This is a genomic window from Lactiplantibacillus sp. DA1, assembly GCF_032681335.1.
In the GTDB taxonomy this organism is placed as follows: Bacteria; Bacillota; Bacilli; order Lactobacillales; family Lactobacillaceae; genus Lactiplantibacillus.
Genome location: NZ_JAWHTQ010000004.1, coordinates 1 through 57671 on the forward strand (window position 1 = coordinate 1; position 57671 = coordinate 57671).

Below are 57671 nucleotides of genomic sequence, written 5' to 3' on the forward strand. Positions count from 1 at the left end.
CGAACACAGAAGTTAAGCTTCTTAGCGCCGAGAGTAGTTGGGGGATCGCTCCCTGCGAGGGTAGGACGTTGCCATGCGATTATTCCGACATAGCTCAGTTGGTAGAGCGCTTGACTGTTAATCAAGATGTCGACGGTTCGAGCCCGCCTGTCGGAGTTATCTACGGTAAGCCATGGAGAGTTGTCCGAGTGGCTGAAGGAGCAGCATTGGAAATGCTGTAAACGGGTTATACCTGTTTCAAGGGTTCGAATCCCTTACTCTCCGTTAGTTAGATATATATAAATATGACCCCTTGGTCAAGTGGTTTAAGACACTGCCCTTTCACGGCAGTAACATGGGTTCGAATCCCGTAGGGGTCATTATGGAGGATTAGCTCAGTTGGGAGAGCGTCTGCCTTACAAGCAGAGGGTCACAGGTTCGAGCCCTGTATCCTCCATCTGATGAGAATTTATTCATCAATAATTTAATAGACTCCATCATGAAGAATGATATGGCTCGGTAGCTCAGTCGGTAGAGCAATGGATTGAAGCTCCATGTGTCGGCGGTTCGATTCCGTCCCGCGCCATTTATGGAGGGGTAGCGAAGTCTGGCTAAACGCGGCGGACTGTAAATCCGCTCCTTCGGGTTCGGTGGTTCGAATCCACTCCCCTCCATTCTTTATAGGGATATAGTTTAATGGTAGAACAACGGTCTCCAAAACCGTCGGTGTGGGTTCAACTCCTACTATCCCTGCCATGATGGCGGTAGTGGCGAAGTGGTTAACGCACCGGATTGTGGCTCCGGCACGCGTGGGTTCGATTCCCACCTACCGCCCTTTGATTGGGTTATAGCCAAGTGGTAAGGCAATGGACTTTGACTCCATCATGCGCTGGTTCGAATCCAGCTAACCCAGTTGGGTTTGGGTAATAAATGATGGCGGTATAGCCAAGTGGTAAGGCAGAGGTCTGCAAAACCTTCATCACCGGTTCAAATCCGGTTACCGCCTTTCCTGAAAGGGTTATAATCCTGATCAGATTTATGTTCCATCTAGTTATTCTTTTGCCGGCGTGGCGGAATTGGCAGACGCGCTGGACTCAAAATCCAGTTCCCGTTGAGGGAGTATCGGTTCGACCCCGATCGCCGGTATCTAACCACATATATTGTGGTATTCGATGCCCAAAAGCAACTATACTTCGTGTATGGTTGTTTTTTTTTGCATAATTCGTAATTGATTGGTGCCCAATTGAGTGCAATTACAAGAAAAATAAGGGTAAGCAGTAAATAATCGACCGGATTTCCAATAGCCACCATATGGATTATGATTACCTTATCAAATAAATTAGATGTCAGAAACAGGTGCGTAATTCGTAAAGTGAACGGGGGGTAATGTAGGTGTATCCGGCATTGTGAGAGTGGATGCCCATTGGGGTGTTGTTAAGGTAAACCTGTAATTGAGTTTAGTAGCATCGGTGATTTTGGGCGCTTGGTAGACCGTATATCAAGCGGTAAAGTATTGAACAAATGACGCTGGCGGTGCTGAGGGGGCAATCCTGCTTTTTTTGAGCTCATTTTGAGCGACAAAATGTTGAGCCTCTAGCTTAGTCTTGAACGTTGCACTTTTTTTGATATCTTTTGCCATTTTGATCGTAATAAGTTATCCTCACGATCCAAGATGAACCGCGCTTACTGATACTTGCCATAAGTGGTGATTCCTCACAATTCTGTAAATTATTGATGCACTGGCGATGGGTTATTGTCAAGCACATCGAAAGCCTAACGCATTAACCACCACTAGCCAAATAATGGTAACGGTGCCAAAAAATCGATATCTGTTCGCTGTCTGGCGGCGCCTTCTGCTAGAATTGCCATCTGTTTGACCACTTGAGCGCCAGCTTGATGTAGGAGGGCGTTGGCGGTTGTCAACGAGCCCCCACTGCTAATGACGTCGTCGATAATGATAACACGTTTATGGTTGATTAGTGCGGCGTCAGTACCGTCTAAAACTAGCTGTTGTGGCGTGCTGGTCGTAATGGCCGTTACCGGTTCGCTAAGCGGATGACGCATGTAGTCCTTACGGTTCTTGCGTAAAACGATAAAGCGGGGGTGGTTAGTGGCTTGGCTTAGGGCCTGGGCCAGCGGAATGCCCTTACTTTCCATCGTGACTAGATAATCAAATTTAGTTGTGGCTAGCCGCCGACTGAGCTGACGGGCAGCATAATCGGTCAGCTCCGCATCGCCTAATAGGACGAAAGAGGCGATGCTAGTCGTGGCGTTTAATCGAATCAATGGTAACTGACGTGTTAGTGGCCCTAATGTTAACTGATAAGTTTGCATATTTATAACCCCAATCCAATTAGTGGTAGTCCAAATTTTAGGAGTGTCCCGGTCATTAGTCCCGCGAATGGATCAACAAAGGCGGTCACGACGAGGGTCACGCCTGCAACCGTGCTTAGCGAGCCGTACAGGGCGGTGGCTGCATTTTCCGGGAAAATGACAATGGTTCCTAAGATAAACAAAAAAACGGCAATTGCAGTACTAGGCACGATTTTTCCTAGCTTCGGCAGCCATCCCAGTAATAGAATCAGCATCATGATCAGCATCATTAGGATACCCGCAACTACTGGTTCAAGCGCGCTGGCTGTCGCGGAAATAATCGTTTCTACTGGCGCACCTCCCAGAAGGCTAGTTCATAGGTCTGCTAGTCAATAGATTTAGATTGACTGGGTTGGGGTGTTGCCCCGTCATTTGGCCAGTAATTAAGCCGTACGAGAGGTTAGCGCCGATATTAAGACAGGTTAGAAGTGCGCCTCGCAGAATTTTAAGACTGAACTGTGGTTTGGTAAATTGTAATTTGCGAGTCGTCACGTGCTCCGGTAGTGTGACGCGATAATGTGTCATCGCTGCGTAACAGCTGGTCCCAATCACTGATACGGCAATTGTCCATACTAAATCTTTACTAATCAAATAAGTCGCACCCGCCAAGCCGATTGACAGCCACCCAAATTGGGGTTGTTCATGCGCCATTTGCAACGCGATTTTAGCCAACATCCCGCCAACTCCCGCCATCATCGCTGCCATAAGCTGATTGCCTAGACTGCGAACAATGAGCGGCAGAGTACCGGTCAAGCCAATCACGAACATCAGACTCGCACCTAAAAAGCTGATTGACAACCGTTCGCGTAAATTGTGTCCTAGGTGCCCGACTAGTGCAAGGGACTCCGCTTGAAATGAAACTGGCGCAACTGAACTAGCCACTCCGTTGATTAAACCAACTAATCCGAATGAAAATGCAGTCGGAAAGACCGCAAAACCGAGACTCATCCGCCATAATTCCTTGTGGGATTTCATTCAAAACAACCCCGATTGCTGCCAATAGATCCGCCAACCAATGCATACTAATACCGCCTTTTTTATTTATACGAATAATATACGACTGATTAAGGTTTAAATCCAGTGAATTCGGTAATAAGTCGGAACGATTGTGTTTATCAACTTTTTATAGTTCGTGTTTGTTTGAATGGCGATTAGTTGGCGCATGCTAGCAAGTGAGGTATACTTAGTGCTAATTAGTGAAGGGGGATGGCACCATGCCAACGATTAAAGATTATTACTTGGCAAAGCGGCCAACATTATTATTTTCGTTGCATCCAGAACCAACACAAGCGATTATCAATGGGACGAAGATTCTGGAATATCGTCGACGTTTTTTTGCACGTCCGTTTCAAGCATTTGTCTATACGACGGGGGCTAATGGGGGAATTCAACTCTTTTTGCGTTGTGATCAGGGCCTGCAACTCGCGCCTGAACAATTAGCGCTAGTCGGCGCATTGTTACAGCATGAGGTGCCCACAACCACCACGGCTTATTTTGAAGGAGCTAAAGCCGGATTGGCGGTACCGATTACGGCTTTTACAACCTTACCTAACATTCCGTTGGCACAGTTACGTCGTCAGTTTGAAAACTTTGTTACGCCGCGGAGTTACGTCTTCTTAGATCAGCCTGAACGGCAAGCACAGTTGGATTGGCTATTAACGCAACCTTGTGAATCGCTAACCATTTTGGACTGGCGCAAACGGTATGCCGCACTGGCAACTTTGTTACAAAAATGAAGTCAAACTTGTGCTAATCGGGGCTGCACTAGTGCGCCGGTTATAAGAATCAAACAGCCACTCGTTGTGCATTTGCTGAGCAAAAGGACTTAGCTGTGACAACTGCCGCAAACGAGTAGTCATCTAGCATGACTGATTGGATTTGAGCGTAAAAAAAGAACCTGACCATTTGTGGCAGGTTCTCAGATTAATTAGAGCATTTTTTCATAGACGTAGCAAACGTCATCGACATGGTATACACCGACCATTTCGCCAACTCGCTTGAAGTTCATCTTTGCAATCAGATGTTGCATCGCTTGATTGTCGGCATGAGTATCGATACGGATGCTCTTGATTTCAGGATGATCCGCAGCAATATGAGCGATGATTTTTTCGAATAATTGAGTGGCATAACCATGACCAGCATGGCTAGAATGAATCGCGACTCGGTGAATCACGACGTAAGGTGCCGTGGTATTTAACCATTCGGCCTTCGCAGTATCGTAAGTTTCGTCTGGTGAAGGCACGACAGCGACAGCGCCGACCGTTGCGTTGTCGTCGGCATTGAATAAGTATGCTGATCCTTGCATGATGTCGGCCGTGATTTGTTTACGGGATGGGTAGTCGCCTTGCCACTGGTTGACCCCAGCTTCAGCAAGTTGATTACGACCGTCACTTAGAATGTCGATGATCGTATCGAGATCATCGAGGGTCGCTTTCTTAAAGTACATAATTCTAGCTCCTCTCTTGAACAGCGATTGACCGCCGGAGCAGCAATCGACTTTTAAAAGTATACAGAATTTTTAGAAAAATGAAACTATTTTCTCCCGATTCTTAGAAGATTTTCAGTGACGATTTTCAAGTAAAATCTTGCGCGCTTCTTGGGCCATATCATGTTGGGTATTGTAAGCAGCGACCGCACTCGGTGCGTACTGGTAAATATTAGTCCGCAAAGTCTGTTCATAGAATTCGAAGTAGGGCAAGTGCGCATTTTTGGCGATTGTGATAGCACGCCGCCAATCGAAATCCACGGCACGGTAATCAACATGCTGGAGGCCAGTCTTATCAATCGTCAGAAGCAAGTAGTTTGCTCGTGGTTGGCGTAGGTGGGGATTAATGGCAGTCGGAAGGCCAACTGTCCCGGCGTTTAGAATCAACTGGCCCGTGGTTGCATAGCGCATAATAGGCTGGTGCGTGTGCGCATAGATGACGATATCGACATCGCCTTCAGCGGCTTGGTCAAAGTTGGCCTGACTGGCAGTTGGTGCGAGCGCGTGTCCACTAGCGACGGTCGGTAAAACGTGTTGGAGACGGATGGTTAACGGGCCGACGTGTTTGATGACTGTCATTGGTAAGTTCAGTAACCGTTCAAAGTGTGTTGAACTCAGCTGGCGCCGATCAAAAGCGGTGAGAACCGTTGCCATAATTTGTTTGGGTTTGTTAAACGTGTCGGGATTGGCTGCCATTACTTTTTGGTAGTTTTCCTCGTGATTTCCGAGAACGTAGGCGGTGGGGTGAACGTGGTCTAGTAAGGTGAGACAGCGCTCCGATTCTGGCCCGCGGACGGTCATGTCGCCCACCGTCCAGTATTCGTCAACGTGTTGTTTCTGGGCGTCTGCTAAGACTGCTTCGAGAGCAGTAGCGTTACCGTGAACGTCAGATAGGACTGCAATTTTTACCATGTTGAGATGCTTCCTTTCTACTATGTAATCTAAACTTTGGTGGGATGTTTTATTCTGGTAAACGTGGGTTTTAAAAATTTATGAATGTAACCACTATGAAAAGCCATCGTAACTTTTATCTGTTATAATGGGTATGAAACGAAGTAATATATAGCACGTATATTCAAGCCAATTCGTTTCGTGCCGTGGTTATCCTTGCGATAATCACGGTTTTTATTTTACCATAGTGCCTTATGATAAGTTTGGTTGGTGTCATTTAATTGTATCAATGCTTGGGAATATGGACAGGGGTATCAACCAGATACTGAGACGACTTACAGTTCAAGGTGGCTTATATAAGTATGACAATGTGTAAACTGAATATAGTAGTAAATATATTATCTTTATACATAAGAACCGGAACAATTGTTTTGTAAAAAAGTGGTGCTGCCACGATCCAAAGGTTTGGTTGTGCTGAGGGCTTTTACTCAGCATGGTAACTAGTAATTACACCGCGACGCTGTCTGATAGAAGATACATTGCAGGGAATGACTAATTATCACTAAAAATTAGTACCCACAATAAGTGGGATTGAGCATCAGAAAGCCGTCAACTGCGAAGCATATACGCAGGTTGACGGCTTTTAACTTAGTGTTGAAGTCAAAGTAGCAATGTAAATGAATCTAATATTAAAACAAGCTATACACCAAATAAATATTTAACACCGTAATAATTCCGGCCAGTCCATAACCCAACCACGTTACCGCCGCACGATTAACATGGGTCTTCATCAGGCCGGCGTTATTTGTCAGTGCAACTAGTGGCAACAAGGTAAAGGGGAGGGCGATACTGAGTGCGACTTGCGCGTAGATGATCAAGTTTTCAAAGGCGGCGTCACTAAAGCCGACTAACATACCGATAATCAGAATTGGAATTAGCGTGACAGCGCGAGTAAGCAGCCGGCGTTGCCATAGCGGTAAGCGGATGTGTAAATAACCTTCCATGACAATCTGACCAGCTAAGGTGCTAGTGATGGATGAAATTAGGCCGGTAATTAGTAGGGCTAATGCAAATAACCAGCTCATGACCGGGCTAGCAAGGGCGCCAACCACGGTGGTACTTTTTAACCCATCGAAGACGGCCTGCAGACTCGCTAACGCGTTGGTGTGACCGAAGAAAAGCGTCCCACCAAGGACGAGCAAAAGTGCGTTGATGAGAAAGGCCGCAATCAAGTGCACTGTTGAGTCCCAATTGGCGAAGCGCAGTGCTTCTGTGACTTGAGCTGGATTATGATAATCATAACGCCGGCTTTGTGCAAGCGATGAGTGTAAGTATAAGTTATGTGGCATGATGGTTGCGCCCAAGATTCCAAGACTGAGGACTAGTGCGGTATGATTTTTGACGATCAATGGTGTTGGAACTAAGCCGAGCAACACGTTGCCAAATTGAACGTGGGCCCGTCCCACCTCGATGCCAAAAATAATGCCGACGGTCAAAATAGCGACGAGGACGATTACTTCGACACGCCGAATGCCAAATCTCAAAAACAACAAGACAACTAAGACGTCCGCAATCGTCAGTAAAATTCCTGCAAGTAGTGGTAAGCCGAATAACATTTTTAAGGCGATTGCGGTTCCAATTACGCCCGTCATGTCGGTCGCCATCATCGCGACTTCGTTTAAAATCCACGCGGCATAACGTACGGGCCGGGGCAGCTTGCTAGCGATGGCTTGTGCTAAGTCTTGCCGGGCTACAACGCCTAGCTTGATTGCCAGGCCTTGCATGAACATGGCGACAATGATGGCTAATGCGAGCACGGCTAAAAGCCGGTACTGAAATTGACCGCCACCGGCTAGGGATGTCAACCAGTTGCCGGGGTCCATATAGCCGACTGCCACTAGTGCACCGGGACCGCTATAGGCTAAAAATTTGCGCCAAAAGGCCGTCTGATGAACGTCGGGAACCGCGACGCTCTGATTGATTTCTTCAAGACTTTGATGACGATGTGATTGCATGGGTCGACGCCTCCTGCTTTTGGATAGCGAGGTCAGCCAGAAATTGGCTGAAGCCGGTATCCTTATTCATCGGTGGTACTAAGTCAAACCGATCACCACCGCTCGCCCGAAAGGTTTGATAATTTTGAACGTAGTCTTCCTCGAGGGTTTCCAAGCAGTCCACGACAAAGGATGGGGTAACTACTAATACGTTGCGTTTGCCAAGTTCGACCAACTGCATGAGCTCATTTTTTAAGTAGGGCTTTAACCACGGCATTGGCCCGAACTTGGACTGATACGCCGTAATGACCTTATCAGCTGGTAATTCTGGTCGATCCGCCAACACAGCTTTGGTCGTTGCCTCGCATTCCCGTTGATAGGGATCACCATGGCGAACCATGGCAGTGGGAATGCTGTGGTAGCTGAAGATGACCGCATCGTAATGATGCGCCTGATAACTTTGCCAGACTTTGGTTGATAGTAAGTGAATGTAAGTCGGTTGGTCGTAGAAACTGTCGATAAAGGTGTGCGGTAATCCGGTCGTTTCAACTTGACGATGGATGCCGCCGTGTGTGCTCTGGGTGTATTGTGGAAAAAGTGGTAAAATAATTGGCTTTTCACACCCATCAGCAACCATGGCTTTTAAGGTCGCACCGATATCGGGTTGACCGTACGTCATTGCTAGTCGGACGTCCCAATCGGGTAATGCTGCTTGTACTTGTTGGCAGATGGCTTGACTGTAGACGATTAATGGTGAGCCTTGTGGGAGCCAACTATCCTGATAAAAGGTGGCCGAACGCCAAGAACGGGTCGGCAAGATAATACCGCGCAACAGCGGTTGCCAGAGTGCGGCCGGCATCTCGATGACGCTTGGATCACTTAAGAATTCTTGTAAGTATGCTTTGACATCCTTAGTCCGTGGGGATGCTGGGGAGCCTAAATTGACGAGTAATAATCCTGGGTGCATAGAAACCCCTCCAATGCTCTTGATAAATTAATCATAGCATAATCGTCAGCTTGTATACGGGGTTAATGGTTTATTTATTCGATTATCCAGTGATAATCAATTTACTGCTGAAATAAATAAAATCTCTTGCTAGTAGTTGGACGGCTAACAAGAGATCTGAAATAAGTTGATATTTGGTTTTGTTGCAGTCAAAAAAACGGTGTCGTCGGCTGGATTGCACTTTAAAAGTAGATTCAGAAATGCCAGCAGAACATGACCATGTTCGTTTTCAGGTCATCAGAATCAAAAGACGATTCTTGATAAGTTGAGCTGACTAACGGGGCTGTTTTGCGGCGTGGGTCCGTCGATAACGTTGATTGAGATAGTAGCCTAGATAGCAAATCGCCACGAAGGGAATGGTGTAATACAAGGCAATCCGCTGGTTAGGGTCAAACCAAATCAAGATACAGGAGAGCCCACTTAAGATAAAGGCCAGCCACGGAACGACCGGATAGCCGGGTGTTTTAAAGGTCAATTGATCAAGCGACTGCCCACTTTTGAGGTAGGCTTTGCGGAAGTTGATCTCTGAAAGGGCAATTGCCATCCAAACAATGACGACGGCGAGTCCCGAAATGGATACTAGGACTAGGTACACTGAACCGGCGGCATAGACACTCGATAGTAGCGCCAAAATGCCCCCCAGCATGCTGGTAATTAAGGCGATTAAGGGCACATCGCGCTTCGTGGTTCGTTTGAAAACCTTTGGAATGGTTCCCTCGTTCGCAAGTGACCACAGCATACGGGTTGACGCGTAGAGACCAGAATTAGCGGCCGACATAATGGCGGTCAATACGACGAAATTCATTAAGTCAGCGGCATAGGGAATCCCAATCGCTTTGAAGACAAGCACAAATGGACTTTGCGTTACACCCGCTTGTTTGTAAGGAATCAGCGCTGCCATGACGAACATGCTACCGATGAAGAAAATGATCAGGCGCCAGAGGGTCGTTTTGATTGCGGTCGGAATGGTGTGGGCCGGATCTTTAGTCTCACCAGCTGTAATTCCAATTAGCTCAGTCCCGGAAAAGGCAAAGTTGACCGTTAGCATAGTCGTAAAGACGCCGCCAAAACCATTGGGAAACCAACCGTTACGCGTATAGTTGCTCAGAAACGGGGCACTGGTATGACCGTGAAGTGGCAGGATACCGACCATTGCCAGTCCACCTAAGAGAATAAAGGCAATGATCGCGATGACTTTGATACTGGCAAACCAGAATTCCGCTTCCGCAAACCAGCGTACGGAGAGGGCGTTAACGGTGAAGATGACCACCATAAAGACGAGGCTCCAGATCCAGGTCGCAATGTGCGGAAACCACGTTTGCATGATGAGCCCCGCTGCTGTAAATTCTGAACCGAGGGCAATCGTCCAAGTCAACCAATATAGGATGGCAACCGTAAAGCCTGTGCCAGGACCAATATATTTTTTCGCATAAACGTGAAACGCCCCGGTGTAGGGCATTGCAACTGACAGCTCACCTAGACAGAGCATGACGAGATAGACGAGGATGGCCCCAATGGTATAGGCGAGCAGTGTCCCAATTGGCCCCGCTTGATGAATCGTGTAACCGGAACTTAAAAATAATCCGGTCCCAATCACGCCACCGAGCGAAATCATCAGCACGTGCCGTGATTCCATCTGGCGACTGAGGTGGGTTTGTTTTGACATAATGTACCGGCCTTCCTTACTTGCAGAATTAATATGATTAGACTATGATTAGAAAATCAACAATGCTATTAGAATAACATAATTTATAAGTAGAAAGGAAGGCAATTATTGCAATGCTTTCATTAACTGAACAATTGAACCGGGGCCCAGTCGTCTCGGACGGTGCGATGGCTACGGAATTAGAAAAGCGGGGCGTGGCAACCAATAGCGCACTGTGGTCAGCCACGGCAATGTTGGATCACCCGGATGCGATTCAAGCGGTCCATCAGAGCTATCTGGATGCGGGCGCAAAAATCATGACAACTAATACATACCAGGCCAACGTCCCTGCATTTGAGCAGGCTGGAATTGCTGCCGCACAAGCGCGTCAATTGATACAACAGGCGGTGACAATTGCTCATACGGCGCGTGATGCTAGTCATGTCACGGATGCTGTGATTGCTGGTAGTATTGGCCCGTACGGTGCTTACTTAGCGGATGGTAGTGAGTACACGGGTGCATATCAGTTAACGCCGAGTGCCTATCAAGACTTTCACCGCGAACGCCTGGCGTTGATCATGGCCGCCGGGGTGGACGTGCTTGCATTAGAAACGATGCCACGTTTAGACGAAGTACAGGCTTTGGTACAACTAATCACAACCACTTGGCCGCAACAACCATACTGGGTAAGCTTTAGTATCAAGGATCCACAGACATTATGTGATGGGACGTCATTAGCTGCGGCCGCAAAGTGGGTGGCGGCCCAGCCGAACGTGGTCGCTGTGGGGGTCAATTGCACTACGCTGGAAAACATTGCACCAGCGATAACCACTTTGAAGGCGGCTGTAGCGGTACCGTTGATCGTTTATCCTAATTCTGGTGATCAATATGATCCCGTGACGAAGACTTGGCAAGCAACTCATTTGAGTCATCAATTTGCGTCTTTTGTCCCCCAGTGGTTAGCCGCCGGGGCCCGCATTATCGGCGGCTGTTGTCGCACAACGCAGAAGGATATTGCGACGGTGGCACGGATGCTTAATGTTTCGGACAACGCCCAGTTTTAAGAGAAAATGTTAAGAAATGGCGGCATTTTAGTTGTATGGTGGGTCTCAGAAGTCTGGGTTGTTTGGGGTGGTTAGTCGCACACTAATTATTGATTTAATGATATTGGAGTAAACCAATAACTAGCGTGATGAGTGCCATCAGGCATGGCTAGCAATTTAATTGGAACTGGTGAAAAATCACTAGTCGGGCACTGCTGATACGGTAGTTGTTCACGACTAGCGATTTTTGTATGTCAATAAAACTGTTCATATCTTGGTCGAATAACGTAAAATATGGTAGGGTAAAGATAGTGTATAGATATAACAGATGAAGTGGTCAATCGTCCGTGCGTACTCGAAGTTTTTGAACTCGGCGACAGGATGAGTTGATTTTTCAGATTGAGAAGGGAACGGCTAGGTGATGTATTATTTTGTGGGTACCGGTTTAGGATTGAAATTGACGGGAATTGAAAAGGCACAGTTGAACCGACTGGCGCTATTTGACGCCGCTGGTTATCAGGCTCGATGCGTCTATGTCACTTATAATCCGCGTTTACATGAGCATGCGGCCCGCTTTGGTGCGGAAGGAAAATGCTTTAGTTTGTATGATTTCTTTCAGGGGACGCTGCCTGAAGCAGTGACTAAAATCAATCATGATTGGATGCACTATTGGCAAGCTGTTTGTCACTTTAAGGTGATTCAGGTTCCAAATACGACAGATTTTCGCATCCTGGATACTGATGGTCAATATTTGATGTACGCTCATTTTGTGGACGCCGAGCGACAACAATTGGATTATGTCAATTATTTTGATAATCAGGGTGTTAAAGTCCGACGTGAATTTTATGATAACCGGGGCTTCCTGAGCCGGACAAGCTTTTTAGTGAAACATCAAGAAGTGCACACAGAAGTTTATTATGATTTACAAGGGCAAGTTAAAATTATCAAACAGTATGACATTACCGGACCAGAGCCACAATTACGGCTGATTACGTTGAAGAACTATCAGCAAAGAGACTTTTTCTTCAATACCGAACAGGCTTTTCAGACATTCTTCTTCAATGAGTTGGCCACTGCTGATGACGTCTATTTCTGTGATCGTAACCGACAAACGGCGGCGGCCTTAGGTCATACGCGCCCCGCAATTCGCGTGTGTTCAGTCTTACATAGCACGCATCTACGGATTGGTGAGGACGTGGTAAGTGGGCATTTGAAATCGGTCTATCGGTATGTCCTAGCCCATCCAGATCAATTTCACCGAATTATTGTGTCGACCGAGCATCAAAAGCGTGATTTATTGGCACGCTATGATAATTTACCACCAGTTGTCGTGATTCCAGTTGGCTATACGACAGCCCATCCGGTTAAAGTTGATGGTCGTGATTCCCACCAGATTATTAGTGTGGCTCGCTATTCACCGGAAAAGCAATTACTACATCAACTAGAGGTGGTCCGTCGGTTAGTCGGCGAATTTCCCGACCTGACTTTGCAGTTGTTTGGGCATGGGCAAAAAATTGAAATGCAAATGCGTCAATTTATTCAGGCCAATCATCTAGAAAAAAATATCGTTATTCGGGGTTTCTTGCCCAATCTGGCAGAAGCGTACCAGCGGGCAAGCCTAGCCTTAATGACGAGTGTGGAAGAGGGCTTTTCGCTAGCCACAATGGAAGCTGAAAGCTATGGCGTACCGGTTATTGGCTATCGAATTGCGTACGGGCCGGAAGATATTATCGAAGATGGTGTTAACGGGTATTTAGTGACACCCAATGATGTTGATGAGTTGACAATGAAAGTTCGTCAGTATTTACAGCATCCTGAACGACAAGCACAACTGATTACGAATGCCTACAATTCAGCAACTCGTTACAGCAAGCAGACGATTGTTGAAAAGTGGTGTCAATTCATAGCAGCGCTCTAAAGTCGGTGTTATGAGCAAACAAGGCGCCTAACTAGTTTCTTACAACTAGTTAGGCGCCTTGTTGTTATCTGGATATTAATAAAGTAATAAAATCAGTACCAACTGAACGGCTACGTTGATCATGAGATGCAACCGAGTACGGTCAAAGGACTGTTGACTGAACCAGACGGCAATCGTGATGAGAATTGCAACGATCGTTTGCCAGGTCAGTGGCTGTAAGAAGATGGTGATAACGAGCAGCAGGCCGGTGATGGCCGAAATCAGTTGATTGATTTGGCGTTGACGGCTGAAGCTCGGAACGTATAGGAAGACATAACTAGCCAGCATGGGGGTCAGCTTCCAGAGAAAAGTAGTTGATAAATAGTTGTTTTGTAAGTCGAAGACGGCCACCGGAATCGTGAACGTCATGATGACGCTGAAAACGACTAACCCGAAGTAGTTTTGCATGCCGAAGCGTGGAACGGCCATCACGAGCAACCACGCACTGCACGTTAATAGCAGGTACAGTAGTTCGGATTCCTTGGCAATAATGTTGGTAAATGCAAAGGCCACGGTAATTCCAATCGCAATGAGACTCCACTGGGGAGCAATCCGCCGATCTAAGATAATGAAGACCGCAGCGGCCACGGCTAAGGTGTAACCAATCAGTGGTAACTGCGCGGCCGAAAATGTGGCCGTTTGAAATGAACGCCCGTAATCGAGGGCGGCCCACCAACTAATGATGCTTTGAACGATGGTAAAGATCGCCAAGGCGATGTAATCGCGTTTAATATGTAATTTTCCGATTCGAATCATATTGTCAACACTCTCTAATTAGGATAATGAGTTAATCGTACCGGTCGGGGCAGTTCCCGTCAATAATTTGACAGAAATCTTTAAAAAAAATGGTGATTGTGATAACCTTATATAGTTATGAGCCGTTCCCGAAAGGATAAGTTTAGCTTGTTCGACGAAGAATAAGTGATACTTAGATGCCTTGTAACCGAAATTATCAAGGGGGAATTTATTGTGAGTGAAAGACACTTATTTACATCTGAATCTGTCTCTGAAGGTCATCCTGATAAGATTGCTGACCAAATCAGTGACGCTATCCTGGACGCAATGTTAGCCCAGGATCCACAAGCACGGGTCGCTGTTGAAACTTCAGTGACGACTGGATTAGTGCTGGTCTTTGGTGAAGTCTCGACCAAGGCCTACGTTGATATTCAAAAGGTCGTGCGTGACACGATCAAGTCGATTGGCTATGTTGATGGTCAATACGGCTTTGACGGTGACAACTGTGCCGTCCTTGTCTCATTGGATGAACAATCACCAGATATCGCGCAAGGGGTCGATGATTCCTTGGAGACGCGTTCTGGCGATGCTGACCCATTAGATCAAATTGGTGCTGGTGATCAAGGGATGATGTTTGGTTATGCCATCAACGAAACCCCTGAATTAATGCCACTGCCAATCGCATTGAGCCATCGGTTGATGCGTAAAATTGCAGCGCTACGTAAAGATGATACCATTAAGTGGTTACGTCCAGATGCTAAGGCCCAAGTCACGGTCGAATATGACGAAGACAATCAACCTAAGCGGATCGACACGGTGGTCTTATCCACTCAGCATGATCCTGATGTTGATTTGGACACGATTCGGCAAACGGTCATTGATCAAGTTATCAAGGCCGTGTTACCAGCTGATTTGTTAGATGACCAAACTAAGTATCTTGTGAACCCAACTGGTCGTTTTGTTATTGGTGGCCCTCAAGGGGATGCCGGTTTGACTGGTCGGAAAGTCATCGTGGATACGTACGGTGGTTTTGCCCATCATGGTGGTGGCGCCTTTTCTGGTAAAGATGCGACCAAGGTGGACCGTTCTGCAAGTTACGCTGCTCGTTACATTGCCAAAAACGTTGTGGCTGCCGGTTTAGCTGATCAGGTCGAAGTGCAATTGGCATATGCCATCGGGGTTGCCGAACCGGTTTCGATTGCAGTCGATACTGCCGGGACGGGGAAGGTTAGTGATGAAGCGTTGATTAACGCCATTCGCGAAAACTTTGATTTACGCCCAGCTGGGATTATCAAAATGCTCGATTTGCAGCGGCCGATTTATCGGCAAACTGCGGCATACGGCCACTTTGGTCGGACCGATATTGATTTGCCATGGGAACATACTGATAAAGTGGATGCTTTAAAAGCAGCATTTAAATAATGCGGTAACGTTGATTCGTTACGGTCTGTAGGTACTCGACGCTAAAAGCGACCTTTTTTCAAGGTCGCTTTTTTTGCGGGCTATTTTAGATGCACGGGGTTTCAAAATGATTGATAGAGAAGGAGAATTACTAAGATGCAACAGCGTAAAACTAACGTAATGGCGGTTACGGTTGCCATTTACGTCGCGACATTTATGAGTGCGATTGAAGGGACAATCGTGTCGACCGCCTTGCCAACGATTGTTGGTGATTTACATGGGGTTTCATTGATGAATTGGGTTTTCTCAATTTATTTATTGACTAATGCGATGATGACGCCAATTTATGGGAAACTGACTGACTTGGTCGGCCGCAAACCAGTGATGCAAGCCGGACTAATTATTTTTATTATCGGGTCTATGATGAGCGGTTTGTCTAATTCGATGCCGGTGCTAATTTTTTGGCGGGCCATTCAGGGGATCGGTGCCGGGGCGCTAATGCCAGTCTCAATGACAATTATCGCAGATATTTATTCATTCGAACGCCGGGCCAAAGTGCTGGGCTTCAATAGTTCAGCGTGGGGCATTGCTTCAGTGCTGGCACCGCTGATTGGTGGACTAATTGTCGATAAGCTGAGCTGGCATTGGATTTTCTTCATTAATGTGCCAGTTGGGTTGATCACCCTTTTCCTATTTCAATTTTATTTACGAGAACCTAAACGTCATAATAACGTGAAAATCGACTACTTGGGCAGCTTTTGGCTGATGCTCTTCTTGCTGTGCTTGATGCTAAGCTTCCAATTATTGGGAAACGCCACTATCAGTTGGGTGGCCGTTGGGACTGCTTGGATCATTAGTGCGCTCAGTTTGTGGCTATTTATTCGTCGTGAAAGTCGCACGGATGAACCAGTGATTTCGATGGATTTATTCAAAAATCACACGTTTATTATTCAAAATGCTGTGGCGGCCTTAGTCAGTGGCTTCCTAATGGCCGTTGAAGTTTATATTCCAACTTGGACTCAGGGGATACTGGGTGTACCGGCTTCTTTGGCGGGATTCGCAGTGACACCAAGCTCGTTAATGTGGATCGTCGGGTCATTCGTGACGGGGCGGTTATTGGCAAAGTGGGCACCGCGACGGATTTTGTATCTGAGTTTGGCTTTCATCCTCGTGACAAGCATTTGCTTAGCGTGGTTACCGGTTAATACTGCTTTCCCATGGTTCTTCCTGATCACAGCGATTGGTGGCGTGGGCTTCGGAATTACAATCACAGCAACGACCGTCACGTCGCAGCACCTCGTGCCAGCCGAAAATGTGGGCGTCGCGACATCCTTCAATACGTTGAGTCGAACAATTGGTCAAACGTTGATGATCTCAATCTTTGGGATTGCGTTAAATGTTGGGATGAACCAAGGCATTCAACACCATGCAGGAACGAATATGGCGATGATGAACAAGCTGATTAATCCACAGACAGCAACGCAATTACCTCATTATTTGTTGCCGACGCTACATCGTATCCTATACACGGGCTTGCATTGGGTCTACTTGATTGGTCTTGGCTTAGTTATTCTAGCCTTTATTGTGAATAGTTTGGATCGCGGATTACAAAAAACGGCTGCCCAACACGCGGCCGATTTAAACCAAAATGAGGATTAGTCGGCCAGCTATCGATAAATTAATGGTTGAAGTGACTCATAATTTGTCGTTTATTTAATATCGGCGTAAAAAAATCCGAAAAATTTTTCAATAAAATTTCTAAAAGTAATATAAATAAAATTTAAGTTATTGGACGAGTACGACGGGCTTTATGAGACCTGTTGTACTCGTTTTCATTAATATTATTTATTTGGTAACTATTTTAGGAGCACTAAAGAAAAATGTGCAACAAGATTGATGGTATCAACTATTGCCAACAAAACATAATCATAGTATTATGAGTGCATAGCCTAACGATTGATGATGTATACCAATAATACTGTATATGTGTTTTTTACATCATATGTAAACGGGTTTGATTAGGTTAGAGAAGGAAGGCAAAACCATGAAATTTCTGAGACATAAATCTTTTAGGGGAGATCCGCAAGTTCACTACAAGATGTTTAAAGTCGGCCGTACTTGGGTATTTACGGCGATGGCATCATTTGTATTGACTGCTGCACCTCAGTTAGTATCTCATGCAGATACGGTTTCGGCGGATACTAGTAGTGATACGGCAAGTAGTGCCACTAGTAGTGCTAGCTCAGGGGCGGATACGTCTTCTGCAGCAGCGAGTGCGGCGGCACTGGCTGCTGCAACGGCAAGTAGTACTACCAGTGACTCGTCTACGGCATCTTCTTCTAGCGAAACTGTCTTGAACAGCAATTCCGAATCTTTATCGGATAGCTTGAGTAGCGATAGCAGTTCTTCAGACGTAAGTTCTGCGAGCCAAACAAGTACGACTAATGCGACGAGTACATCAAGTACTAGTAGTAGCAGTGTTGCGACGGCTAGTTCGAACTCGTCAAGTGCAAGTTCAAGTAGTAGTTCGAGCTCGTCCAGCGCAACTTCATCAAGTTTAACTGATAGCAGCAGTTCTTCCGCAGCTAGCTCAAGTACGACGAGTTTGTCAAGCAGTGCTAGCGTAGCGGCAAGTGCTGTCTCGACAGCAAGCAGTGTTGCCAGCACGACTAAGTCTGCAAGTACGGCGGCTTCGACGGCAGCCATTGCAGCTTACTCGTCGGTATCGGCTGCCAGCTCACATACCGATAGTACGGCAGCTAAGGCGGCTTCATCATCAGCTTCATTAGCTGGTTCATACGCCACACTTGCCAGCAGCTATGCTAGTTTGGTCAATAACCTAACGACGCAAGCTGCTGTAAGTGCGGCCCAAAGTGCTTATCAAGAAGCGCTTAACGCGGCTGATTTGGCACGGCACTACAATAGTATTGCCAACATGTACTTAGACGCACAGGACAATAGTGTGGGGTCCAATGTAGATAATACATTGGCATACACTAATGCCAACTCTTTAGCATTTAGTGCGGCCAGTGTGGCTAGTTCATACGCAGCCCTCGCTTCAACGGCCACTTCAACGGCCAGCAGTGCTGCTACCCAAGGCTTAATTAATTTAGCAAGTAGCAATTATTCCGCCGCATCCAGTGCGGCATCTGCAGCCACGGTAGCAGCCAGCTCGGCAGCTGAAGCAGCCAACAGTGCATACTTAGCCATGCAATACGATAAAAATAATACGGCTGTTACCTCAGCTTACGCCGTTGCTTCTAGCACGGCAGCTGCGGCTTCAACGGCCGCGGTTAATGCAACGACTGCTGCGGTGGCAGCTTCCTCAGCCTACGCCGCTGTAAGTAGTGATGCGGCAAATAATGACTATGAAGCCACTAGTACTGCCTATGCAGTTACTTCCTCCGCCGCAACGGAGGCGCTTGGTCAATACGCCGCCGGGAGCTCAGCTACTAGCACCGCTAGTTCGGCAGCCAGTTTTGCCAATAGTACTGCAATTAGTGATTTGGCGAGTGCGGCTTCTTCAAGTGCAAACGTGGCGAATACGTCAAAGAGTACGGCTTCAAGTGCGGCCAGTGTGGCAGCAACGCAAACTGGTACTCAAGCGTCAGCTTATGCTTCAAGTGCTGCAACGGCCGCTAGCTATGCTTCGTCAGCCTATGCCGTCGCAAGTACGGCAGCAAAGTCCGCTGTCAGTGTTAGTGATCCTGCCACCGCGGACTCATACGCTCGGGTGGCTCAATCAGCATCTTCGTTGGCTGCTAGTTACGCTGCAACTGCCGAATCTAACGCGACTTTAGCGGCTAAGTTCTCGACGAACGTTTCTAATGTACAAACTGACAGTAAGAATGCAACGTTAACGACTTCCACGACCACGGCTAGCGTTTCTGTGGGTAGTACGATCAGTATTAATAACTCATTAAGTGTCGATAGTCTCGTTTATGGATCAGCTACGTACACTTGGTATGTTTCAACAGATGGTACCACTTGGACTACAATTTTGGGTGCAACTTCAGCAACATATTCTACAAAACCAAATATTTCTGGGACGTACTACTATCAGGTGGTTGCTTCAGGGTCGTATAATGTTCTTTCGACTTATAAAGCAGCTGGTAATGTTATTACCATTGTTGTCACTAATCCAGAAGGAACCTACACTGAAATTGCTAGTAGTTATGCCAGTCAAGCCAACAGCGCAGCCTCAGTAGCAGCTTCTCAAGCCGCCGCTGCAAGTAGTGCAATCAGTTTGGCTAGTTCTTCAGCTAACTTGACGGGCTCATTAGCTAGTTACTATACGTCACAGGCTAACTCCTCCTATAATGCAGCAAGCTCATATGCAAGCGTTGCTTCTGAAGCAGCAAGTATTGCAGGAATGGCCAGTTCTTCGGCTGCTTCTTATGAAGCCGAAGGTGCATACACCAGTGCCAATATTTGGGCAGGAATGGCATCTAGTTATGCGGGCGTTGCAACCGCATATGCTAGTTCTGCAAGTAGTTCGGCATCTGAGGCATTGGCTAGTCTAGATACTGCTTTGAGAAATGCGGTTAATGAAGATGGTGGTGATACTGCTGCAGATTATTTAGCATCAAGTTATGCTAATCTTGCTTCGTCATCGGCTAATGTGGCTGGCAAACAAGCTTCATTAGCTGCGTCCTATGCGGCCAACGCTGCTAATGCATATAACGTTGCGGGTTCTTCATTTAATACCACTGCAACTAGCAGTTATAATGCAGCGGCCAGTTCTGCAGCAATAGCGGCTAGCTCATATGCTGTAGCAGCTAGCGAAGCCGCAAGTCTTGCTGCCTCATATGCAGCGACCGGAAATTATAATTCGGCTGCCTTACAACAAAGTTATGCGGCTTTGCGTTTGACCTATGCAACGGATCAACTAAATGCTGCTTCAAGTGCAGCAAGTGCGATTACTCAAACGGTAGTGGAAGCACAATCAAGTTATTACAATTCGATTGCGATTTCTGCTTCTAGCGCGGCGTTAGCAGCAGAATCAGCTGCCGGAAATGCTTTGAGTGTGGCTAATTCGCTAAGTGCAAAGTATGCATCGAATACCACGTTAGGCAGTTCATACGTTAACCAAACCAATAATTATGCGGTGACAACGTTAGGTGCGGCTGCTGCGGCAACCTCTGCTGCAGAAATGGCGGCTCAGTACACAGGCCAAGCCTCGTCAGCGGTAGCTGCGGGTGATTATGCAAAGGCTAGTTCGTATGTCATCAATGCTTCAGCGGCAGCCAGCGAGGCGACCTCATATGCCGCATTAGCAACATCTAATGCGACTTTAGGTATTACTGCGGCTAGCAATGCGACGAATTACTCGAATAATACTAATTCTTATAAAAACACTAATACGGGCGATGCGCTAACAATTCTAGGGATTGTTATTTCTGGTGGGATGACTTCACAACCCGCAGCAGTGACGTCGACCGTTTCTGGTGGGACCTTTACCTTGTCAGCTTCGTCAGCCTTGGGACTAGGTGGAGTTGCACTATCTTCAAAAACGACTTGGTATGTTCAGGTCAATGGAACATGGATGTCGTTAGATGATGCCAAAAATGGCAACTATATTGCCTCATATACTGCAAATAACAGTGCTGGTTTATTATCAACCAGTAGTTCATTAACAATTACTATAAATAGCAGTTATACTGGGTCATTGCTATTCCAAGCTGTGCAAGGTTTTTCTTGGGACTTGATAAACTTGCTCACAGTTTATACGTTTGCAAGTAATTTAGCTGAAGTGGATGTTTATAGCAGCAATATTCCAGCAACAAATATTTCCATAACTGGTGATGATTATGTCATTAATCCAACAAACAGTTCGAGTGGCTCAAACGATAAGGTTACTAGCCAATTTACATCAACGACTAACCCCGATAATGCTACTGGAACGATTACCTGGACGACGAGTGATTCAAGCATTGCGACAATCGATAATTCTGGCCTTTTGACCGTTGTGTCTAATGGAACAGTGACAATCACAGTAACAATTACAAATGCTGATGGAACTAGCTATTCATCTTCAAAGACAATCACAATTGGGAGTGGTCTTGAGGATAAAACCGTTGATGCTGGAAGTGATTTGACTTGGGTTCCAGATGGTTCGACTACGGGCACTGGGACTAATGTTACTTATCAATGGTATTATTCCTCAACGATTGACGGTACTGGAATAGCAATAAGTGGTCAGGATGGTACGACACTTAATCTGTCAGATCTGAAAGTAGGGCAATCTGGTTATTATTATCTGGTTATTACTGGATCTAATACGACTAACGGGAGTACTACCACAACAACTGTAACTTTAGGACGGGCTTACTTGACAGTTAATGCTGCTTCAACTGAAGCGGCAGATTCTGCGGCTAGCGAAGCAGCTAACTACGCAAATCAAGCGACGGAATATGGTTCAGTTGCTAGTTCTTATGCGAACGTTGCGGGCGAATATGCAAGTAAAAACTCAGAAGCAAGCTCCTACGCAGAACAAGCAACGGCAGCAGCTTCTGATGCACAGTCAGCCGCAACAGCTGCTTCAACTGCAGCCTCTAATGCGGCAGCCGCCCAATCAAATGCAGATTCTGCGGAAGCTGCCGGCGAAAACTCGGCTGCTTCCAGTTATGCAGAGGAAGCTAAAAAGAAAGCGTCCGAAGCGTCTGAAGCTAAAAAGAAAGCTTCAAGTGCCGCTGATGATGCAGGCTACTATGCTGATTTAGCTGCTAATGTTAGTGAAGATGACTCAGATAGTGATTCAGATTCGGATAGTGATTCGGATAGCGACAGTGACTCAGATTCCGATTCGGATTCCGACAGCGATTCAGACTCTGACAGTGACTCAGATTCCGATAGTGATTCAGACTCTGACAGCGACTCAGACTCCGACAGTGACTCAGATTCCGATAGTGATTCCGACTCTGACAGCGACTCAGACTCCGACAGCGATTCAGATTCGGATAGCGACAGTGACTCAGATTCCGATAGTGATTCCGATTCGGACAGCGACTCGGATTCTGACAGTGATTCCGACAGCGACAGTGACTCAGATTCGGATAGTGACTCAGATTCCGACAGTGATTCTGATAGCGACAGTGACTCAGATTCCGACAGTGATTCGGATTCTGACAGCGACTCGGACTCAGACAGCGACTCCGATAGTGATTCGGATTCCGACAGCGACTCGGACTCTGATAGTGATTCGGATAGCGACAGTGACTCAGATTCCGACAGTGATTCGGATAGCGACAGTGACTCAGATTCCGACAGTGATTCGGATAGCGACAGTGACTCAGATTCCGATAGTGATTCCGACTCGGACAGCGACTCAGATTCCGACAGTGATTCAGACTCGGATAGTGATTCAGATTCCGACAGTGATTCGGATAGCGACAGTGACTCCGATTCGGACAGCGACTCAGATTCCGATAGTGATTCGGACTCGGACAGCGACTCGGATAGTGACTCAGATTCCGACAGCGACAGTGACTCCGATTCGGACAGCGACAGTGATTCGGACAGCGACTCGGACTCAGACAGCGACTCCGATTCGGATAGCGACTCGGACTCAGACAGCGATTCGGATTCGGACAGCGATTCCGACTCAGACAGCGATTCCGATTCGGATAGCGACTCAGACTCCGACAGTGACTCCGACTCGGATAGTGATTCAGATTCCGACAGTGATTCGGACAGCGACTCGGACTCAGACAGTGACTCGGATTCGGACAGCGACTCCGATTCCGATAGTGATTCCGATTCTGACAGCGATTCGGATTCCGATAGCGATTCGGATAGCGACAGTGACTCAGATTCCGACAGTGATTCGGACTCGGACAGTGATTCGGATTCGGACAGCGACTCGGATTCTGACAGTGATTCCGACAGCGACAGTGACTCAGATTCCGACAGTGACTCAGATTCTGACAGTGATTCGGATAGCGACAGCGATTCGGATTCGGACAGCGACTCGGACTCAGACAGTGACTCCGACTCGGACTCAGACAGTGATTCTGACTCGGATAGCGACTCGGACTCAGACAGCGATTCCGACTCCGATAGTGACTCAGATTCCGATAGTGATTCAGACTCCGATAGCGACTCAGATTCCGACAGTGATTCGGACTCAGACAGTGATTCTGACTCGGATAGCGACTCGGACTCAGACAGCGATTCCGATTCGGATAGTGATTCGGATTCGGATAGCGACTCCGATTCGGATAGCGACAGTGATTCGGACTCGGACAGCGACTCAGATTCTGACAGTGATTCGGATTCCGACAGCGACTCAGACTCTGATAGTGATTCGGATAGCGACAGTGACTCCGACTCGGACAGCGATTCGGACTCGGATAGTGACTCAGATTCCGACAGTGATTCAGACTCTGACAGCGACTCAGATTCCGATAGTGATTCCGACTCGGACAGCGATTCCGACTCCGATAGCGACTCAGATTCGGACAGCGATTCGGATAGCGACAGTGATTCGGATTCCGACAGTGATTCGGACTCAGAAAGCGATTCCGATTCCGATAGTGATTCGGATTCCGACAGCGACTCAGACTCGGACAGTGATTCCGACTCCGACAGCGATTCCGACTCCGATAGTGACTCAGATTCCGACAGTGACTCAGATTCCGATAGTGATTCCGATTCGGATAGTGATTCGGACTCAGACAGCGATTCCGACTCCGATAGCGACTCAGATTCGGACAGCGATTCGGATAGCGACAGTGATTCGGATTCCGACAGTGATTCGGACTCAGACAGCGATTCCGATTCCGATAGTGATTCGGATTCCGACAGCGACTCAGACTCGGATAGTGACTCAGATTCGGATAGCGACTCAGATTCTGACAGTGATTCGGATTCCGACAGCGACTCGGACTCTGATAGTGATTCGGATAGCGACAGTGATTCGGACTCGGACAGCGATTCGGATAGTGATTCCGACAGCGACTCGGACTCGGATAGTGACTCAGATTCCGACAGCGACTCAGATTCTGACAGTGATTCGGATTCCGACAGCGACTCGGACTCGGATAGTGACTCAGATTCCGACAGTGACTCGGACTCCGACAGCGATTCAGATTCGGATAGTGATTCGGACTCGGACAGCGATTCGGATAGCGACAGTGACTCCGATTCCGACAGTGATTCGGACTCGGACAGCGATTCAGATTCCGACAGCGACTCGGACTCAGACAGCGATTCGGATTCGGATTCGGATAGTGATTCCGACTCAGACAGTGATTCGGACTCGGACAGTGACTCCGATTCCGACAGTGATTCCGACTCCGATAGTGATTCGGATTCCGACAGCGACTCAGACTCGGACAGTGATTCGGATAGCGACAGTGACTCAGACAGCGACTCAGATTCCGACAGCGACAGTGATTCGGACTCGGACTCAGACAGCGATTCGGATTCCGACAGCGACTCAGACTCGGACAGTGATTCGGACTCCGACAGCGATTCCGATTCGGATAGTGATTCGGACTCGGACAGCGATTCCGACTCCGATAGTGATTCCGATTCCGACAGCGACTCAGACTCGGACAGTGATTCGGATAGCGACAGTGACTCAGATTCCGACAGTGATTCGGATAGCGACAGTGACTCGGACTCGGACAGCGATTCCGATTCGGATAGTGATTCGGACTCAGACAGTGATTCGGACTCGGATAGCGACTCGGACTCAGACAGCGACTCAGATTCCGACAGTGACTCCGATACAATCACAGATTCAGATTCAAATGATGGAACCAATTCTGGCACTGGTAGTAATTCTGGCTCGGATGGAAGCTCTAGTTCAAATACTGGATCAGGTTCGGGCAATACGACGGGATCTACTGGAAACAACTCAGGTATCGGTACTGGTACGACAACTTCATCGACTGTTTCTAGCAACGGTGCTGTTTCAACAAGTACGACTAGTTTGAGTGCTGCCGCAGCAACGAGTGACGTCTCGGCTACAGCCGCAACATTGGCGGTTACGACACCATCTAGTGACGGTGCTGCAACAACGTCAGCAACTGCTGCTACATCGGTGGTTTATGCCGCTGCTAGTGCTCAAGACGTTGATGCGGCTTCTGATCAGACTGATTCAGATTCGAAGAGTAGTAATGATTCTGATAAGGATAAGAAGTCAGCTGATACTGATAGTGCTGATGATAAGGTCGGCTCAAGTAATACCGACGAGAATGGTAAGACTGCATCTGATACAAGTAATAATGCTGGAACAATTTTCGGTAGCTTGTTGACCGCGGCTGCAGCTGCTGGACTCGGCTGGTGGTTCTTCTTGTTCGGTCGTCGTCGTAAAGACGAAGACGAAGATGAAGATGAAGACCAGCGCAAATAGTTAGAATTTAAAGTGATTTTTGTTGGCACTATCAACGAAGCTCGATGTAAAATTAAACTATTGACCAAGACGGGCTGAATAAGCCCGTTTTGGTATACATAATAGAAATTATGAATGAGGTTAAAGTATGCAAAAATCAGTTATTCAGAAATTAAAGCAAGCGCTTATCGATAATGGAAATTTAGAAAGTCATGAAAATGATATGGTCGTTTTGGCGGTTTCGGTCTCTGATCGGCGGCATCGTGCGAATGTCAAGTTTTACCGGGACAAGTCTTTTAACACCTTGTGGACCGCAGTTGCTAATAATCTTAATACAGCACCTAAGAACAGTTGGGTGCGAATTGATCTTGTTCAGGCAGCGCAAAAGTTAAGCCGAAGTGTCTTCGAAACGAAGCTCGCTAACGTTACGAAAATGAATTATTGGCGATATGGTGTAAGTTTTGATGCTGATTTCGAGCATGCATTACTGGAAATGGAAATAAATGGACAGAATTTCTTTAAACCCGACAAAGATTTTGTGGTCGGTGAGCCGCCTGCAAAATCTTGGGCTGACTATCATCAAATTGAGAACTATTTAAGAGAGCGTGAGTCTAATCCTGCAATTGATATTAGCGGCGCACAGAATGTTTGGATCTTTACAACTGCCGCCATATTCTCCGATGGACAAAAAATTCAACCTTTAGCGGTTGATGGTTTCCTTACAGCTGGAATTCGGACAATTACGAATAAGCGTAAAGAAATTAAGAAAGTGATAGAAGACGGTGAAGCGTATTTAATCAATCAGTTAGACAAGGATGGCAAGTTTATATATGGTTATTTTCCTGCACGACAACGTGTGCTCTCAAGTTACAATATTTTAAGACATTTCTCCACGATTTATGCATTGCTGGAAGCTAGTCAGTTTTCGCAACACTCAGAAAGTTACCGGAAAGCTAAGCTTGCAATTCAGTGGGGAATTGATGCTTCACTAGTTGTGATTGATAATGCAGCGTATGTCAACGATCATGGGGAACTAAAGCTGGGTGCCCAAGCAATGCTCGTTTTGGCAATTTGTAAATATCAGGAAGTGACTCGTGATCAAACATTCTTGCCGATATTAAAACAGCTGTTTAAAGGGGTTCGATCATTTTGGAACTCATCAACGGGATTTGTACATGTGCTGGATGTCAATTTAGCGCCTAAAGGTAAGTTCCGCACGATTTACTACGATGGTGAGATTGTTTTCGCGCTGACACGAATGTATGAGCTTGATCCAAGTATACAGATTAAAGCAACGATTAGTGAGATGTTGGATTATATGGTTAAGTTAGATTATGGGCAATACCATGATCATTGGCTTGCGTACGCTGTGAATGGTGCGCTTGACCTATTTCCAGAAGCCCGTGCGTATATGGCCTTAGGTGCAAAGAATGTCTTTACGCATTTAAACTACATTCAAAAGCGAAAGCATGCATCGCCAACGTTACTAGAACTAATTGATGCGTCCCAAAAAATGGTGGATAAAGTTAACAAGTCAGGAAATGATGACCTGCTTGCACCGTATGATGTTTTAAAACTAAGTCAATTGGCTGAGCAACGGGCTAGCTATGAAATTCAAGCTGGCGCATGGTATGCTGAAATAGCAATGTATTTATATCATCCGCAGAAGTTTATTGGCGGATTCTATGCACGTGATGACAGCTTCCGGACACGAATTGACGATTGTGAGCATTTCTTATCCGGTTTAGTGAACTATTACAACTACGCATATCGGCAAGCGTAGTGATGAATTTCTGAAAGGGTGACTGTATGTTTTACTTCATTAATGAATATATTTTAGGCAAGAATTCGAGTGTTGAGCACGCGGCAATCAACCGGGTGAAATTATTTAACCACTATAAAGCGCCAGCCCAGATTGTGACTAAGATGTATGATCGTTTACTACATCAGACCATGGGGACTTTTCAGTTAGCAAACCAGCAAGTGCTGAATATGTTTGATTACTTTCAACAAACTACGGATGTGCCAACTAAAGTTCTGCATACTGATGACATGCATCTGCCAGTGGAATATGCGGTAGAAGTGGGTGCCAACTTTAGTAAAATTTTTAATGGTGATGAACACGTTAGTAACGTCGGCTTTATTCCTGGAACGATTGGGCGCGTCTTTTACCAAGAATTCTTTGACAATCAAGGCAACTTATCTTCAACTGACCTGTGGGATTGGCGAGGCTTCAAGTCCAGTACGCAATATTTTGGTCAGAACGGTAAACTGGTTTTGGAACGGTTTTATAATCTACAAGGTGAGACCGTTATCGAGCAGTACTATGTGCCTGATACCAATGGTAATCCGCTAGCGTCACGTTTGATTTTAAAGAATTATCGCGATCAGGCGGAGCGCTTCTTCCAGAACGCGAACCATTTATTTCATTTCTTCTTGGCCGAACTCAGTCATTTGGACAAGCGAACGACGACCTTCATTAGTGATCGTCCAGGTACCAGTGTAAAGCCATTATTGGAACTGCAGGATGATTCTCATAAGTATGTGACGGTCCCAATTTATCAGGCGAAGGATATTAATGACCCAATTCATTCCCCGTTGGACGGGTTCTTAACACCGGCTTTCGATAACCTGCAACACTTTGATGGCTTCATTACAGCTACTGAAAGTCAGGCTCAGCATCTGCAGGCGCGGTTCCCAAAAGCTAAGGTGACAGTGTTACCAACTGTAACTACGAGTCCGTTGGCGCAGAGTGAACTACGGCCAATCACGGCTCGCCCCAAGCAATTGCTATACGTTGGGCGGCTGGCGCCGGATCGGCAACTGGATCAGTTAATTCGGACCATTGCGTTAGTTAAGCAACAGGTCAAAGAAATTCAGTGTGATTTTTATGGCTACGGCGATCCAGAGTATCTTAAGACGCTGAATAAGCTGGTTGAAGAATTAAAACTGACGAATAATGTGCATTTATTAGATTATCATCCTGATTTAGAAACACGTTATGATGATTATCAGCTATTACTCAATACCGATATTGTTGATGGTGGCCCAATGAGTATGCCGGAAGCCATGAGTCACGGAATACCAGTGATTAGTTATCGTTTTAATTATGGCCCTAAAGATTGGATTGATGACGGTCATGACGGTTTCATTGTCGATCCTGGCAATCAATTGGCGCTGCGTGACCGGATCATCGAATTAATGATGGATAATAAAAAGTTAACGGCATTCAGTGAAGCCGCTTTTAAGAAGCTTCATACGTCACAAACTGACTTAAAAGTTTGGCACCGTTGGCAACAATTACTGGGTATTAAGTAGGAGGGCGCATATGTATTATTTCTTAAACGATAACATGCAATTTTCAAAATCAGGAATCGAACAGGCGGAAATCAACCGACTGACTTTATTCAAGAAGCACCATGTGGCTGCTAAAATCGTGACCCGCGTATTCGCAATGAACTTGCACGATGTGCTTGAAGGGGCCAACATTGCCGATGCTGATTTTGTTAATCTTTTTGACTTCTTTTGTGGTAGTCAGTCGGTCAAGCGTCAAAGGTTTGATTTGGCCGACTTTGAAGTGCCAGCCGATGCTATCAAAACCCGGAAGGATAATCAGATTCAAGTCATGGAACGTGGTAAGTTAATCATGATTATTTACCTTCGGGCCGGTACGGAAGCCGTTAGCAATGTGCAATACTTTGACGTTAATGGTCGTACGCTCAAGATGAGTTGGTGGGATACACGGGGTTTTAAGTGTCTTGAACAATTATTTGATTGGGACGGTAAGATTGCCCAAGAAGCGTACTTTGGCCCGGATGGATTGATTCACGTGGAGAAGTTACACTTGTTAAATCACGCTGGTCAGGAGCGAATCACGTGGCGCGTCTTGAACTACAACGAGCAGAGCCATACTTTTAATGGGATGAATGAACTGACCCGTTACTTCTATGATGAACTTAACCAGTTGAATGATGAACAAAATGTCTTCATTTGTGATCGGACCGTCGAATGTGCCTGGGGCTTATTCAATATGACCACACCAGCTAAGAAAGTCTTGCATCTACATAATAACCATGTGAGTGATGCTAAGGATATTATGCATTCTACCTTGAACAATAACTATGCTAATGCGCTGAATAATTGGGCGGCTTGGGACGCGGTCATTTCTGCGACACCGGAACAAACTAAGGACGTGGAAGCCCGCTTTGGTAAGAATATTCCAGCGTTCACTATTCCGGTTGGCTATGTTGATAATGCCACGTTAAAAGCCGCGCCGGTGAAGTTTGACCAACGACAAAAAGACCTCGTCGTGCAAGTTGCGCGGCTGGCACCTGAAAAGCAACAGAATCACTCAATTGAAGCCTTTGTCGAAGTTCACAAGCAGTTTCCTGATGCCAAGTTGGAATTATGGGGTTATGCGAACGGGGATATTGAAAAGCAGCTACATGCACAAGTTGCTGCAGCACACTTGGAAGAGGTGGTGTTGTTCAAGGGGTATACCACGGATGTCAATGCCGTTTACAACCGGGCCCAATTAGGACTTTTGCCAAGTCGAGCTGAAGGGTTCTCATTGATGTTGCTAGAAGCTCAAGCCCATGGGTTACCAATGGTTGCCAATGACGTAAAGTACGGCCCGAGTGATATTATTCAGGATCATAAGAGTGGGGCCCTAACGACAGACGGCGATGTGCAACAATTGACCAAAACGATTTTAGAATTGTTGAAGAATCAAGCGCAGCTGGCGCAATACAGTGCTCAGGCCTATGAAAATGCCAAGCGTTATTCAGAAGAAGCCGTTTTCAAACAGTGGCAGGCATTGTTAGATTACTTTAAGCCTGCTAAGGTCACGGCTTAAGTAGATTTGACGGCAGGGGAGGACGCAAAATGTTAATGATTATGACCATCTATGGGACCGTTAAGATGTTTACCCGAATGATCGTGTACTGTGGCATCGGTGGTCTTGTCCTAATTGTTCGTCACCATAATCGTAAGAAGCGGCGTAACGAGATGGATGAAGGAACTAAGCGGATTATGCGCAATACCCCTAAGGATGAGAACGGTAAGTATCCGTGGGAGAAGTAAGGTACCATTGGTTTTTAAGTTAAATATCTAATTGAAAAGACCTGTCAGACGAAGCTAATCGTCTGACAGGTCTTTTCGGCTAATTTATCGTTAAATTAACGTTTCTGAATGGCCAACAAATATGGCGGCACATGGACTTGATTAATAAACTGATATTGTAGGACTTGGAATTGATGCTGGTCTAAATTCGTTACGTAATCCAAAACGGCTTGTGCTTCTGTCGCACCACCGGGATGACCAGCATAGACTAGCAGGATAATGAGTCCGTTGGTGACGAGGCGTTCTTGAATGGCTTTTACGGCCGTTAACGTTGTCGTTGGTTTCGTAATGATTTGTTTATCGCCACCTGGTAAATAGCCCAGGTTAAAGACGGCACACTTGATAGGTTGATCAGCGGCAATCTTATCTGCGATGTGTTCATGGCCCGTTTGCCACAGAGTGACTTGATGGTTAAGCGCTGCTTTATCTAAGGCAGTCGTCGTCGCTTCAATGGCCGCTGATTGAATGTCGAACCCGTCGACGTGACCGGTAGTGCCGACCAGCTTGGCGAGGTAGACGGTATCATGGCCATTGCCAACCGTCGCGTCAATCACGTGATCACCGGGATTGACGACTTGGTTCATCAGTGTGTGGCTATAAGCTAATGCCGAACTGAGTTGAATGAGTGTTACCCCCTTGTTGAATTCATGAATTAAGGCCGCAGTCGAAGCGGTCCGTGCCGATAACGCGTACTGAAACGCACACTTATATATAGTAAAACACTTCCAAGTAAAAGGCCACCGATTGTATCGCTGGGATAGTGGACGCCCACGATGACCCGGCTGATCATCATTAACAAGATGGCCGTTACGCCGAGGACAGTGAGCCAGCCAGTCAGGGCATTGCGATGCCAGTAGTCAAAGGCCAACACGAGCAGACTACCGATAAGGACGGTCGTTGTTGTCGAGTGCCCGCTGGGGTAACTATATCCTCCAATTTGGACAAGTCGCCAAGCGGTTGGCCGTGGCCGCATGATGACCTGTTTGATGAGATAATTACCGTAGCCAGCAATCAGCCAGGTGTTGACCCAAAAGAAGACTGCGCCGCGTGGGTTATGACCCAGCCAGAGTGCCAGACCAATAGTCAACGTTATAATGGTGATAATGTGAGGATTACCAAGCTGCGTATACGTGACCATCGCGTGTTGAAACCACTGGGGACTGTGATGCCAAAAATTAGCAACCGTGGTGTCAAAGTGCGTCAACCAAGGTGCTCGTTGCCACACCGCGGCCGTCCAGCCTAGCCACACAATAAAAATAAGTAAGATGAGACTGTCCGAACGTTGCCAAGTTCGTTGCTTCAATACAGATTCCTCCGATAAATAATTTATTGCAACCATTATAGCATTTTTTATGATGTCGCCGTTTGTCGACTAATGATAAAATTTGTCGCCGACAGGGCGTGGCCTCTTGAAAAAAGTGTGGTGGTTTGCTACTATGAAAACAATAACTTTACGACTCTGAGAAGGAATAGTAGTGGTTGGTGTTTTACAGAAACTCCGTGGTGGTTGCAAACGGGGATTCATTAACCATGAACTCACCTTCGAGTCTTCCGGCTGAACAAGATTGTAGGTACGGACGTGGTTTCGCGTTAAGATTCCCAAGAGGCCACGATAACGTGGAATCATAGGTGGTACCGCGGAATCCGTTTTCGTCCTATAAGCTTAATTGGCTTATAGGATTTTTTTGTTTTTTAACCGCTTTTACTGAGTTGAAGCATGAAAATGGCCGTCTTGAATAGTCAGTTGGAAAGTCGCAATGCTAGCTTTTACATACAAGGCAGCAAGAAAGGGGCACTACTATGGCATACAACCATAAAGTCATTGAACGCAAATGGCAGCATTATTGGAAGGAAAATAAAACCTTCAAAACATTAGACACGACGGATAAGAAGAAGTATTACGCCTTAGACATGTTCCCATACCCATCTGGTCAAGGATTACACGTTGGACATCCTGAAGGGTATACAGCCACGGATATTATGTCACGGTTCAAGCGGATGCAAGGGTACAATGTCTTACATCCAATGGGTTGGGACGCATTCGGTTTACCCGCTGAACAATATGCGCTCAAGACGGGGCATAACCCGAAGGACTTTACGGCCAAGAACATCAAAAACTTCAAGCGTCAGATTCGGTCATTAGGTTTCTCATATGACTGGGACCGTGAAGTGAATACGACTGATCCAAGTTACTACAAGTGGACGCAGTGGATCTTTGAACAGCTCTATAAGAAGGGCTTGGCTTACGAATCTGAAACGTTGGTCAACTGGGCTCCCGATATGATGGGCGGAACGGTTGTTTCTAACGAAGAAGTGGTTGATGGTAAGACGGAACGCGGTGGCTATGATGTTTACCGGGTGCCAATGAAGCAATGGAGCCTCAAAATTACGGCCTATGCGGACCGGTTGATTGATGACCTGGACGATATTGATTGGCCAGAAAACATCAAGGAACAACAACGTAACTGGATTGGCCGCTCAGTCGGCGCATCCATTCGTTTCAAGGTTGCTGGTCAACCTGACGATACCGAGATTGAAGTGTTCTCAACGCGGCCAGACACGCTGTTTGGCGCAAGTTACATGGTCTTGGCACCTGAACACGACTTAGTTGAACAATTGACGACACCCGAACAAGCGGACGCTATCAAAGCATATAAAGCTAAAATCGCCAGCAAGTCAGACCTCGAACGGACTGATTTGAATAAGGACAAGACCGGGGTCTTCACTGGGAGCTACGGTATCAACCCGGTTAATGGTGAAAAACTGCCAATCTGGATTGCCGATTACGTTCTGGCTTCATATGGAACTGGGGCCATCATGGCAGTGCCTGCTCATGATGATCGGGACTTTGAATTTGCACAAAAATTTGATTTGCCAATCAAACCTGTCATTGCGGGTGATAATGATTATGACCAACAAGCTTACACTGGCGACGGGGAACACATCAACTCAGGTTTTGTTGATGGTTTAGCTAAGCAACCAGCGATTGATAAGATGATTGACTGGTTAGGTGAACACCATGCCGGTGAAAAGAAGGTCAACTATCGGTTACGTGATTGGATCTTTTCACGGCAACGGTACTGGGGTGAACCGATTCCGGTTATTCACTGGGAAGACGGTGAAACGACGTTGGTTCCTGAAGACGAATTACCATTGCGGTTACCAGCAACTAAGAACCTGGAACCATCAGGAACTGGTGAAAGCCCGTTAGCGAATATCGACGACTGGGTAAATGTCGTGGATGAAAACGGTCGTAAGGGGAAGCGTGAAACCAACACGATGCCACAATGGGCCGGGAGTTCATGGTACTTCTTGCGTTATGTTGATCCGCACAACCGTGAAGCTTTGGCCGATTATGACAAGTTGAAGTACTGGTCACCCGTTGACTTATACGTTGGCGGTGCCGAACACGCGGTCTTACATCTGCTTTACGCACGTTTCTGGCACAAGTTCTTATATGACTTAGGCGTTGTGCCAACCAAGGAACCATTCCAGAAGTTAGTTAACCAAGGGATGATTTTGGGTGATAATCACGAAAAGATGTCTAAGTCGCGGGGAAACGTGGTTAACCCCGATGACATTGTTGACCAATATGGTGCCGATACGTTGCGGTTATACGAAATGTTCATGGGACCATTGGAAGCTTCGATTCCGTGGAGTACCGATGGGTTACATGGCGCTAATAAGTGGATCGAACGGGTTTGGCGCTTAATGATCGATGAAAACAATCGTGTTCGCGACCGAATCACGACCATCAATGATGGTAAGTTGACGAAAATCTACAACGAAACCGTTAAGAAAGTTACGGAAGACTATGAAGCTATGCGCTTTAACATTGCGATTTCACAAATGATGGTCTTCGTAAACGAAGCATACAAGGTCGACGATTTACCAATCATTTATATCGAAGGCTTTGTAAAGTTACTGGCACCGATCGCACCACATTTGTCGGAAGAACTATGGTCATTATTAGGCCATGATGACACGATCACCTACGCCACTTGGCCAACGTATGACGAATCTAAGTTAGTAGAAGACACGGTCCAAATCGTGCTTCAAGTTAATGGTAAGGTTCGCTCGCACGCCGAAGTCGCTAAGGATATGGGCAAGGATGAACTTGAAAAACTAGCTCTGGCGGATGAAAAAATCCAGGAGTTTACGGCCGGCAAGACGGTTCGTAAAGTGATTGCCATTCCTGGTAAACTGGTTAACGTGGTTGCCAACTAAGTACCACGACCAGTAGCAACTTAAATGAATATCGCTTAAATTAATCGTGATGGTGACTGACAATTGTTGGTTGCTATCACGATTTTTTAACTACTCACAGAACTAATTAGTGCGGTTACGATTGATTTGGTTAAGTGAATAAAGATTCTGAGGACGTTCTGGTTCGGTTTGGGAGACAAATCACACGTGTTTTTGGTGGGCAGAGTGTGTGCAACCGCCTATGCTTAACTTAAAACTAGCAGTAGCGTGGTTTAATCATCGGAAATGGTTATCATGGCGGCACTCTGCTGTAATCGAATTTGGGACTGCATCATGCCCGCTGGTAAAGCGTACGGATTGTTCTTTTTTCTGTATCAGCCATAGGGTATCGGACGGCGGTACGGTTCGCCAATAGCTGGTGCAGTTGTCAAGACCTTATCATTAAAGTTCGGTTAAACTCACGCATAAGGCCGGAATTGAATTGCAACTTGTTTGTTTTTCATCTAAAATGATTAGGATTGAATTAAGAAAGTGGGTTACGAACATGTCTGAGGAATCAAAAGCTAATCAGCCCCAGAACATACACGTGAATTCTGAAGCCGAAGCACACCAGAAAATGGTTCGGGGTTCGGCTTGGATGACGGCTGGGAGTCTCTTTTCACGGGTGCTCGGGGCGATTTATATTATCCCGTGGGTTATCTGGATGGGCGCTGATTTTACGCAAGGTAACGCGCTTTATGCCAAGGGATATAATATTTATAGTTTTTTCCTGCTAATTGCGATCGGGGGAATTCCGTCCGCAATTTCTAAACAACTTTCCGAATATAATGCGATGAATGAATATGCCGTTGGACAGCGCTTATTCAAGCGGGGCTTGTTGTTGACGTCAGCCTTTGGGATTGTTGGTGCCATTATTTTATGGTTTGGTGCCGGCTTGATTTCAACAGCTTTTGGGGGCTATGATGCCAATCTGATTCCCGTCTTGCATGCGTTAGCCATTGCCTTGGTGATTCTGCCATCGATGTCTTTGACCCGGGGATTCTTCCAAGGGTATCAACAGATGGCGCCGTCTGCAATCTCACAGTTCGTGGAACAAGTCTTTCGGGTCATTTACATGTTGGGTGCGACGTACTTCATCATGCGCGTCGCTCACGGCGATTGGGTGAATGCCGTGACCCAATCGACGTTTGCAGCATTCGTCGGGGCGGCTGCCAGTTTCTTATTACTCGGGTGGTATTATTTCCGCAAACGGCCCGAGCTAAATGCCTTAGCTGCTCAGAGTGAGAACAAACTAGTTATTCCAGTCTGGCAATTGTTCCGCGATATTATTATTCAGGCGATTCCATTTATTGTGATCGATACCGCAACGACAGTCTTCAACCTGTTGGATCAAGCAACGTTCCAACCGATGATGCGGCTGGTTTACCATTTGGGTACTAAGCAGATCGATACGTTGTATGCTTACTTTGCATTTAATGCGAATAAATTGGTGATGATCATTGTGTCATTGGCGTCTGCGATTGCCGTGACGGTCGTGCCGATTTTATCTGAATCATTGGCCAGTCATAATATGCGTAATATTCGTAAACAATTGGAAGATTCGATTATTTTATTCCTATTTATCATGATTCCCGGAGCGTTGGGGATGGCCGCAGTGGCACAACCACTTAACACGCTCTTTTATAGTTATGATCAAATTGGGACGTTGATTCTGCAGATCTCAGCATTTACCGCGATTGCTTTAGGCTTTTTTACGGTGATTTCGGCGCTGATGCAAGGCCTATCACGCAACCGCGATATTATTCGCTATTACTTGATCGGCTTACTGGTCAAAATCGTGATTCAGTTACCATGTATCTATTTCCTATCAACGGCGGGGCCCCTGGTTGCGACTGCGATTGGGATGATGGTTGCGAGTCTGATGGCGATGTATGATTTGGAAGTCAACTTTGGAATTCGGTACGTGAAGTTATTACCAAAAATCAATCGAATTTTAGTTTATTCGATTTTAACGTACGTCACGGCACGATTAGTTGTTTATGGGCTGAACTTTGTGTTGAATGAGCACAGTAAGACGCAATCGTTCTTGATCGTGGCCCTAGCAGTTATCGCTGGTGGTGCGGTTTACGTTTACTTAGCACTCCGTTCACGGATGGCTGATTTGATGATTGGAACGAAAGCTGCTGGGTTACGACGGAAATTACGGATTAAATAGGTGAATTATGCGAGTAGATAAATTTTTACATGCGATGCGAATTGGCACGCGGACTCAAGTACGTCGTCTGATTAAAGATGGTCATATCACTGCCAATGGTGAGCCAGTAATCTCTGGCAAACAACAGATCAACCCTGGCAGTGACACCGTCTTTTTAGATGACGTGCAGGTCCGTTACCAACAATACTTCTATTATGTGATGAATAAGCCAGTCGGGGTCATCACGGCAACGACGGATTCCGCTGCGAAAACGGTGATGGACCTGTTCAATACGACGGATTTTCGTGACGATCTATTTCCCGTGGGTCGTCTCGATAAAGATACCGAGGGAATCTTGGTCATTACGAACGATGGGGCCCTATCACACGACCTATTGTCGCCGAACCACCATGTTACGAAGGTCTATGAGGCTGAAGTAACGGGGGAAATCACTGCAGCTCAATTGGCTAATTTTAATGATGGGATCACGTTAAAGGACGGGACTGAATTGCAACCGGCTCAGGCTGAGATTGTTCAATTCCATGAAATCGAGAACTTTACCACGATTCGAATCATGATCCATGAAGGCAAGTATCACCAAGTGAAACGGATGGTCGGGACGTTAGGTGAACGGGTTGTTGGTTTACGCCGAATCAAATTTGGTTCGTTAACGTTACCCGTTGGCTTGTTGGCAGGAAACTATCGTGCGCTGACTGACGATGAACTGGTCGCCTTGAAGACGGATGCTAACCAGCCAGTGGGCGAATAGTGAGCTAAAGTTGGTTGGCTACTGTAGCGATTACAAGATTAAATGCGTAAAAGAGCGCGCGACAAGCAATCTTTTGGCGGACATTTCGATAATAGTGATAGAAAAATTGTGCCCAGTTTCTTGAGAAGTCTTTTCTTAAGAAACTGGGCACAATTATTTTTTGGGGCGATTTTAGTCGTGAACGTCCAGCTAGCTAGGGCGTTCAATCTGACTAAAGCGGTGCATGTAAGTCGGAATGCGGGTACTGATTTGATGTGGTAAGACGACGTACCGGGTCGCGGCGAGATCATCGGCAATGGCACTGTGTAAGTAGACCGCGCTGAGAATCGCTGCGGTGAAGTCATCAAATTGTCCTACGAAGCCACCAATCATACCAGCCAACGTGTCACCCATACCGCCCGTTGCCATGGCTGGGGTGCCGCCGGGGTTGAACCAAACCCGTTCGTCAGTATAGACGGTTGTGCGATGCGCCTTGACAACGGCCGTAACGCCTAGCCGTTTTTGTGCGTCATGGTTGGCCGTTTGCGTTTGATCCTTGATAGCGATACCGCTGAGTCGTTGCCATTCCATCTGGTGTGGCGTGACGACGATGTCCGTTGCGGGAAGGGACCGTGGCTGCTGAGCAAGTAATGTCAAGGCCGAACCATCGATGACTAACCGTTGTGGAGCGTGAGTCGCGGCGATGACGGCGGTCAATAACTGATCAGCGATTGTATCCGTTCCAAGACCCGGTCCAACGATGATGACGTCCATTCCTGTCAGCATGTTCAGTAAGGTGTCAGTCTGGTGATAGTCGATGACCATCGTTTCGGGTAGTCGAGCATGCAGACTCGTGAAGTTAGATGGATCGGTGGCGACGGTCACCAGTCCAGCGCCACTATATGTCGCAGCAGTGGCGGCCATGATGATAGCGCCGCCAAAATTCTGATTGCCTCCAATCAACATGACTCGCCCGTAATTCCCCTTGTGAGAATCAGCCGGTCGTTTGATAATTGTCCGGCTAACAATTTCGGTTGTAATAGGTTGCATAAAATGACCAGCTTTCTAAGTTAATTTACTTTGAGTATACCATTTTCCCAAAGCGGTTACTTACGATTATTAAGTTGACGACAGCTATGCTAAAATTAGGGTAACAATATCTGGGAGGAATTTAACATGTCAGTTGATTGGAAAAATGAAGCAACTAAGCATCAAGATGATTATCTAGCAGATTTAACCACCATGCTCCGCGTGCCGAGCTTTCGTGACGATAGCCAGGCGACGGACGACGCACCGTTAGGACCAGGTCCTAAGCAAGCGTTAACCACGTTTTTAGCGATTGCGGAACGTGATGGATTTAAGACTAAGAATATCGATAACTTGGTCGGCTATGCTGAAATTGGTGAGGGGGATGAAACCTTAGCAATTTTAGCCCATGTGGATGAGATGCCTGCTGGTAATGGCTGGGATACGGACCCCTTTGAACCAACTATCAAAGATGGTAAGATGTATGCCCGCGGCGTTTCCGACGACAAAGGCCCTGGAATGGCGGCTTACTATGGCTTAAAGATCGTTAAAGAACTTGGTTTGAAGCTCAATAAGAAGATTCGCTTTATCGTTGGGACTGATGAGGAAAGTAATTGGACTGGAATGAAACGTTACTTTGAAGTTGAACCAGCGCCAACCTTGGGCTTCTCGCCAGACGCCATGTTCCCGTTGATCAATGGTGAAAAGGGAAATGTGAGTCTGCAATTACACTTCGGTCATGAAGATAATGGCGACTTTAACCTTGTTTCCTTTGATTCTGGCTTGCGTGAAAATATGGTGCCGCGTGATGCCGAAGCCGTGGTCGCAACGGATGACAACGAGCAGTTTGCGGCCGACTTCACAGCGTTCTTGGACCAACAACCCGTTACTGGTGAATTAACGGTCGTTCCTGAAGGCGTTAAGCTGGAGGTTGTGGGTAAGGCGGCTCATGGGATGGAACCCCGTAATGGGATCAACGCCGGAACCTACCTCGCAACGTTTTTGACCAACTATGCATTTGCCGATGATGCCGCTGCTTTCTTGGACTTCGTGGCTAACAAGCTCCACGATGATTCACGGGCCAACCACTTAGGCTTAGCTTACAAGGATGACGTCATGGGTGATTTGACGATGAATGTCGGGTTACTCAGCTTTGACCACCAAAAGGGTGGCGACCTAACATTGAATTTCCGTTATCCTAAGGGGATCGAACCGGCAGACTTGACGGCAAAAGTCCAAGCACAGTTACCTGCTGGGGCCACTGTCACGCAGGGTGACTTCATGGTGCCACATTACGTTGACCCTGAAGACCCAATCGTCAAGGATTTGATGGACGTTTACCGGCGTCAAACTGGTGACACGGCCTCACAACCACAAATTGTTGGTGGTGGGACTTATGGCCGGATGATGGCTCGGGGGGTAGCCTTCGGAGCGCTCTTCCCAGACACCGAAGACACCATGCACCAAGCCAATGAATTCCAACCAATTGACGAATTGATGGCTGCAATGGCCATCTATGCCGAGTCAATTGCCGTATTAGCAACCGATAAATAAGGATTGTATGATGGAGGGTGATGGTTATGACGATGGTTCAACGAATTTTAGTCGGCATCGATACAAGTCCCCAGTCCCAACTGGCGTTAACAAAGGCAATCACGATCGCGGTCGAACAAAATGCTACCCTGGATATTGTGACGGTTATTAATACTGAAAAGTTTATTGGTGTTACGCAGGGGCCAATGGGGTTTGGTGCGACGACCCCCCAATCATTGAATGAATTGACGTCAGGACTTAAGGCGAATCTTGCCAAGGCGCGCCAACAAGCAGTAGCCGCGGGCGTTAACGATGTGCGCGTACATCTACACTCGGGCAATTCTAAGTTGTTATTAGCGACGACGCTACCAGAACGCTATGGTACTGATCTGATCGTTGTGGGTGCGACGGGGTTGAATAACGTGGCCCGGGTGCTGATCGGCTCCAACGCGGCTTATGTGATTCGAAATGCCACGTGTGATACGCTGGTCGTACGGACGGATGCTAATCAGCGACCAGTGACGTTGCCGAAACGTTCAACGCGGCGACTGTGATTGGCATAAATAGTGCGAGACCAGTAACAGTTGAACCGGCCTTAACGTGCCGTTGGTATGGATTTGAAAACGCCGATTGTTTTCAGATTTAGTGCCATTAACTGACCGATGCCCCTTTTAGGCCAGTAACAAAATAGTTGCGTCAAGAATTCACGAAATTCTTGATGCGACTATTTTTTATTTCGGGCATTTTGTAATTGTTTATGAAAAAAATACATAACCCATACGTTATTTTTACATTATGCCAACGTTTCCGATACGTTCATCTGGCATGATTTAAGTGTAATCCAATTAATTACAAATAAAAGGTCGAGGGGATATGGATATGGGAATTGAGTTGCAGGGCATCACAAAGACGTATGGTAAGGCTGAGCAGCCAGTTTTGCATGATGTGAACGCTGAAATTCAAGATGGGGAATTATTCGTGATTGTTGGACCGTCTGGTTGTGGTAAAAGTACGTTACTACGGATGATTGCCGGTATCATTCCAATTACGAGTGGTAAGCTGGCCATTGACGGTCAGATCATGAACGCGGTCCCGCCTAAAGATCGTAAGTTAGCGATGGTTTTTCAGAGCTACGCCTTGTATCCATTTTTAGATGTGGCGGCCAACGTTGCTTTTGGTTTACAAGCGCGTAAGATGCCGGTCGTAGAAGTCGAACAGCGCGTCAACGAGGCTCTAAAGCTGGTTGACTTGACGGCTTACCGGAATCGTAAGCCGCGTGAGTTATCTGGTGGTCAACGACAGCGAGTTGCCCTCGCCCGGGCGATTGCTAGTGATGCCAAAATCTGTCTGATGGATGAGCCATTGTCTAACTTGGATGCGCAGTTACGAGTCCGGATGCGCACTGAAATCCGCGAGCTGCAACGTAAATTAGGCCTGACACTGATTTATGTCACTCATGACCAGACGGAAGCGATGACAATGGCTGATCACGTGATGGTGCTGCATGAACAGCATGTGCAGCAGATCGATACGCCACTGGATATTTATAACCATCCTGCGAACCATTTTGTTGCTGAATTCTTTGGAACCCCGCAGATTAATTTGTTGCCAGTAACGACTGAAACAACCCGGGAATTACAAGTTACGTCAGGTTTTCAGCTGACTTTGCAACGGCCACTCACAGCTGGTACTTACACGCTTGGTATTCGGCCCAATCAGTTGCTGGCACTACCAGTTGCTGCAGGTGCCGGCAATGGAGTAGTAACTAACGTTGAAACATTGGGCGAGCTGACGATTATTGAGGTACTGACGGATAACGGAACAGCCTTACGAATCGTTCAATCTGGTCAGGTGCAATTCCCCCTTGAACAACGGGTGCAAGTAAGTGCTCAGGGCAAAATTCTTATCTTTGATGAGCATGAACAACTAATTGCTGAAGAGGAGGGCGCGACTAATGATCAATTCGTTTCCGTCAATTAAACGACGGCCCCCAAAAGAACCGGATGCTAATGATCAAGCAACTGATCAGGTCATCGGTTTTGAATTAAGACGCAATGATAAATATTATACTTGGTTATTTCTAGGACCATCTTTGTTAGTACTCAGTATCTTTGTTTTTTATCCGATGTTACGCACGCTGTACCTTAGTTTCTTCTTGACGAATAGTTTTGGTGAACCAACCGTTTTTGTTGGACTGCAGAATTACCTCGATTTGTTAACAACGAAAAGTTATTTAGCTAGTTTACAAGCTACTGGCATCTATGTTGTGGCTGTGACCGGATTCACGCTAGTAGTCGGTTTATTATTGGCAGCGGCGGCTAACCAAAAGATCCGGGGCATTGAACTATTTCGGACGATCTTTACATCAACGATGGGGGTTTCGGTCTCAGTATCTGCGATTTTCTGGCTGTTTATGTTTAACCCGTCAATTGGACTATTAAATAAAGTTGCCGTCTGGCTGCACTTGCCGGCCGTCAACTGGTTAACGTCGCCACATTGGGCCATGGTCGCCGTTATTATGACTAGTGTCTGGATGCACTTGGGATTTACTTTTTTGATCTTCTTCGGTGCTTTACAGTCAGTGCCAAAAACCTTATACGATGCAGCGGACGTTGCGGGGGCCAGTCGGCGTTACCAATTCGTTCACATTACGTTACCGATGATTTCACCGACCCTCTTTTTCGTGGCGGTGATTACGCTGATTTCGGCCTTTAAGAGTTTCGGACTAATTGATCTGATGACTGCTGGTGGACCAACGGATGCGACTAATTTATTAGTTTATCGAATCTATCAAGATGCATTTGTTGATGGTAACTATGCGCTTGCCAGTACTGAATCAATCATACTAGCGGTCATAATTGCAGCCATTACAGTGGTCCAATTCAAACTTTTAGCAAAGCGGGTGAACTACTGATGGAAAATACGCTTGCCACTCAGGCACTAATTCGGCGTCGTTTTGGGATCATCTTCAGATATATTTTATTGACGGTACTCGGATTGATCATTATTCTACCGTTCATTTTAGGGTTATGGACGAGCTTTTTACCGACAACGACCATCGCGAAGGGGGCGTTGAGCGGGACGCTTTCTTGGCAGAACTATCAAGATGCATTTACTAAAACGCCTATTTTACGGTATTTGTTTAATAGTTTGGTGATTTCTTTGATCCAGATGGTCGCCCACTTGTTTTTCGCATCAATTGCGGCGTATACCTTTGTATTTTTAGAATTCAAATACCGGGATGCGTTGTTTTACCTAGTCTTAGCAACGATGATGTTGCCATTTGAAGCAGAAGTGATTCCGAATTTTCACACAGTGCGGGCCATGCACTTATTAGACCACTATGCGGTGATGGTCGTTCCGTTCCTAACTTCGGCATTTGGCATTTTCATGTTACGGCAGGCCTTCCGGCAAATTCCGTGGGATTTAAAGGAGGCTGCTGATGTTGCCGGTTTATCACACTGGCAATTTTATCGTCGTGTTGCCATGCCATATTCACGTATCAGTCTATTGACATTAGCGGCCTACAGCTTTTTAGGCAGTTGGAATCAATACCTATGGCCAATGCTGACTACTTTTTCAAATCGGCTACGACCAGTGCAAGATGGCTTACGGCAACTTCATTCAGAAGAGACGGCTACTAATTGGGGACTTGTTCAGGCGAGTGCCGCCATTGTGGTGATTCCTACGTTGATTGTGTTGTTCTGGGGCCAACATTATTTTAAGTCTGGATTGAATGAAGGTTCGGTGAAATGATGAAAATTAAGTGGAAATGGCAATGGTTAGCAGGGATTCTGGTTGTTATTTTGGCATTGGGGGCGGTCGTTTATAATCGAACGCAAGTAAATGCTGATAGTGGACGCATCAAAGTTGTTTTCTGGCATGAAATGAAGGGTCCTGGCCAACAAGCCATTGACGCGTATGTTAAAGCGTTTAATCAACAGCAATCTAAGTATCAAGTTGTTGCTGAATTTGAGGGTGGTTACAATGGCGTCATTCAAAAGATTTTGAATACACACGGTACCGCTGCGTCACCAGCCTTATTTCAATCAATGGATATTTCTACTAGTCAGATGTATCATAGTGGTTTTACGACCCCCATGCAGAAATTTGTGGATCGCGATCACTATGATGTTGATCAGATCATTCCGGGAGCTAAGGCGATTGTCATGCGTAATAGTCAGTTGTTAGCTATGCCATTCAACGCGTCACAAACGGCCCTTTACTATAATAAAGCCGTCTTGCGGCAGTACGGGATTACCCCACCACCAGTGGATCCAACTTACGATGATATTACACGCGTTGCCAAGGCAATTCACGACAAATCTCATGGTAAGGTGAAGGGGATGACAATGGAGGCCTATTCTTGGCTGTTTGAGCAATTAGTGGCTAACGCTGGCGTTCCGGTTGCCAATCATAATAATGGTCATACTGGCAACGCTACTAAGGTCGATTTTACGAGTCCAGCCGCGATTAATGCTATGAAATGGGTCAAAGAAAATATTGATTATGGTGACTTTATGAATTTTGGCTCTGGTGGTAACGCTGCGGCCAATGAGGCAGCGTCCTTTTTAGCTGGGCATTTAGGCATCTTCATGCAATCGTCCGCCAAAACTGGCCAATTATATCAGGTGCTCAAAAATGACCTGGGCGTCACCTACTTTCCACGGCCAAATGGTCAGAAAGCTAATGGAATTGCGGTCGGTGGCGCGGCCCTCTGGATTGCCAACGATAAACCAAGTGCGGTTCAAGACGGGGCTTGGGAATTTACTAAGTTTTTGGCTAGCGCTCGGACGCAAGCGGACTGGCAAGCCAAAACAGGTTATTTAGCGGTTAACAAGGGCGCCAAAGAACAACCAATTTTAAAAAAGTTATTTAAGCAGTCACCAGTACTAGAAGTGTCTGGCAATCAAATGTTACGAACACGGCCTAATTATACGAATTCTGGTGTCTTTGTTGATGGTTGGGTGCCAGCACGAACGGCAATTCAAAATGCAATGCAACAAATTTTTGCGGGGCAAGATATTCAGCAAGCGTTGCAAACAGCTGAAAACACCTACAATAAAGTGTTAGAATCAAATAACCGTGCGAACGGTCGTCATTAATTGGAAAGAGTTGAAGAATTGTGCCAAATATGTCGTTGATTTATGGTCATCGGGGCGTACCAGTAAAGTTTCCTGAGAATTCATTGGCCGGGTTTGCCTATGCTATCAGTCATCATATCGATGGTTTAGAGTTTGACGTACACCTCACTAAAGATCAAGTGCCAGTGATTATGCATGATGAGTGGCTTGATCGAACGACTAATGGTCAGGGGGCGATTGCCAATCTGACTTTCAAGCAGTTACGCCGATATGCCTTGGCGAATGGTGAACCGGTCCCCTCATTGCAAGAATTTTTGAATTTGGTCAGTGGTGAGCCAGTCCACCTGAATTTGGAGTTTAAGACGGACCGACATTATTATGTTGGTATTGAACGGATTGTGTTGCGGATGATTCAACAAACCGACTTAGTATATCCAGTCGTGTTTTCATCATTTAACTTGAAGAGTTTGCAGCGTGCCTATGCGATTGATGCGCGCCAAAAATATGCTTTTTTGACTTCAGCACGGTTAGGTAATCCAGATGAGTTTGCAATCCATGAACACTTAGAAGGTGTCCACCTTGAGCATTACCAGCCGGTCCAACACGTTGCTGAACGGGTGTGGACGGTTGATGAACCAGCTGTGATGCAACAATTATTTGCGGCGTCAGTCAATGCCGTGATTACTAATAATTTTGAATTAGCACAACAAGTGCGAGCGGCAATGTAATATCATATGGATGTGGTTGACAGTTAGCCAAAGCTTGGCTAATGGTTAGCTACAGTTATGAGCTCCAGAATTGCTACTATGGTGGTGAGCCAGCAACCTAATAGGGTGGACTAGTAGTGTGGGGTGAACCAGTGCTGATTAAACCAGTCTAGAACAAAAACTAATGGTGCCCAGTTTCTTGAGTTCTTAAGAAACTGGGCACCATTTTTATATCAATATTATCGAAACGTGGGTCAAAAGGGTTGCTGGCCAGCAACCTTTTGACCCACGTTCTTTTAATCTGGCTATTAGACGGTGGTTGGATTACGAATCTTACCTAATTCAGAATCAATTTGGGCAAGAACGGCCTGTTGGTTAGCAGGCTTTTCTAAGTCAAAATGCTGTAAATCAATCTTCATTTTAGGACTAGCATCGTATTCATCGTACCATTTCCGATAAGCGGTCCACATCTTATAGTAATAAGATTCCAGTTCAGGATTGTGATCGAACTGTTCGTAGTCCCGACCGCGCTTCTTGATCCGGTAAAGAATCGTATCGAAGTCAGTTTCAGAGTAGACCATTAAGTCTGGCGCCTTCTTAGGTAGTTCAGTCAATTCGGTCATCATATTATCTAGTAGTTGCAAGTAAACATTCAATTCAGTATCAGAGATATTTCCTTCAGCGTTGTTTTCTTTGGTGAAGAGGGCATCTTCATAGATGGAGCGGTCGAGGACGTTGTTATCGTCGGCCAATGCCTTCTTGATCATTGCAAAACGTTTGTTGAGGAAATAGATTTGTAATAGGAACCCGTAATTCTTAGGATCCGAATAATAAAGTGGCAATACGGGGTTGTCGCCAACCGGTTCGTAAAATGCCTTAGTTCCAAGGTGGTCAGCAATTAACCCCGTTAACGTGGTTTTGCCGACCCCAATCATTCCTGCTGTTATTATCACCATGATAGCCCCTCTTTATAAAAAATTGCACAATATATTGTATCTCAAAAAAAGTTTTAATACCATATAGACTTTTAATGAAAAATTTGCTTAGGGGCCATTTTCACTTATTTTTTAGCCTGTTCTTTTAATAAATCGCGAATTTCTTCCAAGTATTGCGCGGAAACATCGACTTCTTCTTCCTCTGGTTCTTCTGGTTCATTTTTAACGACTTTATTAATAATTTTCACCAGAATGAAAACGACAATCGCCACAATGAAGAAATTAATGATGGCATTTAAAAATGAGCCGTATTTGAAGGTGGCATCACCGATACTGATTTTCAAGTTCGATAAATCAACTTTACCTAAGAAAATCCCAATTAATGGATTAATTAAGTTATCCGTCAACGATTTAACGATGGCAGTAAATGCGGACCCAATAATAACCCCAACGGCCAAATCAATCACGTTACCGCGGGCAATAAATTCTTTGAATTCTTTAATCATGCGACTAGCACTCCTTTATTAATTGACTGTTTTCAGTATAGCCAAAATTAAACGCTGACTCAATCAATATACCAATCTAATTTAACCGTAAGTTTATGTCTAATCAAAGCATACCCGTGTCGATTTACTGAATCATAATGATTAATTTTGTTTGGATATTGACTTAATTTTGCAAGCAAACAGCGCGCGAAGATTGCGTGAGACGCGTCTTCAGTGATCAGTGATATATGAAGCAAACGCGACCGAGTACGGCGCAGAATTAATTCTGAGCGTCATCTGACGCCGATGCCCACATTGTCGCTGGTGGTCACTTAGTCTTGGATTGCACTGGGATCATCAGTGCAAATCACGATAAAGCCCATTTTCAATGGCCACTATACACTTGGTGGTTTAGCTGTTGCTAGGTCTGACGTGATCAAGCTAGTCAGAAGCTATCCTGGCATGGAACGTCGTCTAGATGATACGATCAAGAAAAGCGACTTTCTTCGATGTTGAGAAAGTCGCTTGGAAGTGCCATTCTAAATAACTAAGGAGGTGCAAGTTACTAGTTACTTGTGTGACTAATTTTTATTCTGATCAGCTGATTTTGCCCGCGCTTTTCGCTGAACAAGGGCTGCTAGTTTACTCTGCGTTGCTTTGACTGCTGCGGAGTCTTCAAAGTCGATCTGAGCGAGGCGGGGGTAACGACGGATAAAGAATAACCACGTTAAGGCAATGCACAGGATCAGAAACAGCCCTAAGACACCCATTTCAGGTAGGGCGGTATTACCGGTCATCAATGTTTGCCGTAAGCCATTCACACTATAGCTCATCGGTAACCACGGATGAATAACTTGGAAAAAGTGGCCGGATAATTGAATTGGATACGTTCCGGCTGAGCCTCCGAGTTGTAGGACCAAGAGTACCATGCTGAAGAAGGCCCCGGCCTTACCGAGAACTAAGTTAAGCCAGGCGACGATCGTCATAAAGAGTAGCGCCGTCAGTGTGAGTAGCAACCACGTGGCCCAGGGGTGAATCGGGCTGAGACCATTGATCAGCATCATCAGACCAAGCATGATACTGCTTTCCATAATTGAGAAGACAAGCATGATGCTGGCTTTACTGCTCCACCAGTCGAGTGCGGACTTCGGATGCTTGCGTGGGGTATACATATCAAACATCATGTTGAGAGCCAGGGCACCAACAAATAACGAAACACTTAACATATAAGGCGCCATACCAGTCCCATTATTTGGCACGTCATCACGGTCTGTGTGAGTTGTTGTGACTGGTTTAGCAACTTGTTGATACGTCAGCTTGGATGGTTTGATTTTACCTTTGTCGGCAGTTGCTTCCAGTTTGGTTGCTAAAGTTTGATTACCAGTTTGAAGTTTGCTACCAGCGCTCGTGACTTGGTTAGCCCCACTGGCTAGTTGTTGTGCGCCTGATGCTAATTGATTGTTACCGTTAGCGAGTTGGGCGCTCCCAGCTGTTAAGGCACTGCCGCTAGTGGTGAGTTGAGTTAGACCTGTCGCAACGCGTTGACTGCCCGTTGTTAGTTGAGAAACGCCATTGGTTAAACTTGGCAAGTTGGACTGGATATTTTGAAGTCCCGTTGCCACTTGACTAGTACCTTGGGTTAACTGGTTGCCCTTAGTACTGAGTTGACTCGTTCCGGTGGCCAATTGCTGAGTACCAGCGGCGACTTGGTTAGCACCGGTTGCGAGCTGTTGGCTCTTCTGATTGAGCAGACTAGTATTAGCGTTGAGCGTCTGGAAGCCCTGGGTTAGTTGCTGACTGTTGGTGGTGAGCGTGTTGGTCCCACTAGCTAAGTTGGTTGCACCAGTGGCAATCGTGGTAATTCCAGTTGTCAGTTGTGGTAACGTGGCATTGAACTGGGCTAAATTAGAACTTAGCATGTTAGCTGCCGTGCCCGTCGTCTGAAGGCCCGTCGTTAGTGATTGTGCACCAGCGGTCAGCCGAGACACTGTTGAGGCGAGGGCGGTTTGTTGTTGATTGGACGCACTGAGCGCCTTAGTCAGGGCGGTGGTGTCTACGGTTGGTTGATCGACTTGTGTTAAGGCCGTCGACAAACTAGTTAGGGCCGCGTTGATGGCATCGCTATTGGCTGACTGGTCGACCGTTGCCAAGATGGCCGATTTTTGGGCCGCCGTTAATTTTTGACTATCTGCCGTTGCCGCCACGCTTGCGTGGAGGGTGTTGCTAGTTTTAATGGCTGTCGTTAATGTGTTCAGGGCAGTTTTGACCGCTGTTAGGTTGGTCCCGGCAGCTTGCTTTTTCATGGCTGTCACGGTTGCATTGATTGCTGCTTGGTTGTCTTCAGGTTGTTTGAGTTGTGATTGCAGTTTTTGTAAGCCCGTTGTGAGTGTCGTGCTAGCTTGCCCTAGCGTCTGAATACCGGTGCTTAGCTGACTTGCTCCGTTGGTTAGGGCGGTAGTTGCACCAGTTAGACGTTGCGTTCGTGACTGTAATTGATCAGCGCCTTGGCTAAGACTGTTAGCCCCAGTGTTGACCTTATTGACACCAGTGACATAGGTGTTCAGGCCAGTACTGAATTGTTGGGTGCCAGTCGCCAGTTGCGTCGTCCCACTGCTGAATTGCTGAGTACCACTAGCAACTTGGTGAGTACCGCTGTTGACCCTAGTTGTCCCAGTGTTGACTTGTTGAACGCCGGTGACGTATTGGCCAACGCCCTGATTCAAAGTTTGAGCACCATTACTAAGTTGTGCTATTCCGGCAACTAGTTGGTTGCTCTTAACGAGTAGCTGCGTTAGACCAGCGACAACTTTTTGATTGCCAGCTTGGAGTTGTGAGACCCCGTTGATATATTTGGTTAACCCAACGGTCATTGTTTGACTACCCTGCTTTAATTTCAGTGAGCTGGCGGCTAAGGTGTCTAGGTTAGTTGCAATTTTTTGATTGGCGGTTTGTAGTTGCTTGCCGCCCGTTGCTAGCTTCTGATTATTAGTAGCTGCTGTTTTAAGGCCGCTGTCAAGTTGTTTGATGGCCGCAAACATCGTCTTAGCATAACTGGTCGTGATAGTCTGAGACACAGATGTGCGGATAGAAGTTACCGCGGAGTCCGCCATCTTACTGGCAACGAAGTTATGGCCGGCACTCGTGTCATAGTGTAAGACCATGGCTTGCGGATGCTGGTCAAGCAAGGTGGTTGCATGGCGTGAGAAGCTTTTTGGAATCGTTAGGACCATGTAATAATGGCCGTTCTTTAAGCCAACTGCAGCTTGGTCAGCGCTGACTTGCTTGAACTTTAAGGCGTCGGATTTTTTTAAGGTAGTCGTCAAATTCCGTCCAACGCTGAGCCGTTTGCCTTGATAAGTGACTGTTTGATCGTGATTGACGACGGCAACTGGCAGGTTATTTAAACGCCCATATGGATCCCACATGGAGCGAAGAAACGTGACGGCATAGATTGATGGTATAAACATGATGATAGCCATCACGATAATCATCAGTTTGTGCTTTCGCATATACGCCCATTCTGCTTTAATCATCATAATGTTTGCCCCTTTGTTTTAATGTTGATTTGAATTGGTACAAAAGTAAATCCCCATATGTGTATTAATGAGAATAACAGGTTTAAAAAAACGTGCCACATCAACTTAGGACAATGTGGGGTTTAATCCACAGATAGGGAACAAGTGGGGTTTAAAAATCTAAATGATGATCATTAAAAATGGCAGTGGCGTATGATGATTGACTTATAGCGCAGGCAATTTTATGCGATTTAATTGGTTAGTTTTGTAATTTTTAAAGGTACTAGTAGTTGAATTTGGTGCTTCAAAGGGTTAAATAAGCGATATTGAATACTCGTACTGATTGTTGATTTGATCGAACAACTTAAAAAGTCCCGCACATTGACAATTGTCAATGTGCGAGACTTTTTAAGTGCAAGGCTTAATGTAATTATGATTGCCAAATGACAAGGTCATCCGGACTGAAATACAATTGCTGGTTAGTACCAAGGCGAACTAAATATTGATGTTTGGCTGGATAAAAAGCAATGACGGTCCCGGCGATACCAAGATAGGGATGGGGTAATTTAACGGTTGTGCCAATTTTTAAAGTTTGCATGATGATTGTCCCCTTAAAACTTAATCATTATCAAGACCGTGACGACGGTAGGCATAGAAGAAGATGCCACAGGCAATCACGAGCCATCCGAGTTGCGTGAGGGCTTCGTGAAGTGTCCATGAAAAGCCACCAGTGGTATACGAGGCGGTAATATAGTGATTAAGCGTGCTACTATACAGATAACTGCTAAAGGATTTAAGGGTGGTATTGAACTGTTCGAAATTCGGTGTCAGGCTTAAAATCAACATCATTGGAATACTGTAGACGCCTGCTTGAGTTTGACTATTAGCGATCAGACCAATAATGTATCCGAGCACGAGACTCGTTAAACTAGTGATAATGGTAATCAGTAAAAAGTTTCCTAAGTGAATTTGCGACCAACTGGCGCCGCTTAGGGGGACCAGTATCAAATTGGTTACGGTCATAATAGCTAGTGGTGGCAATAAACTACCGATGAAAAATTCGGGTCCGGTAATGGAGGAGGTCATTAGGACACGTAACGTATGGTGCTCTTTTTCCTCGGCTAAGGGGTAGCTCGTCATCATGATGCCACCCATAACGATATTGAAGCTTAAGCCCATCCCCAACAACAGGGAAATCAGGGCGACGTGGGATGGTGCTTTACTTTGCATAATACTCTTCATGAAAATAACATACAATATGGCCATGATTGGGGCAGTCATTAGACTCATATTTGAAATGATCAGTCTTAATTTAAGACCGAATAAGGCTTTTATTTTGGTTACTGATAAACTCATTTTAGGCTCCTTCCAGTTACGGTTAAAAAGACATCTTCAAGGGTCGGCTCGCACGAGTGAATCGTCTCAAGCTGCCCAGAAAGCATCCACTGATTAATCTGATAGGTCGTCTCAGGAGATGCTGGGAGTAACAAATCTTGCGCTGCCGATGCAATGTGGACGCGATACTGCTGGTCGCGATTATATTTTAATTGCAATGCTTGTGGGGCTGCACATTCTGCGATGCGGCCAGCGTTGAGTAAGGCGACACGATTGCAGAGACGAGTGGCTTCTAGCATATCATGAGTCGTTAGCAGAATCGCTGTACCCTGGTCGCGTAATTCCCTAATCAGTGCGTGAATTGCTTGGGTCGTGCGGGGATCTAAACCACTGGTTGGCTCGTCGAGGAACAAGACTTGCGGTTGGTGAAGAATTGCTCGGGCCAGAACTAGCCGTTGACGCATACCTTGAGATAACTTACCAGCGAGTTTTTTCTTATGTTGACTGAGACCAACTCGTTCAAGCAACTTATCAACACGTGCAACCGGGACACCAAACATTTTCGCGAAGAATAGTAGGTTTTGGTATACCGATAATTTGTCGTAAAGCCCACTTTGATGCGTGACGATGCCGATTTTTTCATAGCGGTGTTCGTCGTATGCTTGGACAGACTGACCCAGGACATAGGCTTCACCGTTCGTTGGTAATAATTGTCCGGTTAGAATTTTAATGGTGGTTGTTTTTCCCGATCCCGAGGGACCTAAAAAGCCAAAAATTTCACCTGGCTGGACGGTAAAACTAACTTGGTCCAGCGCGGTCGTATTTTGAAATGATTTGGCAATGTTAATCACTTCAATTGCATTTTTTACTGTCATCGTTGCTCGCTGACTCCTTTAAATTTGATTTGGAAGCGTAGTGGCTTCTACAAAATCTAGTTTACTGGAACAATCGTCGAATGTGATTAAATCAAGGTGTAATGGGGCATATTGGGGCCGAATGGTGCATTATTTAGGCTAAATGGTGTCCTAAAAATTGATCAAAGCTTTTAAATCAGTGAGTTTACCGCGAGAGAGGGGCAGTTTACTTTTGTTTTTCAAGATTAACGTGTAACTATTTCGGGAGTAACTGATTAGTTCCACGATTTGTTGTAAATTAACCAAGTAAGAACGATGACAGCGGAAGAAGCCGAGCGTCGTCAATTGTTGTTCTAATTCGCTCATTGTTTGCGATGACGTGAATTGTTCGCCACTGACGTTCAGTTGACTGACCCCGTTGACACTTTCAATAAAATCGATCTCGTTGGGGCTGAAAAAGACTGTTTTATCTTCAACCTTACTTGCAATTTTAAAAATTGGTCTAGGTGTATCTTCTGAAGTGTGTGCGGAATCGGAACTGCTTTCGGTCGCCAAATCAGTCAACTCGAGGCCCTGGTTTGGTCGATAGCGGAAGATAGTCGTACTGGTTAGGACAAGTTCTTCTAATGAGTAGGAGGTCAGCAGTACGGTGACGCCGTGTTCGCGAGTATAGGTTAAGGCTGCTAAGTACAGCTCAATGCCAGCGTTGGTCAAGTTGGTCAGGGGACTTTCAATTAGTAACAAGTCCGGTTGTAGGATGAACGCCCGCAGTAAGGCCAGACGTTGTTGTTGATCAAAGGATAAGTGCTTGATCTTAGTATGGGCGACGTCTTTGAGTGCGAAATACTGCAAAATGTCATCCAGATCCGTCTCAAAGGTGCTGATGCGTTGAAAGTTCTTCAAATAAGTCGAGACTGTTAATTGCGGATAAAAGCCGTCATCATGAAAGATGGCTTGGATACGTGCGGGAGTGAGGCCAGTCATGACGCCACTAGTTTGGGGCGTCGTTTGGCGTAATAGGTTGAATAGGGTTGTTGCCTCAACGTGGCTCATCTGAATGCCGATGTTACTTTGCGCTGGAATGGTGAGCGTGAAATCTTTTAAAATCGTTTGGTGTGCTTGTTGTTTAAAGATGTTGCTTAACTGAATTGGTTGCATGGTGAGAACCTCGTTATTTTTAATGATATATGCTTTCTAATTGATGGTGCTGAGTTAACACAATAATGTATTAAATATATAGGGTTATGGCACTAGATGTAGGCAGTAACAATATACCATATTGAAACGTCCAACGGTGATTCACGCTAATTGGAAATGTTATGCCGAGCTACGGAAAAATAGAACAATGCGTGCCGTAAGACGGCAACATATCGTCCTATTTTTCCGTTAATGTATGATTGTAGAATAGACGTTTTAATTTGTCGGTGGTCGTAAAGTTCTACAAATTCAGATAAATTATTTCGGGACAAAATGTTACCATTCTAAACATTGAATATATTTGACTTGGATAGCCCGTTTCTAAGATGAATTGCATTTCCTGCAGATTCGCAGCAATACTTAATTCAACAAGGCCACTCTGGTGGTTAACTTCTTGCAGTCCCGTACTGCCAATAGTGGTTGCTCATCGAGCCAAGGTTGCTTCAATTCGTACCAGGCGACTGGTGCTGCTATTTCACAAGATGGTAATTTCATAGACTGGGTGCACGATGGCTAAGACATTTTGCATGTAGCATTGAGTGATCGGAAAGTCTCAGTAAAATCCATCGTGAAAAAAGCAATCAAGTCATTGCTCATTTTCATTATAATATGCTGCATAGTGGATCTTTACTAAAATGCTAGCAACTAATAGGTGGATTGAATGGGATGAGATTGGTGTTTTAAATTTAATGATCAGGGAAGCATCCAAGAAATGTGGTATATGATTGATGAATTGCGAGTTGCTCAGGAATTAGAACATAGGCCGGATTAATACTAGTTAGACTTGTGTCAGTTTAATATTGGAAATTATCAAGAAGGGCGACCAACGAATTGGTCGCCCTTCTTGATTCAGACTAATTTAAATCTTGTGAAACTAAATTTTCAAAACTGATAACATGTGCGATATGTTGATATCTTCATGCCTAAAAACAGTTGTTAGTGACTGTACCGAAGTTAGTTATTGGAAAGGTGATTTAGTCAAAAGCAAACGAATTGCTAGTGAACTCGTCACTATGACTGAACGAACTGGTCGTTAAGATTGAAGACTATCACGCTGATATTTGAAAGCACGACCTTATTTAGACGTTATGGACTGAATAATGAGATGTGATTTTCAAGAGTTTGTTTGTTTCGTTCAACTAAAAGTGGTGGCCATTCTAATTTTGAGAACGACCACCGCTTTTACGTTAATGATGATAAACGACTCGACGCTTTGCCTCATTTTTTGAGAGAAGCAGTTGATTAAATTGGCAAGAAAAATAGTTATTAATGGGTCGTTTTGAATTTGCTATACAACGTTTTACCAAGATAAGTAAGTATCAGAAATATAAGGAAAGGTAGTATAACTAATATTAAAAAATTACCATCTCGATTGGAACCCCAGAAAACCAGTAGGACAATTCTAAACGCAATTAATAATAGCAAGCTTACGGTCAATGAGTTAGTGAGAAATCTTTGCATGGGTTACCATCTCCAAAAAATTAAGCCATAATTTAATTATAAACTGAGTCGTCTTTCAAATCGATATCAAATCCTCTTTTTAGGACATTAGGAAAATCGGCGGTAACATTGGCCGGAAACTTATCCAACTGTGGATCAACTGTGACCTTCACATAATGGTCAATGTACCAAGTGCTGTTAACGAAGAATGTTATGCAACGATGCAATTAGATTGTTCGTCAGAAGCGTAATGAGTAAAGCGCACGGATCGTTAGATAACGGATTCTTAAGGAGCAACTCGATGTTGCCTTGACGTTTTTTTACGGAATAGCAGTTGGTTGAGTTCACTGTCCAGTCATAGACAGGTTACCTTAAATAGGTATAATGATGACGAAATTGGGCATTCAATCGATGGTAGTTATACGAAGTACGTGCTGGTTAAGGAAGTAAATGTGACTCCTATTGAGGTTGATATTCCGTGGGAACAGGTGGGGCGCTACTAGAAATGTTGCAAACGGTCTATGGTTCGCTAGCCATGGAACTTCAAATAATGTGGGGCAGCATGATGTTCTGTGAATTCGCGGTGGCACAGCAACGGTTGATTTAATGGTAAACACGTCGTGATGCTTTAACATAAGTTTGATGATGTTTTGAGAAATGGGACACCTGTGCAAGGTAATATATTATTAAAGTGACCGTTCTGATTTAGGAATTCTCGCTCAGAGCGGTCACTTTAGACTGGCATACATCTTTAAATTACAGTTTGTTAGTTTGATTTAGCTGAATAGATGGGCGGGCGCATCGCGAGAGGCCACTTTAAAATCTATTAGTAAACTTCAACCAATGTAGATAGCGGTCATGCGCTTTTTTCAGCCGCTGATAGCGTCGTGGTTGCTTACGGTAAAAGTCTTGATGGTAATTTTCTGCGGGCCAAAATTGCTGTAGTGGTTCAATGGCCACGACAATTGGTTTTTGATAACGTTGCGCGTCAATAATGGCTTGTTTGGATGCTTGGGCAATGGCTAATTGACTTTGATTGGCATAGAAGATAACTGGTCGATACTGGCTGCCACGATCGTTAATTTGGCCAAAGCGGTCAGTGGGGTCGATCAATTGCCAATAAATATCGACCAGTTCCTGGTATGAGATTTCACGGGCATCATACTTAATTTCAACGGCTTCAACGTGCCCAGTATACTGTCCGCTAACTTGCTCATAAGTAGGTTGTTCCCATGAACCACCCGTGTAACCAGAAATGACGGCGTTAATTCCGGGACGCTGATCAAAGGGCTCGACCATGCACCAAAAACACCCGCCAGCAAAGACAGCCCGTTCTTCATGAGGTGATTCCACTGTCGGTTGGGGTGTTGTCACTTTTGTTTGCATCGGAGTGGGCGCCTGGCCGGTGATTGCGAGATAAAAGTCCATGACATCCGGAGTTAA

At 45.9% G+C, this 57671-nt stretch carries 40 protein-coding genes, 11 tRNA genes, 1 pseudogene, 1 riboswitch and 1 other annotated feature (1 of these 54 running past the window's edge); of the genes and pseudogenes, 32 read left to right on the forward strand and 20 right to left on the reverse strand.

The features are described from left to right. The first annotated feature begins 83 nt into the window (after window positions 1-83). The 11 genes from RXV91_RS07150 (at window position 84) to RXV91_RS07200 (ending at window position 1125) form a co-directional block, all read left to right on the forward strand. Window positions 84-156: transfer RNA gene (locus RXV91_RS07150), tRNA-Asn, on the forward strand. Window positions 157-174: 18 nt separating this feature from the next. Further along, a tRNA-Ser gene (locus RXV91_RS07155) sits at window positions 175-264 on the forward strand. Window positions 265-286: 22 nt separating this feature from the next. After that, a tRNA-Glu gene (locus RXV91_RS07160) sits at window positions 287-359 on the forward strand. Window positions 360-363: 4 nt separating this feature from the next. Continuing rightward, window positions 364-436: transfer RNA gene (locus tag RXV91_RS07165), tRNA-Val, on the forward strand. A 56-nt stretch (window positions 437-492) separates the two neighbouring features. Then, window positions 493-565, forward strand: a tRNA-Phe gene (locus tag RXV91_RS07170). Between the two features lie 5 nt (window positions 566-570). Continuing rightward, window positions 571-653, forward strand: a tRNA-Tyr gene (locus RXV91_RS07175). An 8-nt stretch (window positions 654-661) separates the two neighbouring features. Continuing rightward, a tRNA-Trp gene (locus RXV91_RS07180) sits at window positions 662-735 on the forward strand. Window positions 736-740: 5 nt separating this feature from the next. Next, a tRNA-His gene (locus RXV91_RS07185) sits at window positions 741-813 on the forward strand. Between the two features lie 7 nt (window positions 814-820). Continuing rightward, window positions 821-892: transfer RNA gene (locus tag RXV91_RS07190), tRNA-Gln, on the forward strand. Window positions 893-914: 22 nt separating this feature from the next. Beyond that, a tRNA-Cys gene (locus RXV91_RS07195) sits at window positions 915-985 on the forward strand. A gap of 55 nt (window positions 986-1040) precedes the next feature. Next, window positions 1041-1125, forward strand: a tRNA-Leu gene (locus RXV91_RS07200). Between the two features lie 352 nt (window positions 1126-1477). On the opposite strand, the gene RXV91_RS07205 is transcribed toward RXV91_RS07200, so the two are convergent. From RXV91_RS07205 to RXV91_RS07215, 3 genes and pseudogenes are all read right to left on the reverse strand, one after another. Beyond that, window positions 1478-1618: a hypothetical protein gene (locus RXV91_RS07205; protein ID WP_316439319.1), complete on the reverse strand. Its 141-nt coding sequence runs from the start codon at window positions 1616-1618 to the stop codon at window positions 1478-1480. Between the two features lie 152 nt (window positions 1619-1770). After that, a complete protein-coding gene (locus RXV91_RS07210; RefSeq protein WP_316439320.1) occupies window positions 1771-2313 on the reverse strand; it encodes a phosphoribosyltransferase family protein in 543 nt (180 codons plus the stop codon). A 2-nt stretch (window positions 2314-2315) separates the two neighbouring features. Continuing rightward, window positions 2316-3373: pseudogene (locus tag RXV91_RS07215) on the reverse strand (NCS2 family permease). A 193-nt stretch (window positions 3374-3566) separates the two neighbouring features. Between RXV91_RS07215 and RXV91_RS07220 the strand changes: the two are divergent. Then, a complete protein-coding gene (locus tag RXV91_RS07220; RefSeq protein WP_316439321.1) occupies window positions 3567-4088 on the forward strand; it encodes a hypothetical protein in 522 nt (173 codons plus the stop codon). Window positions 4089-4279: 191 nt separating this feature from the next. Here RXV91_RS07220 and RXV91_RS07225 read toward each other — a convergent pair whose 3' ends face one another. The 5 genes from RXV91_RS07225 to RXV91_RS07245 form a co-directional block, all read right to left on the reverse strand. Next, window positions 4280-4798, reverse strand: a complete 519-nt coding sequence (locus RXV91_RS07225) for a GNAT family N-acetyltransferase (RefSeq protein ID WP_003643199.1) — start codon at window positions 4796-4798, stop codon at window positions 4280-4282. A 114-nt stretch (window positions 4799-4912) separates the two neighbouring features. Then, window positions 4913-5749: a metallophosphoesterase family protein gene (locus tag RXV91_RS07230; protein ID WP_316439322.1), complete on the reverse strand. Its 837-nt coding sequence runs from the start codon at window positions 5747-5749 to the stop codon at window positions 4913-4915. 668 nt (window positions 5750-6417) lie between these two features. Further along, entirely contained in the window at window positions 6418-7743 is a 1326-nt protein-coding gene (locus RXV91_RS07235) for an Nramp family divalent metal transporter (RefSeq protein WP_316439323.1), read from the reverse strand. Next, window positions 7715-8689 carry a ferrochelatase gene (gene hemH, locus RXV91_RS07240; protein ID WP_316439324.1) on the reverse strand — a complete coding sequence of 325 codons (975 nt, stop codon included), beginning with the start codon at window positions 8687-8689 and terminating at the stop codon, window positions 7715-7717. Before hemH ends, RXV91_RS07235 begins: the two co-directional genes overlap by 29 nt. A 313-nt stretch (window positions 8690-9002) precedes the next feature. Continuing rightward, a complete protein-coding gene (locus RXV91_RS07245; RefSeq protein ID WP_316439325.1) occupies window positions 9003-10394 on the reverse strand; it encodes an amino acid permease in 1392 nt (463 codons plus the stop codon). A 113-nt stretch (window positions 10395-10507) separates the two neighbouring features. Between RXV91_RS07245 and mmuM the strand changes: the two genes are divergently transcribed. Both mmuM and RXV91_RS07255 read left to right on the forward strand, forming a co-directional pair. Then, a complete protein-coding gene (gene mmuM / locus RXV91_RS07250) occupies window positions 10508-11437 on the forward strand; it encodes a homocysteine S-methyltransferase (RefSeq protein ID WP_316439326.1) in 930 nt (309 codons plus the stop codon). A gap of 400 nt (window positions 11438-11837) precedes the next feature. Further along, window positions 11838-13334 (forward strand): glycosyltransferase, encoded by a 1497-nt coding sequence (locus RXV91_RS07255; protein WP_316439327.1) that lies wholly within the window; start codon window positions 11838-11840, stop codon window positions 13332-13334. Between the two features lie 75 nt (window positions 13335-13409). On the opposite strand, the gene RXV91_RS07260 is transcribed toward RXV91_RS07255, so the two are convergent. Continuing rightward, entirely contained in the window at window positions 13410-14129 is a 720-nt protein-coding gene (locus tag RXV91_RS07260; protein WP_316439328.1) for a hypothetical protein, read from the reverse strand. 110 nt (window positions 14130-14239) lie between these two features. After that, window positions 14240-14345: riboswitch (SMK box riboswitch) on the forward strand. On the opposite strand from RXV91_RS07260, the gene metK reads away from it, so the two are divergent. The 7 genes from metK (at window position 14343) to RXV91_RS07295 (ending at window position 30930) form a co-directional block, all read left to right on the forward strand. Beyond that, complete coding sequence (gene metK / locus RXV91_RS07265) at window positions 14343-15530, forward strand: methionine adenosyltransferase (RefSeq protein WP_316439329.1); 1188 nt, start codon at window positions 14343-14345, stop codon at window positions 15528-15530. It overlaps the preceding riboswitch by 3 nt. A gap of 135 nt (window positions 15531-15665) precedes the next feature. Beyond that, a complete protein-coding gene (locus RXV91_RS07270; RefSeq protein ID WP_316439330.1) occupies window positions 15666-17168 on the forward strand; it encodes an MDR family MFS transporter in 1503 nt (500 codons plus the stop codon). A gap of 385 nt (window positions 17169-17553) precedes the next feature. After that, complete coding sequence (locus RXV91_RS07275; protein ID WP_316439331.1) at window positions 17554-25869, forward strand: KxYKxGKxW signal peptide domain-containing protein; 8316 nt, start codon at window positions 17554-17556, stop codon at window positions 25867-25869. A 127-nt stretch (window positions 25870-25996) separates the two neighbouring features. Then, window positions 25997-27631 carry a glycosyl transferase family 1 gene (locus RXV91_RS07280; protein ID WP_316439332.1) on the forward strand — a complete coding sequence of 545 codons (1635 nt, stop codon included), beginning with the start codon at window positions 25997-25999 and terminating at the stop codon, window positions 27629-27631. Between the two features lie 26 nt (window positions 27632-27657). Next, window positions 27658-29166: a glycosyltransferase gene (locus tag RXV91_RS07285; RefSeq protein WP_316439333.1), complete on the forward strand. Its 1509-nt coding sequence runs from the start codon at window positions 27658-27660 to the stop codon at window positions 29164-29166. A gap of 10 nt (window positions 29167-29176) precedes the next feature. Continuing rightward, on the forward strand, window positions 29177-30703 hold the full coding sequence (locus RXV91_RS07290; protein WP_316439334.1) for an accessory Sec system glycosyltransferase Asp1: 1527 nt from the start codon (window positions 29177-29179) through the stop codon (window positions 30701-30703). Window positions 30704-30732: 29 nt separating this feature from the next. Continuing rightward, on the forward strand, window positions 30733-30930 hold the full coding sequence (locus RXV91_RS07295) for a hypothetical protein (RefSeq protein ID WP_003643183.1): 198 nt from the start codon (window positions 30733-30735) through the stop codon (window positions 30928-30930). A 95-nt stretch (window positions 30931-31025) separates the two neighbouring features. Here RXV91_RS07295 and RXV91_RS07300 read toward each other — a convergent pair whose 3' ends face one another. Together RXV91_RS07300 and RXV91_RS07305 are read right to left on the reverse strand one after the other, a co-directional pair. Beyond that, window positions 31026-31553: a class I SAM-dependent methyltransferase gene (locus RXV91_RS07300; protein ID WP_316439335.1), complete on the reverse strand. Its 528-nt coding sequence runs from the start codon at window positions 31551-31553 to the stop codon at window positions 31026-31028. A gap of 68 nt (window positions 31554-31621) precedes the next feature. Beyond that, the gene (locus tag RXV91_RS07305) at window positions 31622-32308 is read right to left on the reverse strand and encodes a phosphatase PAP2 family protein (RefSeq protein ID WP_316439336.1); all 687 of its coding nucleotides are present in this window, start codon (window positions 32306-32308) and stop codon (window positions 31622-31624) included. A gap of 111 nt (window positions 32309-32419) precedes the next feature. Beyond that, window positions 32420-32630, forward strand: a binding site (T-box leader). 139 nt (window positions 32631-32769) lie between these two features. Here RXV91_RS07305 and leuS point away from each other — a divergent pair. The 3 genes from leuS (at window position 32770) to RXV91_RS07320 (ending at window position 38138) form a co-directional block, all read left to right on the forward strand. After that, complete coding sequence (gene leuS / locus RXV91_RS07310) at window positions 32770-35196, forward strand: leucine--tRNA ligase (RefSeq protein ID WP_316439337.1); 2427 nt, start codon at window positions 32770-32772, stop codon at window positions 35194-35196. Between the two features lie 523 nt (window positions 35197-35719). Continuing rightward, complete coding sequence (locus RXV91_RS07315; protein WP_316439338.1) at window positions 35720-37390, forward strand: polysaccharide biosynthesis protein; 1671 nt, start codon at window positions 35720-35722, stop codon at window positions 37388-37390. Window positions 37391-37397: 7 nt separating this feature from the next. Continuing rightward, window positions 37398-38138: a 16S rRNA pseudouridine(516) synthase gene (locus RXV91_RS07320; RefSeq protein WP_316439339.1), complete on the forward strand. Its 741-nt coding sequence runs from the start codon at window positions 37398-37400 to the stop codon at window positions 38136-38138. 189 nt (window positions 38139-38327) lie between these two features. On the opposite strand, the gene RXV91_RS07325 is transcribed toward RXV91_RS07320, so the two are convergent. Next, window positions 38328-39167, reverse strand: coding sequence for an NAD(P)H-hydrate dehydratase (locus RXV91_RS07325; protein ID WP_316439340.1), 840 nt, complete (start codon window positions 39165-39167; stop codon window positions 38328-38330). Window positions 39168-39293: 126 nt separating this feature from the next. Between RXV91_RS07325 and pepV the strand changes: the two genes are divergently transcribed. The 7 genes from pepV (at window position 39294) to RXV91_RS07360 (ending at window position 46488) form a co-directional block, all read left to right on the forward strand. After that, window positions 39294-40697 carry a dipeptidase PepV gene (gene pepV, locus RXV91_RS07330; RefSeq protein WP_316439341.1) on the forward strand — a complete coding sequence of 468 codons (1404 nt, stop codon included), beginning with the start codon at window positions 39294-39296 and terminating at the stop codon, window positions 40695-40697. A gap of 26 nt (window positions 40698-40723) precedes the next feature. Further along, a complete protein-coding gene (locus RXV91_RS07335) occupies window positions 40724-41230 on the forward strand; it encodes a universal stress protein (RefSeq protein ID WP_316439342.1) in 507 nt (168 codons plus the stop codon). 325 nt (window positions 41231-41555) lie between these two features. Next, window positions 41556-42656 (forward strand): ABC transporter ATP-binding protein, encoded by a 1101-nt coding sequence (locus RXV91_RS07340; RefSeq protein WP_316439528.1) that lies wholly within the window; start codon window positions 41556-41558, stop codon window positions 42654-42656. Continuing rightward, a complete protein-coding gene (locus tag RXV91_RS07345) occupies window positions 42631-43590 on the forward strand; it encodes a sugar ABC transporter permease (protein WP_316439343.1) in 960 nt (319 codons plus the stop codon). The genes RXV91_RS07340 and RXV91_RS07345 overlap by 26 nt, the downstream gene beginning before the upstream one ends. Continuing rightward, a complete protein-coding gene (locus RXV91_RS07350) occupies window positions 43590-44432 on the forward strand; it encodes a carbohydrate ABC transporter permease (protein WP_316439344.1) in 843 nt (280 codons plus the stop codon). The genes RXV91_RS07345 and RXV91_RS07350 overlap by 1 nt, the downstream gene beginning before the upstream one ends. Next, a complete protein-coding gene (locus RXV91_RS07355) occupies window positions 44429-45781 on the forward strand; it encodes an extracellular solute-binding protein (protein WP_316439345.1) in 1353 nt (450 codons plus the stop codon). Before RXV91_RS07350 ends, RXV91_RS07355 begins: the two co-directional genes overlap by 4 nt. 20 nt (window positions 45782-45801) lie before the next feature. Then, the gene (locus RXV91_RS07360; RefSeq protein WP_033609428.1) at window positions 45802-46488 is read left to right on the forward strand and encodes a glycerophosphodiester phosphodiesterase family protein; all 687 of its coding nucleotides are present in this window, start codon (window positions 45802-45804) and stop codon (window positions 46486-46488) included. Window positions 46489-46775: 287 nt separating this feature from the next. On the opposite strand, the gene RXV91_RS07365 is transcribed toward RXV91_RS07360, so the two are convergent. From RXV91_RS07365 to RXV91_RS07395, 7 genes are all read right to left on the reverse strand, one after another. After that, on the reverse strand, window positions 46776-47423 hold the full coding sequence (locus RXV91_RS07365) for a deoxynucleoside kinase (RefSeq protein WP_021731316.1): 648 nt from the start codon (window positions 47421-47423) through the stop codon (window positions 46776-46778). Window positions 47424-47527: 104 nt separating this feature from the next. Beyond that, the gene (gene mscL, locus RXV91_RS07370; protein ID WP_021731317.1) at window positions 47528-47908 is read right to left on the reverse strand and encodes a large-conductance mechanosensitive channel protein MscL; all 381 of its coding nucleotides are present in this window, start codon (window positions 47906-47908) and stop codon (window positions 47528-47530) included. A gap of 560 nt (window positions 47909-48468) precedes the next feature. Continuing rightward, window positions 48469-51420: a YhgE/Pip domain-containing protein gene (locus tag RXV91_RS07375; protein WP_316439529.1), complete on the reverse strand. Its 2952-nt coding sequence runs from the start codon at window positions 51418-51420 to the stop codon at window positions 48469-48471. A gap of 412 nt (window positions 51421-51832) precedes the next feature. Beyond that, complete coding sequence (locus RXV91_RS07380) at window positions 51833-52000, reverse strand: hypothetical protein (RefSeq protein ID WP_316439347.1); 168 nt, start codon at window positions 51998-52000, stop codon at window positions 51833-51835. A gap of 20 nt (window positions 52001-52020) precedes the next feature. Then, a complete protein-coding gene (locus RXV91_RS07385) occupies window positions 52021-52758 on the reverse strand; it encodes an ABC transporter permease subunit (RefSeq protein WP_316439348.1) in 738 nt (245 codons plus the stop codon). Further along, window positions 52755-53612 (reverse strand): ABC transporter ATP-binding protein, encoded by an 858-nt coding sequence (locus RXV91_RS07390; RefSeq protein WP_316439349.1) that lies wholly within the window; start codon window positions 53610-53612, stop codon window positions 52755-52757. The genes RXV91_RS07385 and RXV91_RS07390 overlap by 4 nt, the downstream gene beginning before the upstream one ends. A 150-nt stretch (window positions 53613-53762) precedes the next feature. Beyond that, window positions 53763-54749 carry a LytTR family transcriptional regulator DNA-binding domain-containing protein gene (locus RXV91_RS07395; RefSeq protein ID WP_316439350.1) on the reverse strand — a complete coding sequence of 329 codons (987 nt, stop codon included), beginning with the start codon at window positions 54747-54749 and terminating at the stop codon, window positions 53763-53765. Between the two features lie 1957 nt (window positions 54750-56706). Here RXV91_RS07395 and RXV91_RS07400 point away from each other — a divergent pair. Beyond that, window positions 56707-56835 (forward strand): hypothetical protein, encoded by a 129-nt coding sequence (locus tag RXV91_RS07400; RefSeq protein WP_316439351.1) that lies wholly within the window; start codon window positions 56707-56709, stop codon window positions 56833-56835. A 209-nt stretch (window positions 56836-57044) separates the two neighbouring features. On the opposite strand, the gene msrA is transcribed toward RXV91_RS07400, so the two are convergent. Further along, a protein-coding gene (msrA, locus tag RXV91_RS07405; protein WP_316439352.1) for a peptide-methionine (S)-S-oxide reductase MsrA crosses the window boundary here: on the reverse strand, window positions 57045-57671 show its 3' portion. The gene runs 180 nt beyond the window's last position; 627 of the gene's 807 nt are visible here — the last part of the coding sequence; the start codon falls outside the window, past its right edge; the stop codon is at window positions 57045-57047.

Coding starts and splice junctions, on each gene's coding strand:
- RXV91_RS07205 (WP_316439319.1), bottom strand. CDS start 1,618: ATGGCAAAAGATATCAAAAAAAGTGCAACGTTCAAGACTAAGCTAGAG.
- RXV91_RS07210 (WP_316439320.1), bottom strand. CDS start 2,313: ATGCAAACTTATCAGTTAACATTAGGGCCACTAACACGTCAGTTACCA.
- RXV91_RS07220 (WP_316439321.1), top strand. CDS start 3,567: ATGCCAACGATTAAAGATTATTACTTGGCAAAGCGGCCAACATTATTA.
- RXV91_RS07225 (WP_003643199.1), bottom strand. CDS start 4,798: ATGTACTTTAAGAAAGCGACCCTCGATGATCTCGATACGATCATCGAC.
- RXV91_RS07230 (WP_316439322.1), bottom strand. CDS start 5,749: ATGGTAAAAATTGCAGTCCTATCTGACGTTCACGGTAACGCTACTGCT.
- RXV91_RS07235 (WP_316439323.1), bottom strand. CDS start 7,743: ATGCAATCACATCGTCATCAAAGTCTTGAAGAAATCAATCAGAGCGTC.
- hemH (WP_316439324.1), bottom strand. CDS start 8,689: ATGCACCCAGGATTATTACTCGTCAATTTAGGCTCCCCAGCATCCCCA.
- RXV91_RS07245 (WP_316439325.1), bottom strand. CDS start 10,394: ATGTCAAAACAAACCCACCTCAGTCGCCAGATGGAATCACGGCACGTG.
- mmuM (WP_316439326.1), top strand. CDS start 10,508: ATGCTTTCATTAACTGAACAATTGAACCGGGGCCCAGTCGTCTCGGAC.
- RXV91_RS07255 (WP_316439327.1), top strand. CDS start 11,838: ATGTATTATTTTGTGGGTACCGGTTTAGGATTGAAATTGACGGGAATT.
- RXV91_RS07260 (WP_316439328.1), bottom strand. CDS start 14,129: ATGATTCGAATCGGAAAATTACATATTAAACGCGATTACATCGCCTTG.
- RXV91_RS07270 (WP_316439330.1), top strand. CDS start 15,666: ATGCAACAGCGTAAAACTAACGTAATGGCGGTTACGGTTGCCATTTAC.
- RXV91_RS07275 (WP_316439331.1), top strand. CDS start 17,554: ATGAAATTTCTGAGACATAAATCTTTTAGGGGAGATCCGCAAGTTCAC.
- RXV91_RS07280 (WP_316439332.1), top strand. CDS start 25,997: ATGCAAAAATCAGTTATTCAGAAATTAAAGCAAGCGCTTATCGATAAT.
- RXV91_RS07285 (WP_316439333.1), top strand. CDS start 27,658: ATGTTTTACTTCATTAATGAATATATTTTAGGCAAGAATTCGAGTGTT.
- RXV91_RS07290 (WP_316439334.1), top strand. CDS start 29,177: ATGTATTATTTCTTAAACGATAACATGCAATTTTCAAAATCAGGAATC.
- RXV91_RS07295 (WP_003643183.1), top strand. CDS start 30,733: ATGTTAATGATTATGACCATCTATGGGACCGTTAAGATGTTTACCCGA.
- RXV91_RS07300 (WP_316439335.1), bottom strand. CDS start 31,553: ATGAACCAAGTCGTCAATCCCGGTGATCACGTGATTGACGCGACGGTT.
- RXV91_RS07305 (WP_316439336.1), bottom strand. CDS start 32,308: ATGGTTGCAATAAATTATTTATCGGAGGAATCTGTATTGAAGCAACGA.
- leuS (WP_316439337.1), top strand. CDS start 32,770: ATGGCATACAACCATAAAGTCATTGAACGCAAATGGCAGCATTATTGG.
- RXV91_RS07315 (WP_316439338.1), top strand. CDS start 35,720: ATGTCTGAGGAATCAAAAGCTAATCAGCCCCAGAACATACACGTGAAT.
- RXV91_RS07320 (WP_316439339.1), top strand. CDS start 37,398: ATGCGAGTAGATAAATTTTTACATGCGATGCGAATTGGCACGCGGACT.
- RXV91_RS07325 (WP_316439340.1), bottom strand. CDS start 39,167: ATGCAACCTATTACAACCGAAATTGTTAGCCGGACAATTATCAAACGA.
- pepV (WP_316439341.1), top strand. CDS start 39,294: ATGTCAGTTGATTGGAAAAATGAAGCAACTAAGCATCAAGATGATTAT.
- RXV91_RS07335 (WP_316439342.1), top strand. CDS start 40,724: ATGACGATGGTTCAACGAATTTTAGTCGGCATCGATACAAGTCCCCAG.
- RXV91_RS07340 (WP_316439528.1), top strand. CDS start 41,556: ATGGGAATTGAGTTGCAGGGCATCACAAAGACGTATGGTAAGGCTGAG.
- RXV91_RS07345 (WP_316439343.1), top strand. CDS start 42,631: ATGATCAATTCGTTTCCGTCAATTAAACGACGGCCCCCAAAAGAACCG.
- RXV91_RS07350 (WP_316439344.1), top strand. CDS start 43,590: ATGGAAAATACGCTTGCCACTCAGGCACTAATTCGGCGTCGTTTTGGG.
- RXV91_RS07355 (WP_316439345.1), top strand. CDS start 44,429: ATGATGAAAATTAAGTGGAAATGGCAATGGTTAGCAGGGATTCTGGTT.
- RXV91_RS07365 (WP_021731316.1), bottom strand. CDS start 47,423: ATGGTGATAATAACAGCAGGAATGATTGGGGTCGGCAAAACCACGTTA.
- mscL (WP_021731317.1), bottom strand. CDS start 47,908: ATGATTAAAGAATTCAAAGAATTTATTGCCCGCGGTAACGTGATTGAT.
- RXV91_RS07375 (WP_316439529.1), bottom strand. CDS start 51,420: ATGATTAAAGCAGAATGGGCGTATATGCGAAAGCACAAACTGATGATT.
- RXV91_RS07380 (WP_316439347.1), bottom strand. CDS start 52,000: ATGCAAACTTTAAAAATTGGCACAACCGTTAAATTACCCCATCCCTAT.
- RXV91_RS07385 (WP_316439348.1), bottom strand. CDS start 52,758: ATGAGTTTATCAGTAACCAAAATAAAAGCCTTATTCGGTCTTAAATTA.
- RXV91_RS07390 (WP_316439349.1), bottom strand. CDS start 53,612: ATGACAGTAAAAAATGCAATTGAAGTGATTAACATTGCCAAATCATTT.
- RXV91_RS07395 (WP_316439350.1), bottom strand. CDS start 54,749: ATGCAACCAATTCAGTTAAGCAACATCTTTAAACAACAAGCACACCAA.